At 67.3% G+C, this 55783-nt stretch carries 52 protein-coding genes (2 of these 52 running past the window's edge); 29 read left to right on the top strand and 23 right to left on the bottom strand.

Translation table 11 applies throughout. The features are described from left to right. A protein-coding gene (locus ACNJ7E_RS39150) for an NADP-dependent oxidoreductase (RefSeq protein ID WP_418342344.1) crosses the window boundary here: on the top strand, nucleotides 1-770 show its 3' portion. Its footprint begins 238 nt before the window's first position; the window shows 770 of its 1008 coding nt (coding positions 239-1008); its start codon lies off the left edge, out of view; the stop codon is at nucleotides 768-770. A 34-nt stretch (nucleotides 771-804) separates the two neighbouring features. On the opposite strand, the gene xylB is transcribed toward ACNJ7E_RS39150, so the two are convergent. Genes xylB through ACNJ7E_RS39130 form a run of 4 tightly spaced genes read right to left on the bottom strand, consistent with a single transcriptional unit; the run spans nucleotide 805 to nucleotide 5609 of the window. Then, the gene (xylB, locus tag ACNJ7E_RS39145) at nucleotides 805-2196 is read right to left on the bottom strand and encodes a xylulokinase (protein WP_418342343.1); all 1392 of its coding nucleotides are present in this window, start codon (nucleotides 2194-2196) and stop codon (nucleotides 805-807) included. Beyond that, nucleotides 2193-3116: a carbohydrate kinase family protein gene (locus ACNJ7E_RS39140; RefSeq protein ID WP_317569131.1), complete on the bottom strand. Its 924-nt coding sequence runs from the start codon at nucleotides 3114-3116 to the stop codon at nucleotides 2193-2195. The genes xylB and ACNJ7E_RS39140 overlap by 4 nt, the downstream gene beginning before the upstream one ends. Next, complete coding sequence (locus ACNJ7E_RS39135) at nucleotides 3113-4594, bottom strand: mannitol dehydrogenase family protein (RefSeq protein WP_418342342.1); 1482 nt, start codon at nucleotides 4592-4594, stop codon at nucleotides 3113-3115. Before ACNJ7E_RS39135 ends, ACNJ7E_RS39140 begins: the two co-directional genes overlap by 4 nt. A 10-nt stretch (nucleotides 4595-4604) precedes the next feature. Beyond that, the gene (locus ACNJ7E_RS39130) at nucleotides 4605-5609 is read right to left on the bottom strand and encodes an NAD(P)-dependent alcohol dehydrogenase (RefSeq protein ID WP_280781360.1); all 1005 of its coding nucleotides are present in this window, start codon (nucleotides 5607-5609) and stop codon (nucleotides 4605-4607) included. A gap of 151 nt (nucleotides 5610-5760) precedes the next feature. On the opposite strand from ACNJ7E_RS39130, the gene ACNJ7E_RS39125 reads away from it, so the two are divergent. Genes ACNJ7E_RS39125 through ACNJ7E_RS39105 form a run of 5 tightly spaced genes read left to right on the top strand, consistent with a single transcriptional unit; the run spans nucleotide 5761 to nucleotide 11138 of the window. Beyond that, nucleotides 5761-6783, top strand: a complete 1023-nt coding sequence (locus ACNJ7E_RS39125) for a sugar-binding transcriptional regulator (protein WP_247251081.1) — start codon at nucleotides 5761-5763, stop codon at nucleotides 6781-6783. A gap of 52 nt (nucleotides 6784-6835) precedes the next feature. Then, complete coding sequence (locus tag ACNJ7E_RS39120; RefSeq protein ID WP_280781361.1) at nucleotides 6836-8161, top strand: ABC transporter substrate-binding protein; 1326 nt, start codon at nucleotides 6836-6838, stop codon at nucleotides 8159-8161. Next, on the top strand, nucleotides 8158-9123 hold the full coding sequence (locus ACNJ7E_RS39115; protein WP_418342341.1) for a carbohydrate ABC transporter permease: 966 nt from the start codon (nucleotides 8158-8160) through the stop codon (nucleotides 9121-9123). The genes ACNJ7E_RS39120 and ACNJ7E_RS39115 overlap by 4 nt, the downstream gene beginning before the upstream one ends. Next, nucleotides 9123-10001 (top strand): carbohydrate ABC transporter permease, encoded by an 879-nt coding sequence (locus ACNJ7E_RS39110; RefSeq protein ID WP_418342340.1) that lies wholly within the window; start codon nucleotides 9123-9125, stop codon nucleotides 9999-10001. The genes ACNJ7E_RS39115 and ACNJ7E_RS39110 overlap by 1 nt, the downstream gene beginning before the upstream one ends. A 51-nt stretch (nucleotides 10002-10052) precedes the next feature. Beyond that, a complete protein-coding gene (locus ACNJ7E_RS39105) occupies nucleotides 10053-11138 on the top strand; it encodes an ABC transporter ATP-binding protein (RefSeq protein ID WP_418342339.1) in 1086 nt (361 codons plus the stop codon). Nucleotides 11139-11204: 66 nt separating this feature from the next. Here ACNJ7E_RS39105 and ACNJ7E_RS39100 read toward each other — a convergent pair whose 3' ends face one another. The 5 genes from ACNJ7E_RS39100 to ACNJ7E_RS39080 form a co-directional block, all read right to left on the bottom strand. After that, nucleotides 11205-12854 (bottom strand): AMP-binding protein, encoded by a 1650-nt coding sequence (locus ACNJ7E_RS39100; RefSeq protein ID WP_418342338.1) that lies wholly within the window; start codon nucleotides 12852-12854, stop codon nucleotides 11205-11207. Nucleotides 12855-13047: 193 nt separating this feature from the next. Beyond that, a complete protein-coding gene (locus ACNJ7E_RS39095) occupies nucleotides 13048-13848 on the bottom strand; it encodes an SDR family NAD(P)-dependent oxidoreductase (RefSeq protein WP_280781220.1) in 801 nt (266 codons plus the stop codon). Continuing rightward, a complete protein-coding gene (locus ACNJ7E_RS39090) occupies nucleotides 13845-14801 on the bottom strand; it encodes an acyl-CoA dehydratase activase (RefSeq protein WP_280781221.1) in 957 nt (318 codons plus the stop codon). Before ACNJ7E_RS39090 ends, ACNJ7E_RS39095 begins: the two co-directional genes overlap by 4 nt. A 3-nt stretch (nucleotides 14802-14804) precedes the next feature. After that, a complete protein-coding gene (locus ACNJ7E_RS39085) occupies nucleotides 14805-16145 on the bottom strand; it encodes a 2-hydroxyacyl-CoA dehydratase subunit D (RefSeq protein ID WP_280781222.1) in 1341 nt (446 codons plus the stop codon). Between the two features lie 28 nt (nucleotides 16146-16173). After that, entirely contained in the window at nucleotides 16174-17346 is a 1173-nt protein-coding gene (locus ACNJ7E_RS39080; protein WP_280781223.1) for a 2-hydroxyacyl-CoA dehydratase subunit D, read from the bottom strand. A gap of 158 nt (nucleotides 17347-17504) precedes the next feature. On the opposite strand from ACNJ7E_RS39080, the gene ACNJ7E_RS39075 reads away from it, so the two are divergent. Together ACNJ7E_RS39075 and ACNJ7E_RS39070 are read left to right on the top strand one after the other, a co-directional pair. Continuing rightward, complete coding sequence (locus tag ACNJ7E_RS39075) at nucleotides 17505-18611, top strand: CaiB/BaiF CoA transferase family protein (RefSeq protein ID WP_317569121.1); 1107 nt, start codon at nucleotides 17505-17507, stop codon at nucleotides 18609-18611. A 48-nt stretch (nucleotides 18612-18659) separates the two neighbouring features. Next, the gene (locus tag ACNJ7E_RS39070; protein WP_418342337.1) at nucleotides 18660-19529 is read left to right on the top strand and encodes a PaaX family transcriptional regulator; all 870 of its coding nucleotides are present in this window, start codon (nucleotides 18660-18662) and stop codon (nucleotides 19527-19529) included. A 19-nt stretch (nucleotides 19530-19548) separates the two neighbouring features. On the opposite strand, the gene ACNJ7E_RS39065 is transcribed toward ACNJ7E_RS39070, so the two are convergent. From ACNJ7E_RS39065 to ACNJ7E_RS39045, 5 genes are all read right to left on the bottom strand, one after another. Continuing rightward, nucleotides 19549-19782 carry a hypothetical protein gene (locus tag ACNJ7E_RS39065; RefSeq protein WP_418342396.1) on the bottom strand — a complete coding sequence of 78 codons (234 nt, stop codon included), beginning with the start codon at nucleotides 19780-19782 and terminating at the stop codon, nucleotides 19549-19551. 84 nt (nucleotides 19783-19866) lie between these two features. Next, the gene (locus ACNJ7E_RS39060; RefSeq protein ID WP_280781227.1) at nucleotides 19867-21303 is read right to left on the bottom strand and encodes an aldehyde dehydrogenase; all 1437 of its coding nucleotides are present in this window, start codon (nucleotides 21301-21303) and stop codon (nucleotides 19867-19869) included. A gap of 35 nt (nucleotides 21304-21338) precedes the next feature. Then, nucleotides 21339-22445, bottom strand: coding sequence for an NAD(P)-dependent alcohol dehydrogenase (locus ACNJ7E_RS39055; RefSeq protein WP_112300393.1), 1107 nt, complete (start codon nucleotides 22443-22445; stop codon nucleotides 21339-21341). 59 nt (nucleotides 22446-22504) lie between these two features. Continuing rightward, nucleotides 22505-23734: an NAD(P)/FAD-dependent oxidoreductase gene (locus tag ACNJ7E_RS39050; protein ID WP_280781228.1), complete on the bottom strand. Its 1230-nt coding sequence runs from the start codon at nucleotides 23732-23734 to the stop codon at nucleotides 22505-22507. A 2-nt stretch (nucleotides 23735-23736) separates the two neighbouring features. Next, nucleotides 23737-25059, bottom strand: a complete 1323-nt coding sequence (locus tag ACNJ7E_RS39045; protein WP_418342336.1) for a cytochrome P450 — start codon at nucleotides 25057-25059, stop codon at nucleotides 23737-23739. A 287-nt stretch (nucleotides 25060-25346) separates the two neighbouring features. On the opposite strand from ACNJ7E_RS39045, the gene ACNJ7E_RS39040 reads away from it, so the two are divergent. Then, nucleotides 25347-25667, top strand: coding sequence for a 2Fe-2S iron-sulfur cluster-binding protein (locus ACNJ7E_RS39040; RefSeq protein WP_043779394.1), 321 nt, complete (start codon nucleotides 25347-25349; stop codon nucleotides 25665-25667). A gap of 14 nt (nucleotides 25668-25681) precedes the next feature. Here ACNJ7E_RS39040 and ACNJ7E_RS39035 read toward each other — a convergent pair whose 3' ends face one another. Together ACNJ7E_RS39035 and ACNJ7E_RS39030 are read right to left on the bottom strand one after the other, a co-directional pair. Next, the gene (locus ACNJ7E_RS39035; protein ID WP_418342335.1) at nucleotides 25682-26650 is read right to left on the bottom strand and encodes a helix-turn-helix transcriptional regulator; all 969 of its coding nucleotides are present in this window, start codon (nucleotides 26648-26650) and stop codon (nucleotides 25682-25684) included. After that, nucleotides 26643-27761 (bottom strand): LuxR C-terminal-related transcriptional regulator, encoded by a 1119-nt coding sequence (locus ACNJ7E_RS39030; RefSeq protein WP_418342334.1) that lies wholly within the window; start codon nucleotides 27759-27761, stop codon nucleotides 26643-26645. The genes ACNJ7E_RS39035 and ACNJ7E_RS39030 overlap by 8 nt, the downstream gene beginning before the upstream one ends. A 250-nt stretch (nucleotides 27762-28011) precedes the next feature. Here ACNJ7E_RS39030 and ACNJ7E_RS39025 point away from each other — a divergent pair, with 250 nt between their 5' ends. Both ACNJ7E_RS39025 and ACNJ7E_RS39020 read left to right on the top strand, forming a co-directional pair. Beyond that, entirely contained in the window at nucleotides 28012-28791 is a 780-nt protein-coding gene (locus ACNJ7E_RS39025; protein ID WP_280781232.1) for an enoyl-CoA hydratase/isomerase family protein, read from the top strand. A 107-nt stretch (nucleotides 28792-28898) separates the two neighbouring features. Next, nucleotides 28899-30584: an AMP-binding protein gene (locus ACNJ7E_RS39020; RefSeq protein WP_418342333.1), complete on the top strand. Its 1686-nt coding sequence runs from the start codon at nucleotides 28899-28901 to the stop codon at nucleotides 30582-30584. 64 nt (nucleotides 30585-30648) lie between these two features. On the opposite strand, the gene ACNJ7E_RS39015 is transcribed toward ACNJ7E_RS39020, so the two are convergent. After that, on the bottom strand, nucleotides 30649-31065 hold the full coding sequence (locus ACNJ7E_RS39015) for a MaoC family dehydratase (protein WP_037231217.1): 417 nt from the start codon (nucleotides 31063-31065) through the stop codon (nucleotides 30649-30651). Further along, on the bottom strand, nucleotides 31062-31514 hold the full coding sequence (locus tag ACNJ7E_RS39010; RefSeq protein ID WP_418342332.1) for an FAS1-like dehydratase domain-containing protein: 453 nt from the start codon (nucleotides 31512-31514) through the stop codon (nucleotides 31062-31064). Before ACNJ7E_RS39010 ends, ACNJ7E_RS39015 begins: the two co-directional genes overlap by 4 nt. Nucleotides 31515-31576: 62 nt before the next feature. Between ACNJ7E_RS39010 and ACNJ7E_RS39005 the strand changes: the two genes are divergently transcribed. Together ACNJ7E_RS39005 and ACNJ7E_RS39000 are read left to right on the top strand one after the other, a co-directional pair. Beyond that, the gene (locus ACNJ7E_RS39005) at nucleotides 31577-32752 is read left to right on the top strand and encodes an acyl-CoA dehydrogenase family protein (RefSeq protein WP_280781234.1); all 1176 of its coding nucleotides are present in this window, start codon (nucleotides 31577-31579) and stop codon (nucleotides 32750-32752) included. A gap of 2 nt (nucleotides 32753-32754) precedes the next feature. Further along, on the top strand, nucleotides 32755-34707 hold the full coding sequence (locus tag ACNJ7E_RS39000; RefSeq protein ID WP_418342331.1) for an AMP-binding protein: 1953 nt from the start codon (nucleotides 32755-32757) through the stop codon (nucleotides 34705-34707). 73 nt (nucleotides 34708-34780) lie between these two features. Here the strand turns inward: ACNJ7E_RS39000 and ACNJ7E_RS38995 are convergent, their stop codons facing one another. Further along, nucleotides 34781-35542: a FadR/GntR family transcriptional regulator gene (locus ACNJ7E_RS38995; protein WP_009475550.1), complete on the bottom strand. Its 762-nt coding sequence runs from the start codon at nucleotides 35540-35542 to the stop codon at nucleotides 34781-34783. Between the two features lie 117 nt (nucleotides 35543-35659). Between ACNJ7E_RS38995 and ACNJ7E_RS38990 the strand changes: the two genes are divergently transcribed. The 15 genes from ACNJ7E_RS38990 to ACNJ7E_RS38920 all read left to right on the top strand — a co-directional run bounded on the left by ACNJ7E_RS38990 (nucleotide 35660) and on the right by ACNJ7E_RS38920 (nucleotide 51320). Further along, entirely contained in the window at nucleotides 35660-36739 is a 1080-nt protein-coding gene (locus ACNJ7E_RS38990) for an acyl-CoA dehydrogenase family protein (protein ID WP_418342330.1), read from the top strand. A gap of 72 nt (nucleotides 36740-36811) precedes the next feature. Then, nucleotides 36812-37978, top strand: coding sequence for an acyl-CoA dehydrogenase family protein (locus ACNJ7E_RS38985; protein WP_009475548.1), 1167 nt, complete (start codon nucleotides 36812-36814; stop codon nucleotides 37976-37978). Continuing rightward, nucleotides 37978-38727, top strand: a complete 750-nt coding sequence (locus ACNJ7E_RS38980) for an SDR family NAD(P)-dependent oxidoreductase (protein WP_009475547.1) — start codon at nucleotides 37978-37980, stop codon at nucleotides 38725-38727. Before ACNJ7E_RS38985 ends, ACNJ7E_RS38980 begins: the two co-directional genes overlap by 1 nt. After that, nucleotides 38727-39920, top strand: a complete 1194-nt coding sequence (locus ACNJ7E_RS38975; RefSeq protein ID WP_418342329.1) for a thiolase family protein — start codon at nucleotides 38727-38729, stop codon at nucleotides 39918-39920. Before ACNJ7E_RS38980 ends, ACNJ7E_RS38975 begins: the two co-directional genes overlap by 1 nt. Further along, entirely contained in the window at nucleotides 39920-41158 is a 1239-nt protein-coding gene (locus ACNJ7E_RS38970; protein WP_037231239.1) for an acetyl-CoA hydrolase/transferase family protein, read from the top strand. The genes ACNJ7E_RS38975 and ACNJ7E_RS38970 overlap by 1 nt, the downstream gene beginning before the upstream one ends. A gap of 19 nt (nucleotides 41159-41177) precedes the next feature. After that, nucleotides 41178-42101: a hydroxymethylglutaryl-CoA lyase gene (locus tag ACNJ7E_RS38965; protein WP_280781238.1), complete on the top strand. Its 924-nt coding sequence runs from the start codon at nucleotides 41178-41180 to the stop codon at nucleotides 42099-42101. Nucleotides 42102-42146: 45 nt separating this feature from the next. Continuing rightward, entirely contained in the window at nucleotides 42147-42905 is a 759-nt protein-coding gene (locus tag ACNJ7E_RS38960; protein ID WP_418342328.1) for an SDR family NAD(P)-dependent oxidoreductase, read from the top strand. Between the two features lie 105 nt (nucleotides 42906-43010). Next, nucleotides 43011-43868: a 1,4-dihydroxy-2-naphthoyl-CoA synthase gene (gene menB, locus ACNJ7E_RS38955; protein ID WP_182624387.1), complete on the top strand. Its 858-nt coding sequence runs from the start codon at nucleotides 43011-43013 to the stop codon at nucleotides 43866-43868. Nucleotides 43869-43984: 116 nt separating this feature from the next. Next, complete coding sequence (locus tag ACNJ7E_RS38950; RefSeq protein ID WP_009475541.1) at nucleotides 43985-44770, top strand: enoyl-CoA hydratase-related protein; 786 nt, start codon at nucleotides 43985-43987, stop codon at nucleotides 44768-44770. 5 nt (nucleotides 44771-44775) lie between these two features. Beyond that, nucleotides 44776-45747 (top strand): EamA family transporter, encoded by a 972-nt coding sequence (locus ACNJ7E_RS38945; RefSeq protein WP_418342327.1) that lies wholly within the window; start codon nucleotides 44776-44778, stop codon nucleotides 45745-45747. Further along, on the top strand, nucleotides 45748-46938 hold the full coding sequence (locus ACNJ7E_RS38940; RefSeq protein WP_418342326.1) for a CaiB/BaiF CoA transferase family protein: 1191 nt from the start codon (nucleotides 45748-45750) through the stop codon (nucleotides 46936-46938). A gap of 78 nt (nucleotides 46939-47016) precedes the next feature. After that, nucleotides 47017-47826, top strand: a complete 810-nt coding sequence (locus tag ACNJ7E_RS38935) for an enoyl-CoA hydratase/isomerase family protein (RefSeq protein WP_112300226.1) — start codon at nucleotides 47017-47019, stop codon at nucleotides 47824-47826. 5 nt (nucleotides 47827-47831) lie between these two features. Further along, complete coding sequence (locus ACNJ7E_RS38930; RefSeq protein WP_418342325.1) at nucleotides 47832-48683, top strand: enoyl-CoA hydratase/isomerase family protein; 852 nt, start codon at nucleotides 47832-47834, stop codon at nucleotides 48681-48683. A gap of 36 nt (nucleotides 48684-48719) precedes the next feature. Further along, nucleotides 48720-49754: a phosphotransferase family protein gene (locus ACNJ7E_RS38925; protein WP_280781245.1), complete on the top strand. Its 1035-nt coding sequence runs from the start codon at nucleotides 48720-48722 to the stop codon at nucleotides 49752-49754. Between the two features lie 36 nt (nucleotides 49755-49790). Then, a complete protein-coding gene (locus tag ACNJ7E_RS38920; RefSeq protein ID WP_280781246.1) occupies nucleotides 49791-51320 on the top strand; it encodes an acyl-CoA synthetase in 1530 nt (509 codons plus the stop codon). A gap of 19 nt (nucleotides 51321-51339) precedes the next feature. Here the strand turns inward: ACNJ7E_RS38920 and ACNJ7E_RS38915 are convergent, their stop codons facing one another. The 4 genes from ACNJ7E_RS38915 to ACNJ7E_RS38900 form a co-directional block, all read right to left on the bottom strand. Beyond that, nucleotides 51340-52146, bottom strand: a complete 807-nt coding sequence (locus tag ACNJ7E_RS38915) for a PaaI family thioesterase (RefSeq protein ID WP_280781247.1) — start codon at nucleotides 52144-52146, stop codon at nucleotides 51340-51342. Between the two features lie 78 nt (nucleotides 52147-52224). Continuing rightward, on the bottom strand, nucleotides 52225-53121 hold the full coding sequence (locus tag ACNJ7E_RS38910) for an SDR family oxidoreductase (protein ID WP_280781248.1): 897 nt from the start codon (nucleotides 53119-53121) through the stop codon (nucleotides 52225-52227). Nucleotides 53122-53150: 29 nt separating this feature from the next. Next, nucleotides 53151-54287 carry an acyl-CoA dehydrogenase family protein gene (locus tag ACNJ7E_RS38905; protein WP_418342324.1) on the bottom strand — a complete coding sequence of 379 codons (1137 nt, stop codon included), beginning with the start codon at nucleotides 54285-54287 and terminating at the stop codon, nucleotides 53151-53153. 88 nt (nucleotides 54288-54375) lie between these two features. Next, nucleotides 54376-55182, bottom strand: a complete 807-nt coding sequence (locus ACNJ7E_RS38900; RefSeq protein ID WP_009475531.1) for an enoyl-CoA hydratase-related protein — start codon at nucleotides 55180-55182, stop codon at nucleotides 54376-54378. A gap of 349 nt (nucleotides 55183-55531) precedes the next feature. Between ACNJ7E_RS38900 and ACNJ7E_RS38895 the strand changes: the two genes are divergently transcribed. Next, nucleotides 55532-55783, top strand: the 5' end (the start) of a protein-coding gene (locus tag ACNJ7E_RS38895; protein WP_418342323.1) for a phosphotransferase family protein. The gene runs 990 nt beyond the window's last position; the window shows 252 of its 1242 coding nt (coding positions 1-252); the start codon lies at nucleotides 55532-55534; the stop codon falls past the right edge of the window.

The following is a 55783-nucleotide window of genomic DNA, read 5'->3' as shown; positions in this document are numbered from 1 at the left end:
AATCCACCGCCGCCACGCATCCGGTCGGCTCGGTAGTGGTCCACGATCTCGGGTGGCGGGACGTCGCGCAGGGTGACGCCTCGGCGTTCCGCGTCGTCGACGAGATTCCGGGAGTGTCGATCTCGGCCTATCTGGGGATTCTTGGACTGACCGGACTCACGGCGTACGTCGGACTCGTCCACATCGCGCACCTGAAGGCCGGCGACTCCGTGTTCATCTCCGGAGCCGCGGGTGCGGTGGGGACGGCCGCCGGGCAGATCGCACGACTCGAGGGCGCGTCCCGCGTCATCGGATCCGCCGGGTCCGCGGAGAAGGTCGCGCTGCTGACCGACCGCTACGGATACGACGCCGCCTTCGACTACAAGCAGGCACCGGTGCGCGAGCAACTCCGGGGACTTGCCGGTGACGGCATCGACGTCTACTTCGACAACGTCGGCGGCGACCACCTCGAGGCCGCACTCGACGTCATGCGCAACGGCGGACGCGCCGCCCTCTGCGGTGCCATCTCCGCGTACAACGCCACCGAGCGCACACCGGGCCCCGACAACATGGTGAACATCATCAGCCGCGGCCTCACCCTCGAGGGCTTCACCCTCGGCAACTACACGCACGTCTTCCCCGAGTTCGCCGCCAAGATGGGACCGTGGCTCGCATCCGGCGACGTGGTCCACGACGAGACCGTCGTCGACGGCATCGAAAACTCGGTCGACGCGTTCCTGCAGCTCATGCACGGCGGAAATGTCGGGAAGATGCTGGTGAAGGTGGCGTAGCCACCCGTGCGTGGTTGAGGAGTCCAGAGACTCTTTAACCACGCACAGGCGCGGAGCGCCTATACCGCTCGCGCACTTCGGGTGCCGGCTCGGCCTCGTAGCGCCGGGTGGAGGTCTGATCCCACTTGGGTGGTTCGGGGGTCCCGGCCAGCGTCCAGGCCGCCTGCCTGCATGCGCCGATCGCGACGTACTCCGCCGGTTGCGGCACCAGGACCGGGGCCCCGAAGATGGCGGGCGCGAGTTCGCACAGTGCCTGTGAGCGGGCGCCGCCGCCGACGAGGAGGATGCGACGCACCGTGACGCCCTGGGCGATCAGGTGGTCGATGCCGTCCGCCAGGCCGCACAGCAGCCCCTCGACTGCCGCGCGGGCGAGGTGGGCGGGGGTCGAATTGGCCAGCCGGAGTCCGTGAACGGAGCCGGTGGCGTTCGGACGGTTGGGGGTGCGCTCACCCTCGAAATACGGCACCATCACCAGTCCGCCACTGCCGGACGGCGCCGACAGCGCCAGCCGCGACAGTTCGTCGTGATCGACGCCCAGCAGCGAGGCGGTCGCGTCGAGCACCCGGGCAGCGTTCAGCGTGCACACGAGGGGCAGGTGACGTCCGGTGGCATCGGCGAAGCCGGCGACGAAACCGCCCGGATCGTTCGCCGGTGTCACGGACACCGCGGACACGACGCCCGACGTTCCCACGGAGACGACGACGTCGCCTTCCTGGGCGTCGAGAGCCAGTGCGGCGGCGGCATTGTCGCCGGTGCCGGGGCCGACGGCGGCGCCCCAGCGGGTTTCCCCGATCTTCTCGGCCGGGTGGGCCACGCGCGGCACGGTGGCCGTGCGTCCGCGCAGCGCCAGCGACAGCAGGTCGGGACGGTAGGAATCCGTGGCCGCAGAGAAGTATCCGGTGCCGCTGGCGTCGCCGCGGTCGGTGGCCAAAGTGCCGAGATCGGACCTGCCGGTGAGCTGCCAGCCGAGCCAGTCGTGGGGCAGGCACACCGCGGACGTCCGGTCGGCGTTCGCCGGTTCGGAATCGGCGAGCCAGCGCAGTTTGCTGACGGTGATCGCGGCGAGGGGCACCACACCGACGGCGTCCGCCCACGCGTCCGGACCACCGAGGTCGTCCACCAGTTGGGCGGCGGCGTCGGCGGAGCGAGTGTCGTTCCACAGCAACGCCGGACGCACGACCGTCCCGGTGTCGTCGAGGCACACCATGCCGTGCTGTTGCGCGCCGACCGACACCGCGGCGACGTCGTCCAGTCCGCCGGCGGCGGCGATGGCGCTGTCGAGGGCCGAAGCCCACGCCTGCGGGTCGACCTCGGTGCCGTCCGGATGCGACGCCCTGCCCTCGCGGACGAGTTCACCGGTGTCGGCGTCGCAGACGATCACCTTGCACGACTGGGTGGACGAATCGATGCCCGCGACGAGGGTCATTGCCGGACACCCGCCGCGCGATCCAGTGTCTCGCGGGTGGGCAGGTCCGCCCCGGCACGCGCGACCGTGAGACCCGACATCAGCACCGCGTTGTCCAGCACGTTCCGCACTTCCTCCGGGGCGATCGCGTGGAGTGCGTTGCGGCTCTCCGCGCCGAGGAAGCCGTGCGACCAGAACCCGTCGAGGAGCCCGGCCATGAACGCGTCGCCCGCGCCGACCGTGTCGACCACCTCGACGTTGCGGGCCGCGACCTCGACGAGTCCGGCCGCGCAGACCGCGAATGCGCCCTCGGCGCCCTTCGTCACCGCGACCATCGCCGGGCCGCGGGACAGCCACTCGCGGGCGATGTCCTCGGGATTTCGGTCGGGGTCGTACCAGCGGAGGTCCTCGTCGCTGACCTTGACGATGTCCGAGATCGACACGAGGTGCTCGATCCGCTGCCGGGCGCGTGCCTTGTCGGTGATCAACACCGGTCGTACGTTGGGGTCGTAGCTGATGGTCGCCGACGAGCGGCGGCGGTCGAGCATGTCTGCGACGACGTCGCAGCCGGGTTCCATCACGGCGGCAATGGAACCGGTGTGGACGAGCGCCGGTGTGGACGACCCGCTCGGGCAGGGAAGGTCCCACTCGATGTCGAACTCGTAGGTGGCGGATCCGGCGGAATCGAGGGTGGCGTGGGCCGTCGCCGTTCGCTGCGCGGTGATGCTGCCGGGCGCGAGGCTCACTCCCGACTGCTCGAGGTGCCGGACGATCGCGCCGCCTCTCGTGTCGTCGCCGATCCGGGTGACGAATTCGACCGGACGACCGAGCCGGCCGAGGCCGACCGCGACGTTGAGCGGGCTGCCGCCGACATACTCGGTGGTGGCGCCGTCGCTCGCCGTCACGATGTCGATGAGAGCTTCACCGATGACCAGACTCATGACTGCACCTTCTCACGCAGAGCCTCGAGTGTCTCCCGTGCACCGACGCTGTACAGCGAGTCCAGCGCCCAGAGGTACGCGGTGACGAAGCGCGGATTGTCGGCCAGGTCGCCGAAGACAGACTGATTCTCGATGAAGGCAGTGCGGTTCTCGTGCTGGCTGCGCGCGATCGGCACGAGGGAGTCCTTCAATTGGTCGACGACGTCGATTGGCTCGCCGTCCTCGTCGACTCCCTCGGCATACCGGGCCCAGCTCGCCACGATCGCGGCCGACAGCCGGATGTGCCGGTCGGCCAGCAGGTTTTCGCGGATCACGGGCAGCAGCCACTTCGGGATGCGGTCGGACGATTCGGCGCACAGGCGGGCGACGGTGTCGCGGATCTCGGGGTTGGAGAAGCGTTCGATGAGCGTGCGCTTGTATTCGTCGAGATCGACTCCGGGCACCGGCGCCAGGGTGGGCGTGGCCTCCTCGTCCATGTATGCGAGCAGGAAGTCGGCGAAGAGCGGATCCTGCGCGACCTCGTGCACGAGCCGGTATCCCGACAGGTATCCGAAGTAGCAGAGGCCCTGGTGGCTCGCGTTGAGCAGGCGCAGCTTCATCAGTTCGTAGGGTTCGACGTCGTCGACCACCTGGACGCCGACGTCCTCGAATGCCGGGCGACCGAGCGGGAAGGCGTCCTCGAGCACCCACGACGTGAACGGTTCGGCGGCGACGGGCCACCGGTCCTCGATGCCGAACCGCGACGACAGCGCTTCGGTCACCTCGGGGGTGGTGACGGGCGTGATGCGGTCGACCATCGAGTTGGGGAAGGACGTCTCCTCGCGCATCCAGGCCGCCAGTTCGGGATCCTTCAACTCTGCGTAGGCCAGGAACATCTTGCGGGCCACGTCGCCGTTGCCCTGAATGTTGTCGCAGGACATGATGGTCGGCGACGGCAAGCCGCGCGCGCGGCGCCGGGCCAGGGCCTCGATGACGAGTCCGAACGTGGTCCGCGGGGCGGCGCCGTCGGTGAGGTCGTGCACGACGTCCGGGTTCTCGGCATCGAACTCGCCCGTGTCGTGGGTGAAGTTGTAGCCGCCCTCCGTGATCGTCAGCGAGACGATCTTCGTGGTCTCCGCGGCGATCTTCTCGATCACGGCCTCGGGATCGTCTGGAGCGAAGAGGTAATCGACGATGGACCCGATGACGCTCACGTCCCAGGTGCCGTCCGGGTGTCGCAGCGCCAGCGTGTACAGGCCGTCCTGCGCGTCGAGGACGTCCTTCATCCGCCGGTCACCGGGCAGGACCCCGACCCCGCAGATGCCCCACTCGCGAGCGTCCCCGAGTCGCAGCAACCGGTCGACGTACATCGCCTGGTGTGCGCGGTGGAATCCGCCGACACCGAAATGAACTATCCCTACGGTGATGTCGCTTCGATCGTAATTCGGCACCTGCACGGTGTCGTCGAACTGCTGCAGTGTCTGCGCGCACAGTTGCATCGGTCTCTCCTCATTCCTGGACGCGTACGACGGCCTTGAGGCTGCCCGGCGTCCGGTCTGCGTTCAGTGCTTGCTCCGCCTCGGCGAGCGGAAATCTTCCGGTGACCATCGAATCGAGGTCGACCCGCCCCGACCGCGCGAGGGCGATCGCCGTCGGCCAGGTGTTGGCGTAGCGGAATACCCCGGTCAGCACCAACTCTCGGTTCTGGATGGTCTGGACCGGCAGTGTCATCTCGGGGGCGCCCATGCCCACCAGAACCACGGATCCCGCGGGCCGGACGGCCTGGATCCCGGCCAGCACCGCGCTCGGGGCGCCGGACGCGTCGACGAACGCGTCCACGTGGAGTCCCGCGACGTCCTGCTCGCGGGGGTCGAGTACCGTGGTGGCACCGAATTTCGTTGCGACGTCACGTCGCCGGGGATCGAGGTCCGAGACGACCACTTCGGTGGCGCCGAACGCGAGGGCCGTCTGCACCATGGCGATCCCGATCGGTCCCGCGCCCGCGATCAGAACACGGGATCCCGCCGTCACTCCGGCTTTGCGGGTGGTGGCGATGGCCACGGACAGCGGCTCGCACAGCGCGGCCGCGTCCTCGGACATCTCGTCCGGAATCGCATGGGCGAACGCCGAGCCGATGGTCACGTATTCGGCCAGCGCCCCGTCGATCGGCGGGGTGGCATAGAACTGCATGTGCGGGCACAGGTTGTAGAGACCGCGCCGGGATTCGTCGGTGTCCGGGTCGGGGCGCTGCGGTTCGATGGAGACACGCTGCCCGATACGCGCTGCCGGGACCCCGTCGCCGACACCTACGACTGTGCCCGACGCCTCGTGGCCCAGCACGATCGGCTGTTCGACCACGAACTCGCCGATGCGGCCCTCGCGGTAGTAGTGGGCGTCCGATCCGCAGACGCCTACCGAGGCCACGCGGACCAGGACGTCGCCGGGGGCGGGAGTGGGCACGGGGCGTTCCCGGATCTCGATCACACCCGGCTCGACGAGCACGCTGGCACGCATCGTCCTGGGGATATCCGAAGGGAGTGTTGTGTGGGTCACACTTCGATGCTAGCGTATTGAGCAGATGAACGCATAGTGATCATTTGCTCACGGTTTCCCCGAGGCTCCGAAGACGCACACGACGGACCCGGGATCATGGCGAGGAGAACCAGTGACGTCCCCCAATTCGACGGCCCCGACGCCGTCTCTCATCACGGCACCACCGCCGTCCACGACGGAGGATCTGCGCCTCGCGTTGCGCGCTGCAACGCTGTACTACCTCGACGGAATGACCCAGGCCGAGGTCGCCACACGACTCGGTGTCTCCCGCCCCACCGCGGGCCGGCTGGTGGCACGAGCCCGCGCCCAGGGCCTGGTGCGCATCGAGGTGCAGGCACCCGCGCATCTGCGTGATGCGCTGCGCTCGGACGAGGAGCGCGCGCTCGAGGAGAAGTTCGGACTCGTCGAGGCGGTGGTGGTCGCCGATTCCGTCGACGCCGCCGGTGCGATCGACGACCACAACAGCTTCGCCGGCGTCGGGCGGGCCGCGGCGTCGCTGCTGGTTCGCCGGATTCGCGAGGGCGACACCCTCGGATTCACCTGGGGGCCGGAGACGGTCGCCGTCGCGCAGGGTCTGCCGTCCGGGGCGGCCACGTGCGCGTCCGTCGTCCAGCTCGACGGCTCGGTGAGTGCCATCAACTACCAGACCGGAACGGAGTACGTTCTGGGTAGATGCGCAGAGCAGCTGCAGGCCAACACTGTTCGGCTTCCCGTTCCGCTGTACGCGGACGCGTCGACCGTGGTATCCATGCGGGGCGACTCCGTCATCTCCAAGGCGCTCGAGGCCGGGCGGACCGCGGAAATGATGATGTTCGGAACGGGTGCCGTCTCCACGTCGACCACCCTGTTCGAGGGCAGCTTCATCGACACGGACATGCTGTCCGTGCTCACCGGCCTCGGCGCGGTCGGTGAAGTCGGTGGACGCTTCTACCGGCTCGACGGCACCGAGGTTGCCGGCCCTCTGGACGAACGGGCCATGTCCGTTCCTCTCGACGACATCCGCGCGTGCGAGGGGTCGATCCTCGTCACGGGTGGCGTCGCCAAACACCAAGCGGCACTGGGTGCCCTCCACGGCGGACTGGCCAAGATGCTGGTCTGCGACATCGAATGCGCGCGTTGGCTGCTCGATCAGTAGCACCACGCAAGAGAGGTGAAGATCGGTGAAGAAACACAGGAAACCGGCGACGATGCTGGTAGCCGGAGCGGGAGCGCTCTGCCTCACGCTGAGCGGATGTGCAGGCGCCGGATCGCTGGGCGCGTCGGACCAGACCATCACCATCGCGATGGTCTCCAATTCACAGATGCAGGATGCGCAGAAGCTCGCCTCGCAGTTCGAGGAAGAGAATCCCGACATCGACCTGAAGTTCGTCACGCTGTCGGAGAACCAGGCGCGCGCGAAGATCACGGCGTCCACGGCAACCGGTGGCGGTGAGTTCGACGTCGTGATGATCAGCAACTACGAGACCCCGCAGTGGGCCAAGTACGGTTGGCTGAAGAACCTTTCGGAGTACGCCGAGGCGACGGGGGGTTACGACGAGGCCGACTTCATCCCCACCCTGCGCGAGTCGCTGTCCTACGAGGGGAACATGTACTCGGTGCCGTTCTACGGCGAGTCCTCGTTCCTGATGTACCGCAAGGACCTGTTCGAGCAGGCCGGAATCACCCTGTCGGAGAAGCCGACGTGGGCCGAGGTCGCAGCGGCCGCGAAGCAACTCGACTCCGAGGACATGGCAGGCATCTGCCTGCGCGGCAAGCCGGGCTGGGGTGAATTGCTCGCACCCCTCGACACGGTCATCAACACGTTCGGTGGCCGCTGGTTCGACGAGGACTGGAACGCTCAGCTGACCAGCCCGGAGGTGGAACGCGCGGTGCAGTTCTACGTCGACCTGGTGCGCGAGTACGGCGAGCCCGGCGCCGCGACGAGCGGTTTCGGCGAGTGCGCCACACAGCTGGCCCAGGGCCAGGTGGCGATGTGGTACGACTCGACGTCCGCGGTGTCCACGCTGGAGGATCCGGCGTCGAGCGCCGTCGTCGGCAAGATCGGGTACGCCCCCGCGCCGATCGAGGTGAAGGACAACTCCGGCTGGCTGTACAGCTGGTCGCTGGGAATCCCCGAGAGCAGCGAGAATCCCGATGCGGCGTGGAAGTTCATCTCGTGGATGACCGACAAGCAATACATACGCACGGTCGGTGAGGATCTGGGCTGGGAGCGGGTGCCTCCGGGCAGCCGGCTGTCGACCTACGAGATTCCCGAGTACAAGGAAGCCTCGGCGGCCTACGGACCGCTGACGCTCGAGGCGATCGAGAACGCGACACCGGATGCGCCCACCGTGCAACCGGTTCCGTACACCGGCGTGCAGTTCCTGGCGATCCCGGAGTTCCAGGATCTCGGAACCCGCGTAAGCCAGCAGATCAGTGCGGCGATCGCAGGCCAGCAGACCGTGCCCGAGGCGCTCGCCCAGGCACAGCAGTACGCCGAGGTGGTCGGCGCGACCTATCGGGAGGAACGATGACAACCATCGCCGAGAAACCCACCGCGGACGGCACCGCCGACCGGGTGCGGGAACTGCGGGAGGCCAAGGACGACAGCGTCTCCCGCGCCGAGGGATGGCGTCGCCGGGGGCCGTTGCTGCCCGCTCTGATCTTCATGATCGTGGTGACCCAGATCCCGTTCCTGTTCACGCTGTACTACTCGACGCAGTCCTGGAACCTGGTGCGTCCGGGCTCCCAGGCGTTCGTCGGGCTGCAGAACTACGTGGACGTGTTCCAGGACAGCCAGTTCCGTGAGGTCGCGGTCAACACCGTGATCCTGATCGTCGGCACCGTGCTGATCTCGGTGGTGCTCGGATTGCTGCTCGCCCTGCTGCTCGACCGCGCCTTCCTGGGCCGCGGCATCGTGCGTACCCTCCTCATCACCCCGTTCCTGGTGACACCCGTCGCCGGTGCGCTGCTGTGGAAGACCACGATGTTCGACCCGGTGTTCGGCATCGTCAACTTCGTCCTCTCCCCGTTCGGGGTGGGACAGGTCGACTGGGTCAGCAAGTTCCCGCTCGCCGCGATCATGGTGAACCTGATCTGGCAGTGGACCCCGTTCATGATGCTGCTGATCCTGGCCGGTCTGCAGTCCATGCCGCGCGACATCCTCGAGGCGGCACGGGTGGACGGCGCCAAGCCGATCGCGATGTTCCGCGAACTGACGCTCCCGCATCTGCGCCGGTTCATCGAACTCGGCGCGGTGCTGGGCGCGATCTACCTGATCAACACGTTCGACGCCATCTACATGATGACCCAGGGCGGGCCGGGCACCGCCAGTGCCAACCTCCCCTTCTACATCTATCAGCGCGCATTCCTCGGTTTCGACATCGGGCAGGCCGCCGCGATGGGCGTCATCGTCGTGATCGCGACCATCGTCGTCGCGACCCTGGCGCTGCGCCTGATCTTCAAGAGCTTTACCGGTAACGAGGAGGCAGCGTAATGAGTACCGACACTGCGGCGGCGCCGGTGGAGTCCACCCCCACCGCGCCGGAGACAACGCGGGCGCGCAAGCACCGTAAGTTCAGTCCGTGGAGCGTGGTGGCGTGGATCGTGGCGCTCGGCTTCTTCTTCCCTGTGGCGTGGATGGTGCTCACCGCGTTCAAGCAGGAGGGCGACGCCTACACGACTCCGCCGAAACTGTTCTTCACGCCCACCCTGGACCAGTTCAAGGCCGTCCTCGACAGCGGAATCGGCACGGCACTGCTGAATTCGGCGTTCGCGACCGCCATGTCGACGATCCTGGTGCTGGTGCTCGGTGTGCCGGCGGCGTTCGCGCTGTCGCTGCGACCGGTCCGCAAGACGAAGGACGCCCTGTTCTTCTTCATCAGCACGAAGATGCTCCCGATCGTCGCCGCGATCATCCCGCTGTACGTGATCGTCAACGACATCGGCTTACTCGACAACATCTGGGCGCTGATCATCCTGTACACGGCGATGAACCTGCCCATCGCGGTGTGGATGATGCGCTCGTTCTTCCTCGAGGTCCCCGGTGAGCTGCTCGAGGCCGCGAGCATGGACGGCGCGAGCCTGTGGACGTCGGTGCGCGAGGTGATCCTTCCGCTCGTGTCACCCGGCATCGCGGCCACCGCCCTGATCTGCGTGATCTTCTCGTGGAACGAATTCTTCTTCGCCGTCAACCTCACTGCCGTTCAGGCACAGACCATTCCGGTGTTCCTCGTCGGCTTCATCACCGGTGAGGGCCTGTACTGGGCCCGGCTGTCGGCAGCGGCGACGCTGGCGGCGCTCCCGGTCATCCTGGCCGGCTGGGTCGCACAGAACAAGCTGGTCCGCGGCCTGTCCTTCGGTGCGATCAAATGATCACCCCGGCAACCACTTCCCCCGACTTCGGTACCCACAAGAGGAGCAATCATGGCTGACATCGCGTACAAGGGCGCATCCTGCCTCTACGAGAACGCCGACACGCTGGCGGTCGATACGCTCGACCTCGACATCGAAGACGGCGAGTTCATCGTCCTCGTCGGACCGTCCGGCTCCGGCAAGAGCACCGCACTGCGGATGCTCGCCGGCCTCGAGGACATCGACGAGGGCACCATCGAGATCGGTGGCAAGGACATGGTGGGTGTTCCGTCGAAGGACCGTGACATCGCGATGGTGTTCCAGAACTACGCCCTCTATCCCAATAAGACGGTGGGCGAGAACATGGGCTTCGCTCTGAAGATGCGCGGGGTCGGGGTGGAGGAACGCAAGAAGAAGGTGGCCGATGCCGCCAAGCTGCTCGACCTGACCGACTACCTCGATCGTAAGCCCGGCAAGCTGTCCGGCGGTCAGCGCCAGCGGGTGGCGATGGGCCGGGCGATCGTGCGGGAGCCGCAGGTGTTCTGCATGGACGAGCCCCTGTCGAACCTCGACGCCAAGCTGCGCGTCCAGACCCGCACGCAGATCGCGGCGCTGCAGCGCCGGCTCGGCACCACCACCGTGTACGTCACCCACGACCAGGTCGAGGCCATGACCATGGGTGACCGGGTGGCCGTCCTCAAGAACGGCAAGCTGCAGCAGTTCTCGGCTCCCACCGAACTCTACGATCGCCCGAAGAACGCGTTCGTCGCCGGCTTCATCGGTTCGCCCGCCATGAATCTGATGACCATGCCCATCGTCAGCGACGGCGTGCGCCTCGGGAACTCGACGCTCGCGCTCGAACGCGACCAGCTGTCGGCGCTGCACGCCGCCGGATTGGAGACCGTCACGGTCGGTGTGCGCCCCGAGCAGCTCGAGTTGTCGACCGGAGAGGGCGGCATCGAGGTAATCGTGGACCTGGTCGAGGAACTCGGGAGTGAATCCTACGTCCACACCCACATCGCCGGTGATGGTACGCAACTGACCGCCCGGTCACTGACCCGCACCCCCGCGCGGCTGGCCGACACGGTGTCCCTGCGCAAGCGGGACGGAGCCGTGCACCTGTTCCACCCGGAGACGGGGGAGCGGATCGGCGACTAGAGCGTGCGTGGGCGCGGGCTTATCCGAGATCAGGTCCGCGCCCACCCGGTTGTCCTGAACGTCGAATCAACTGTTGGACAGGCGTTCCGGCGCAGTCTTGTCGTCGAGGTGTGTGGCGGTCAGTGCCCCGGATGCTATCTCCTGCTGCACGCGGAACTTCTGAATCTTGCCGGTGGGCGTCATGGGGAGTCCGTCGGTGAAGTACCACAGCGAGGGCGTCTTGTGCGCCGCGATTCGGTCGCGGCACCAGGCCTTCAATTCGGCCGCGTCCGGCGGATTGGCCGGGTCCGTGGGCCGCACGACGGCGCCGATCTGCTCGCCCCACTTTTCATCCGGAACCCCGACGATCGCCACCTCGGCCACGTCCGAGTGCTGGAAAAGCAGCTCTTCGATCTCACGCGGATAGATGTTGAGTCCGCCCCGGATGATCATGTCCTTGAGGCGTCCGGTGATCCGCAGAAATCCTCGCTCGTCCATCGTGGCGAGATCGCCCATGTACAACCATCCGTCGGCGTCGATGGTCGCGGCCGTTTCGTCCGGCATGTCGGAATAGCCGAGCATCGTCTGGTAACCGCGACAGCAGATTTCACCCTGCTCGCCGATCGGGAGTATCTCACCCGTGACGGGGTCGATGATCTTGACTTCCAGCTCCGGCAGTGGCTGTCCCACGGTGGTCGCCTGATCGGCAGGGTCGTCCGTGACCCGGGTCTGGCTGATCACTCCGTGCATCTCGCTCTGTCCGAACAGAATCGTGAATTGGCAGTCGAGTTCGTCGATGACCCGTTCGACCAGCGACTGGGGAACCGCGGCGGCTCCGGACAGGACGGTATGGAGGCTCGACAGGTCACGACGTCGGCGATCGGGATGCTCGAGAAGCGAGATCAGCATCGTCGGGACCATCAGTGAGTGTGTTCCGCGACAGGTTTCGAGCATTTCGAGCATTAGGGCGGCGTCGAAGCCGGGCAGGACGACGTAGGTTCCGTGCGCGGCGAACGTTCCGAGTTCGGTGACGGCGCCGCCTCCGATGTGGTACATCGGCATCGCGTTGACACAGACGACATGATCCACCATCCCTGCCCTCTCGAACACGAAGGTGGCTTCGTTGACGATACCTTTGTGATGCAGCAGTGCACCTTTGGGGAATCCGGTGGTTCCTGACGTGTACTGGATCTGCACCGGGGCGGTGGATGCGACGACGGGGAACTCCGTTGCTGGATCGCCGGTCGCGACGAACGCTCGCCACTCGCTCGTCGGGACGACCTTGCGGAGTGCGGGCAGGGATGGCCGGACCTCCGTCAGAACTTTCGTGAGGTCTGCGCCGCGATAGGTCTCCCGGTAGAAGAGTCCGACGCTGCGGGACTGGCGCAGGATGTACTCGAGTTCGTGGGCGCGGTAGGCGGGGTTCACACCCACCACCACCATCCCGGCCATCGCGATCGCTTGTTGCAGGATCACCCAGTCGGCGCTGTTGGGTGCCCATATCGCGATCCGGTCGCCGGGTGCGAAGTGGGCGAGCAGTGCCCTGGCCGCATCCTCGGCGTCGGCGAGGAGTTCACGGTACGTCCATTCTCGCCGACCGACCGCGTCGGGAGTCCCGTCGACGAGGGCGAGGCGGTCGGGTTCTGCTGTCGCGGCCTCGCGCAACAGGTCGCCGACGGTGATGTCGCGGACGCCTGAGCTCGGTGTCGCCGGCCAGAGAGACTTTTCGAGGGGCATGATGCAATCCTGCCTTCGGGCTGTGCGGTGTGCTGGGGAGTTGGAGGTGGGGCGAGTGAGCGCCCGCTACCGGAAAGCCGGAATCGGCTGTGAGGTGCTGTCTCGGTCAGGAGCAATGTAATACATACTTGGAGTGGATAGCTGCGAATCAGTCAGATTATTGGGATGGGGGCTGCCGGCGGTCACCGATCCCTCACCCTGCCGAGATGCCGCCGTTCGGACTCACCGCTTGACCGGTGATCCGGCGGGCCTGCGGGCTGCACAGGAACAACACGAGGTCGGCCACATCTGCCGGCTCGGCGACCCCCAGCGACGCCAGTCGGGCAGCCTTCTCGAACAGCTTCGCGCTGAACGGCTCGGCCATGACGCGGTCGTAGGCGCCCGTGTCCCGGATGAGCGACGGCGTCACCGCGTTGACGCGGATGCCGTCGCGTTTGGCTTCCATCGCAAGTGTTTTGGAGAACATCACGATGGCGGCCATTGCGGCGCCGATGACGGACTCACCGGGTGTGGGGTGCTTGGCGGCGTCGGAGGCGATGTTCACGATCACGCCGCCGCGCTTCGTCCGCATGTGCGGAAGTACGGCGCGGCACATGTTGAGGGGACCGAGGGCCTGCTGCAGCAGGATGGCGGGAACGTCTTCGGGTGGCGTCTCGTGAAAGAGGTTCGGCGTGAACGCGCTCACCGTGCTGTTGACCAGGATGTCGGCAGGTCCCAGCGAAGCACTCAGTTCCTCGGTCACCCGGGTCGCTTCCGCCGGGTCGTTCACATCGCCCGAGGCGAAGAAGGCCCAGACACCCGACGCGAGTGATCGGACCTCCGTCGCCGCCTTCTCCCCGCGCTCGACATCGCGGCCGACCAGACCGATGCGCTGGGTGCCCGCCCGGACCAACTGACGGGCGACCTGTAGGCCGACTCCACTGGTCCCACCCACGATGTAGACGGTGGCCTCGGACAGGTCCGGCACCCAGACTTCGCGTGTGTCTGTACTCATCGGATGTTCCTTTGCAGTTCGAGGGGCACCGGTTCGCCGGTGCCGGGATGGGGATGGCCGGGGCTGCCGTCGCAGTCCTGGCAGTGGGGTGTCCCGGCCGACAGACTCACCTGGACTTGTTCCTCCGTCGCGGCGTCGGATGGTGCCGGTGAGCCGGATCCGCCTGCGTAGTCGTCACGCGCCAGCAGCCCGGCACCGTACGCGCCCGCGATCTGGGGCTGATCGAGTATTTCCACCGGGTGTCCCAGCGCACGCGAGACGTGCAGACGCGCGGCCGGGTTCTTCGCCACTCCGCCCGTCATCACCGTCGGCGTTGCCTTACCCACCTGCGCCACCAGTCCGAGTGTGCGCGCCGCGACCGCTTTGTGCACCGACGCCGCGATGTCGGTCCTCTCGCGGCCCTGTGCCAGCAGTGAGATCACCTCGGTTTCCGCGAACGTGGCACACATGCTGCTGACTTCGAGGGTCTCGGAGCCGGCGAGGGCGAGTTCGCCGACTGCGCTGACGTCGACCTCCAGTGCCCGAGCGAGCACGTCGAAGAAGCGGCCGGTCCCGCTCGCGCACCGGTCGTTCATGGCGAACCGTTCCACGAGGCCGTCGTCGTCGACGATGATGGCCTTGCTGTCCTGTCCGCCGATGTCGATCACCAGCCGTACGCCCGGGTGCAGGGCCGCGGCACCGCGGGCGTGGCAGGTGATTTCGGTGAACGTACGGTCGGTGCCGGGGACCAGCTTGCGCCCGTAACCGGTGCTGATGGTGCGCCGGATGTCCGCCTGCGAGACGCCCGCTGCGGCCAACGCACCGTCCATCGCGCGCGCGACCGCCTCGCGGCTCACCGCGCCCATCTGGACGACACTCGACCCGACCAGGGCACCGCTCTCGTCGACCACAGCGGCCTTCGCCGTCGTCGACCCGAGGTCGACGCCCATGACGAACCAACTTCCGGTAGTCATGCGCTAGCCCACTGACTTCATCCGCTGTACGTCGATGGCCTCGAGCATGGCCTCCAGGCGACTGTCGAACAGTTCGTCGTTGTAGAACGACGCGTCGGCGACGTCGCCCTCGAAGAAGAACGACTTGACGCCACGCTCCGACTCGGCTGCGCGGGCCAGCATCGTCTGCGGATTGGTCATCGCCCGGCACGTCCGGGTCGAGTGGAACGCGATCCCGTCGATGGAGTACTCGTCCAGGCGCCGGAGCAGCAGTTCCTGCAGGTTCTTCAATCCGTGGTTCAGTGGGCAGAGCAGGTAGTGCTGTGCCATGCCCCGGAGGGGATTGTCCACATCGATGAGCTGAGGCTCCTGCCAGAACGACTCGTGGGTGTAGCGACCGGCCACGACGGCGACGTCGTACTCGGCGAACTTCCGGGTGAGGAAGCCGAGCTTGTTCCAGTTCATGATGCCGTCGAAGTACACTCGGTAGCGTTCGTCCGCGACCGCGCTGACCCCTTCGGCGACCCGCTGTTCGAGTTCGGCCTTCACCCCGGCGAAGTAGTCGACGAGCCCCTGGTTGCCGGGCAGGAAGTTGATCGGTGCGATGCTCGCGACCCAGTCCCAGTAGGTCGCCGGAGTGGGGGCCTGCGTGCAGAGTGCCATTCCCTCCAGTCGCAACTCGGACGCGCGTTTGATGTAGGACATGCTCTCGCTGAGCGCATCCCAGTCGAACGGCCGTCCGGTCTGGTGCTCGAGGAAGGCGATCAGCTCGCGCAACTGCTCCTCGACGTACTTGCCGACCTCGTCCCACTCCTCACCCCGCATGTAACCGGCGTCGGGCTTGTTGCCCCACAGCATAGGGATCGAGACGTTGAACAGCGGGAGCTTGCGGTCGAAGACCCGGTATGTCATGGCATCCCACTGCTGGCCGGTGCTGCATCCGGCGTAACCGTTGACGAAGAAGTCCGGGGCCGGCAGTTTGCTTGCCAGTTCCTGCTGGTCGACCATGCCGACCACACCGGTCTCCCGTTCGGCGGCGGATTGGTGTGTCAGCACGGCGCAGCCCAAATGTGTTCGCGCGTAGGAACAGAGCTCACCGATGTAGCCGTACTCGGCACCGGCCGCCTGGGCGGGTCCTTCGAGGTGCTGGGCTGCCAGACGGGCGGCGAATGCTTCGCCGTGACACCACTCCAAGCCCGCGGCCTGGAACAACGGGTTCAGTGCGGCGCCGTTGTACCAGACGACATGCTTTCCGCGCTCCTTGGCGGTGAAGATGTTCTCCCAGTAGTCGGCCACCATCTTGCCGCCGACCCGTGTACTCGACAAACGGCGGGCCTTTTCCTTGCTGGTCTGTTCGATCGGCATTGCGAACTCCTCTGAGGGTGAGTCGAATTCAAGACGGGACGGGTGCAGGTTGGCGGCGAATGCGCTCCACGAAGGTCTCGATCTTCGTGCGGAGCGTCTCGACGGGGTTGCCTTCGTGCTCGGTCTCGAGGAGCAGCAGCGGTATCCCGCGCGCGTCGAGCGCCTTGCGTAGCTCCGGGTAGTAGAGCATGTGGGGTTCGCAGAACTTCGCCATCAAGACGACGACGCCGTTGGAGCGGCTCTTCTCGAGTGAGTCGATCAGGTAGGTGTCCCAATCGACCCCGACGGTGACTCGTGTGGGGCACGGGGCATTGTCGTTGCGGTCCAGGTACCACTCCGACAGCGCCGCCAATGGGTCGCCGTGCTCGGGCACGTCGGTCGAGATGTACCGGAATCCGGTGTACAGGTCGTCGTCGACGACGATCACTCCGGATTCCTCGATCACATCGAGGACTTCGGGGCGAGGGGCGTGGCAGAAGTGACCGGAGAGATGCAACCGCACCAGATCGTCGGGCGCGTCGGCATGGGAATCGAGGCGATCGAGGAGGTGGCTCAGCGCGGCATTGTGTTCTTCGATGTCCATCACCATGCTCGACTTCACCAACACCTGCATGTCGCTCGCGGTGATGCGCGCACGGCCGGTACGCCGCAGGTCGTAGAGTTTCCGGAGCAGGCGTCGATTCGTATTGAACACCCGGATGCTGTGGGCGAGAGCCGCGTCCGTGATCGTGGCGCCGACGACGCCTTCGATCTCGTGCTTCAGTTCGTGCACTCGGCCCGCCACGCGCGGCTTGGTCCATGGATCGTCCATCGCGCTGGTGAATTGCGCGAAATGTACAGGTTTCTCGGGTCGCGCCCAGCGGATCACGTCGACCGCGCCGAGGAGTTGCACGCAGTGGTCGGCGGCGACGAAGCCGTCGAAGACGTCGAGTTCACCGACCGCGGCCTGGTCGGCGACGCTACGTGTGTAGCCGCAGTAGAACTCGGCAAGCAGGTTGCGCCCCTCCGTGATCGGGGTGCGGCTCTCCTGCACGATCACCGGCAACGCGCCTGCCGCGTGCACGATCTCGGACGGAAAGTTCATCGGAAAGGAACCGATCACCTGCTTCCCGCGCTTCGCTTTCCACGCCTGGGCGTAGGTGACCGGGTCATCGGCAGTGGCTCGCAGCGACGACATGACGGGCGGATCCAGTTCGCTCACATCTAGCCTCTCGACTTCGTGGACGGTGACACTGCGACGACTGACGAACTGCGTCGCGGCGACCTGACTTGAGATATTACGTTATTGGATAGATAGTAGCCATAGTTGTCAAACATTAGCCGCTGAGAGAGCCGCGGCGTCCCCCTTCGGAGGTTCCTGTGAAACGTGTGCTGGATGGACTGAAGATCGTCGAACTCGCCGGGATCGGCCCGTCGCCGCATGCCGCGATGCTGCTCGCGGACCTCGGTGCCGAGGTGGTGCGAGTCGAGCGTCCCGGGGGTGTGACGCAGTTGCTGCCCGTGGACAAGGACGCGGGACTGCGGAATCGCCGCTCCGTGAGTGCGGACCTCAAGGATCCCGCCGACCTCGCGAAGGTGCTGAAACTGGTCGACAAGGCAGACGTCCTCATCGAGGGTTACCGACCGGGTGCGGCGGAGCGTCTCGGCATCGGTCCCGACGTGTGCCGCGAGCGGAACCCTCGGCTCGTGTACGCCAGGATCACCGGGTGGGGCCAGGACGGCCCCCTCGCGCCCTACGCCGGCCACGACATCAACTACCTCGCACTCAGCGGTGCGTTGAACGCCATCGGACGGGAAGGCGAACGGCCGCTCGCGCCGCTCAACCTGGTCGCCGACCTGGGCGGCGGTTCGATGCAGGCGGTCATGGGCATTCTCGGTGCCCTGTACGCGCGGGCGCAGACCGGGGTCGGAGATGTCGTCGACATCGCGATGGTCGACGGGGTGAGTGCGCTCATGACGATGTTCTGGACACTCACCGAGAACGGGCTGTGGTCCGATCGGCGGGGCACCAACGTCATCGACGGCGGAGCACCCTTCTACGACACCTACGAGTGCGCCGACGGGCGGTACATCGCGGTCGGCGCAGTCGAACCGGTCTTCTATGCCCAGTTGCTGGAGGGGCTGGGACTCGACCCGGCGGGTCTGCCGGATCAGTACGACGAGTCGGCCTGGCCGACGCTCCGGAAGAACTTCGCCGAGGTATTCGCCACGCGGGACCGGGACTCGTGGGTACAGGCGTTCGCCCGGCTCGATGCCTGCGTGACACCGGTGCTGTCCCTCGACGAAGTGCCGGATCACCCGCACATCTCGGCGCGCAACACAATCGTGAGTGCGTTCGGACAACGTCAGCCGGCCGCGGCACCGCGGTTCGCGAGCGCGCACGACGCAACATACGACGCGCCCCGAATGCCCGGCGCCGACACCGAGGCCGTCTTCCGCGACTGGGGTGTCGATGACGATCGATGACCGGCCCAGAAGGGGTGTCGTGGCACAGGGGCGACCCGATGCGCGACGATGACACTCATGTCTGACTCGAAACCGTCCGACTCGAAACAGGTGCCCGCACCCGACAAGGAGGTGGCGTCGACCGGCAGTGCGCGCTCCGTCCTCATCACCGTGCTCGGTGAGCTCGTCGAACCCTACGGGCAGCCGGTGCGGACGGCTGCGCTTCTCTACGTCCTCAAGGGACTCGGATACGGGGAGCACGCCGCCCGGCAGGCTGTCGCGCGGACGGGATCCGCGGGCCTGATCGCCGCAGACCGGAACGGTCGCGAGACGTTGTGGACGTTGACGGACAAGGCGCATCGGCTCTTCACCGAAGGGGAACTCCGGGTGTTCTCCACCGACGTGGACACCACGCAATGGGACGGGCGGTGGCTCGTCGTGAATGTGCCGATCCCGGAGTCGCACCGCTCGACCCGCAAGAAACTGTATGCCGCGCTGCGGTGGGCCGGCTTCGGTAATCCGACGCCCGGCGTCTGGGTCACCCCCCATGTCGACCGCGCCGCGGAAGCGGCGAGAACCATCGAGGCCCTCGGATTGGCTTCCAGCACGGTCTCGTTCGTCGGGGCGCTCGCCGTCCCCGGGATCCCGGAAGAGGAACTCGTCCGCCGCTCATGGGATCTGGACGCCGCCGAGAACGAGTACGACCGACTCCTCGATCGATTCGACGCCCGCACGTTCGAGCCGGGTGACGAGCTGCTGTTCGCGCACCTGGAACTCGCGGACGCGCTGCGGCGTATGCCCTACATGGATCCCCGGTTGCCCGAGGTGCTGCTGCCCGACTGGCGTGGGCTGAAGGCGGCGCGGCGCCTGCGAGACCTGCGCGCGGAGTGGACCCCCACCGCGCACGCGCACTGGCGTCGCATCGCCGGTCTCGACTGACCGCGCTCGGCGTTGGGGTTCACCCCGCGCTGCGAACCCGTGAATACGACCTCCGCCTGTCGGGGCGCGCGGGTGTGAGTTTCACAGTGCACAGTTCGTCGAGCCGCCGCCGGACGCTGTCGTTGAGGGTGGGGTGGCGGGTGAGGAGACGTTGCAACCTGCGGTAGAACACGGTGGGGAGGACGCCGAACTCGGGCAGGATGTGTTCGTCTCCGCCTCCGAAGGGTGCCCACTTGACCGCGAAGTCGAGCATGGTGAATTCGTCCTTCGTCACCGCGTCTCCGTTCTTCTGTCTGGGTGAGGGGGTGCGGCCGTGCGGATGTCGCANCCGACCGGGTCATCGAACGTCGAGGTAGATGCTCTTGAGCTGCTGGTAGCTCGCGAGTCCCTCGGGTCCGAGTTCGCGTCCGAGGCCGCTGTCCTTGATGCCGCCGAAGGGTGCGGTGGGGTCGTTGGAGTAGCCGTTGATGCCGACGGTTCCGCTGGCGACGTTGCGGGCGAACGCGGCGCCGCGGTCGGGGTCGGCGGTCCAGATGGAGCCGCCGAGTCCGTAGTCGGAGTGGTTGGCGATCGCGATGGCTTCGGCCTCGTCGGTGTAGGGGATGACCGAGAGGACGGGGCCGAAGATCTCCTCCTGGGCGATGGTGTGGCCGGTTTCGACGTCGGCGAAGACGGTGGGTTCGACGAACCAGCCGTGGTCGATGTTGTCGGGTCGGCGGCCGCCGGTGGTGACGCGGCCGCCGTCGGAGCGTCCCTTGTCGATGTAGCTTTCGACGCGGTGCCGTTGCCGGGCGGAGACGAGGGGACCCATCTGGGTGGTGTCGGACAGCGGGTCGCCGACCGACAGGCCCCTGGCGAGGTCGGTGATGGTGTCGACGATCTCGGTGTACCGCGAGCGGGGTGCGAGGACGCGGGTGCCGAGCCAGCAGATCTGGCCGTTGTTGAGGAGGGTTGCGGCGTAGAAGGATTCGAGGTTCGCGGCAAGGTCGGCGTCGTCGAGGATGACGGCGGCGGATTTGCCGCCGAGTTCGAGGGTGACGGGCCGGAGCAGTTCGCCGCAGGTGCGGGCGATGGCGCGGCCGGCCCCGGTGGAGCCGGTGAAGGACACCTTGTCGATGCCGGGGTGGGCGACGAGGTAGGCGCCGAGTTCGCGGCCGCCGGGGACGATGTTCAGCACACCGGCGGGCAGTCCCGCGGCGATGGCGGCCTCGGCCATGAGAAACGCGTCGAGCACGGTCTCGGGGGAGGGCTTGAGGACGACGGTGCACCCGGCGGCGAGGGCGGGGGCGAGTTTGAGGAACGTGATGGCCTGCGGCACGTTCCACGGGACGATGGCCCCGACGACGCCGATCGGGGAGCGGGTGACGAGGGTGGATCCGCCGAGCATGCCGGGCCGGATCTCGTCTTCCTGCTTCGCCGCCATCTCGGAGTAGTAGCGGAGCAAGACAGGTGGGAAGCCGCCCTCGAACTGCCGGGCGAGGGTGATGGGCATGCCGTTCTGGCTGCTCACGCGTGTCGAGGTGTCCTCGGCGCGGGATTCGAGTTCGTCGGCGAAGCGGCCCAGCACCTCGGCGCGCTGTGCTGCGCTCCATGCCGCCCACTCGGCGAGTGCGGCGCGTGCGGCGTCGACGGCGTCGTCGATGTCCGTCTCGGCGCCCTCGGGGACCGAGCCGATCTGCTGTTCGGTGGTGGGGGAGATGACCGGGATGGTGGAGGCGCCGGACGGCTTGGCCCATCCGCCGCGGATGTAGAGATCGGTGTAGTCGATCGTCATCGGGTGTCCTTCTGGGGAGGTTCGGTGAGGGGGTGTCAGTCCTGCACGAGCACGGGTTTGAGGACCTCGCCGCGGTGCTGGGCGTCGATCGCGTCGTTGATCTTCGCGAACGGGAACGTGGTGACGAGTTTGTCGAGCGGGAACCGGCCGGCCTTGTACAGCTCGACGAGTTCTGGGATGAACTCGTCGGGGACGCTGTCGCCCTCGATGATTCCGGTGATGGTCAGGCCCATGGCGAGGGAGTTGATGATGTTCAGCGGCACGGACGATTCGGGGTCGGCCGGTACACCGATCAGGCCGACCTTGCCGTGGAAGGTCATGGAGCCGACGAGCGATTCGATCACGGCAGGGACGCCGGAGGTGTCGATCGCGTAGTCCACGCCGGCGGGGATGATGGCGCGGACCTGCTCGGCGACCGGGCCGGCGGCGGGGTCGAGGGCGTGGGTGGCGCCGAGTTCGAGGGCGAGGTCACGACGAGACTGGTGGGGTTCGACGGCGATGATGGTGGTGCAGCCCTGGACGACGGCACCCATGACGGCGGCCAGGCCGACCGATCCGGCGCCGGCGACGAGGATCGCAGATCCGGGCCGGCAGTTCAGGGAGCGCATCACGGCGCCGGCGCCGGTCTGGATGCCGCAGCCCAGCGGTGCGAGGAGTTCGGCGGGGATGTCGGTGGGCACTTTCACGACGTTGCGTTCGAACGCGAGGCTGTAGGTGGCGAACGAGGACTGCCCGAAGAACAGGCCGGTCAGGGATTCGCCGTCGGGGGTGGTGATCGGGCCGGTGCCGTCGTCGCGGACGCCGTCGTAGGCGAGGTGCATGAACTGGTGGCAATACGACGGTGCCCCGGTGGTGCACGAGGGACAGGTGCCGCAGCTGTTGAAGGTGATGGCGACGCGGTCGCCGGGGGCGACCTTGGTGACGCCGTCGCCGATTTCGCGGACGATGCCGCAGCCTTCGTGGCCGAGGACGGCGGGCAGTGCGGTGGGGAGGGCGCCGTCGCGGGCGGCGAGGTCGGTGTGGCAGATGCCGACGGCCTCGATCTCGACGAGTACCTCGCCGGTCTTCGGTCCGTCGATGGTGATCGGCTCGAGCGTGAACTCGGTGTGCGGTTCTCGCGCGACTGCTGCGAGTGCTTCCATCATCACATACTCCATGTCTTGTGGGTCGGCCCGGGAAGGGCCGGCCGGAATCGAGATACTCAGAGAACGGTCTCCCGCAACGAGATGACGGGATCGGCGAGAGCAGTGGCGTCGATCTTGGTGCGGTTGCCGATGAACTTCTTGCCTGCCATGAATTCTGCTGCGGCGTTGACGGTCTCGACGGCGACAGGTATCCCGTCGCTGTCGAGGTGGAACAGGGCGAAGGAGGACTCGGACGGGCTGCCTCGCAGGACCGCCCGGGTGTCCGGGCCGACCATCCCCGCCATCTTCATCTTCAGGTCGAACTGGTCGGACCAGAACCACGGAACCTCGTGCGGCGGCAGGGGCGCATTCATGATGACTGCCGCCGCCTGCTTCGCCTGTTCGACTGCGCTGGGGATACTTTCGAGCCGCACCATCTTGCCGAGCGTGTCGTGCAGGCGGTAGGTCACATCACCGATCGCGAGGACGTTCGGATCGCAGGTGTGTGCCGAACCGTCGACCACAATGCCCGCCAGACAGTCGATGCCCGATTCGCGTGCGAGAGCGTCGTTCGGGATCGCGCCGACACCCACCAGCACCAGGTCGCAGGGGATTTCGGTTCCGTCGCCGAGCACGACACCGTCGACTCGACCCGCCCTCCCGGTGATCTCCCGAACCTCCGCGCCCGTGCGGATGTGGGTCCCGCGGTCCCGGTGGAACTCGGTGAGGACCGTCGACAGTTCCGGGCTGGCCACCCGCGCCAGCACCCGGTCTTCCCGTTCGATCACCGTGACCTCGCATCCGCGGGCGCGGGCCGAGGCGGCGACCTCGAGTCCGACGTACCCACCACCGATGATGGCGAGAGTCGATCCGGTGTGCACGGCCTCCCGTAACTGCGTGGCGTCGGCGAGGGTACGCAGGCTGAGCACACCCTCGAGATCGCTCCCCGGCAGCGTCAGTGTCCGCGGCGCGGCGCCCGTCGCGAGAACGAGCGTCGTGTACTCGAGAATGTCACCGGACGCCGTCGTCGCGGTTCGCGCGTCCCGGTCGATCCGGACGACCGGATCACCGAGCAGCGTGTCGATCTCGTTGTCGGCGTAGAACGATTCCGGCTTGAGCCACTGGACGAACTCGTCGTCGGCGTACTTCTTCGACAGCGGCGGGCGGTGATAGGGCGGATGGGTTTCGTCCCCGCACAGGACGATCCGACCGTCGAACTTCTGCTGCCGCAGCATGCCGGCGAGAGTGCCGCCGGCATGCCCGGCGCCGACGATCACCACGGTGGGTGTGGCTTGTGACGTGACCATGATTACCGGGCGAACTCGATCTGGACGGGCATGTTCTTGAGCCCGCCGACGAAGTTGGTCTGAATCATCTTGGTGTCGTCGACCAACTCGACCGACTCGATGTGGGGAAGCAGTTCCTCGAACATGATCCGCAGTTCCAGCTTCGCCAGGTGCTGACCGATGCACATGTGCGGGCCGTACCCGAACGCGATGTGCTTGTTGGGCCTGCGGGTGATGTCGAACGTGTCGGGGTCCGGGATGACGTCCGCGTCGCGGTTGCCCGACTGGTACAGCAGCATGAAGCGGTCGCCCTTCTTGATCTCGCGACCGCGCAGCGTGTAGTCCTGCGTCGCCTGGCGCATGAAGTGCTTCACCGGGGACGCCCAGCGCAGCGATTCGTTGACGATGTGCGGCGCGAGCGCCGGGTCCGCCTTCGCCTTCGCGAGGAGTTCGGGGTTGCGGCCGAGTTCGAGAATGCCGCCTGCGAGGGTGCTCGAGGTGGTGTCGTGACCCGCGGTCGCGATGGCGATGAAGTAGCCGTAGGCCACCTCGTTCGGGTAGTACTCGCCGCTCTCGTCGCGTGCCACCGAGATGATCGTCGCGAGGTCGTCCTTCGGGTTGGCCCGCCGGTCCTGCAGCAGCCGCTCGAAATAGGCGTAGAAGTCCTGGATCGTGGCCACCCACTGCTTCGCAGCTGCGTCCGGGGTGAGCGGCTCGACATCCTCACGAACGGCGTCGGGATCGGCGGTGCCGAAGAACTCCTGCGTCAGCGCCATCATCCGGGGCTCGTCTTCCTCGGGCACCCCGAACAAGCTCATGATGACGTGCAGGGGGTAGTGGAGTGCGAAGTCCTTGACGAAGTCGATCCGCCCATCCGTCTCGCGGAGCCTGCCGACGGCGGCCTTGGCCAGGTCGCGGATGACCGTTTCCCACTTCGCGAGGTTGGTCGGCCGGAACCAGTCCAGCGCGATGTCCTTGATCGCGGTGTGCTCCGGCGGGTCGAGGTAGGTGAGGGTCTCGAGGATGCGAAGGCTGCCGTTGTTGATGCTCTTGGTGAACTGGTCGCCGGCCTGGTTCGCCAGGATCGGGTTGACGGAGCCCTTGTCCTCGCCGCCCGCGCTGGTGAAGATGTCGGGCTGGCGTTCGATCTCCATGATGTCGGCGTGCTTGCTCACCAACCAGATGGGGTCGTAGCCCTCGACTTCGGCGCGGCCCAGGGGGTTGTTCTCCCGTAGCCAGCGGTAGGCCTCGAACAACGCGTCGTTGTCCCGGTGACCCTCCGGCAAAACGATCTGACGGGCGACGGCGTCCGGAATCAGTTCCGTTACCTGCTCTGTAGTGCTCATCAATTCCCCTTCGTGGTGCAGTGAGTTCCGGCGCCGTCTGTCGCGGCGCCCTCGCCGACTGGAGTGACTTCAGCCTGTCAGCTGCGAGAGTGAGGGGCATCACACCATCGATCGATAGTTGTCCACCTAACGGGGGATGTGTGCCGCGTCACCCCGTCGTCGCCGCCTGTGTAGACGCCGAGAATCACCCCACTGGAGGGGGGTAATCAGTCGAAGTGGTGATGCACCCGGACAGTGACCGGCGACACAATTTTGACGTTCACCCGGTCAACCCGAAGGAGATCGCCATGCCCACCGTCGTATACCAACTCCCAGACGGCTCGACGTCGTCCGTCGACGTCCCCGCCGGCCAGAGCGTGATGGACGGGTCGGTACGCAACAACCTGCCCGGCATCGTCGCCGAATGCGGCGGTAGCTGCTCGTGCGCCACCTGCCACGTGTACCTGGACGACGATGCGAGTGCGGCGTTCGGCGAGCCGACGTTGGAGGAACAGGACCTCCTCGAGTTCCTCGACGGTGTCCAGCCGTGTTCGCGTCTCGCCTGCCAGCTCGTCCTGACACCGGACGTGGACACCGTCACGGTGACCGTGCCGTCCTCGGACGCCTGACCGGTCCGGCGGGTTCACCGGGCCGGGGACTGATACTTCGCGATCAGTTCGGCGCGGTTGGTCGCGCCGAGTTTGCGGAGGATGCGTTTCACGTGGGACTTGACCGTATCGACGGTGATGACCAGTTCGGCGGCGATCGCGGAATTCGACGCCCCGGTGAGAATCAATCGGACGACGTCAGCTTCGCGTTCGGTCAGTGGTTCGAGCAGGCGCTGCTCGGCGGCGTCGCGGTCGGCCTGCGACGGAGCGAGATCGAGGGCGCCGTGGGAAGGTGGCGCGTCGTCGCCGGTCCACCGCCGGGCGCTTTCGCGCAAGAGCGCAGTCTGACGCTCGCGACGCGACTCCAGACCGACTCGCTCGAAGTGCCCGCCGAGCACTACGGCGAACACTCCGAGGGCGTGGCGCCTGGACCCGTCCAGCACTGCGCCGACGTGAAGGAGCGAGGCAGCGGTCCCGTCGACGACGACGGGGACGATGGTGAAACCGTTCGCGCCCAGCGTCTCTCGCAGCTCGGCGGGAATCTGGGAACCGACCGTGACCGTGTTCGTCTCGAGGGCACGTGCTTCGGGTGAACCTGCCGGGAGACCGAACCCGGCGGGCAGAGCGGGCGTCGTGTCGGGGTCGGCGCTGAACGCGGCGACGGGAATGATCCGGTCGCCGTCGAGGCGTGAGAGGACCACCTTGTCCGCGGAGCAGAGTTCGGCGGCGCGCTCACACGCTCGCCGCATGAGTTCCGCACTCGAGGCGGCGTCGTCGAGTGCGTGGACGGCGCGATCGATACCTTCCGCAATTGCAGCGATGTCGGCGGTGCGCGTCGCAGCGAGTGCGTTCCTGCGATCGAGGAGATCGACCAGACGCCTTCCGAGCTCGACGGCGTGCTCCGAAGTGGCCGTGCGCATTTCGGCGAGGATGTCCGCGATGGCGCGATCGGTGTCCGTGGTGTTCTCGTCCGTGTGCGGTTCGGGGTGGGGAGCGTCAGCCACCGCACACCGTCTTGGCGTTGGCGCACAGCGCCGCCACTTCGGCCCGCGTGGAGACGCCGAGTTTCTTGAAGATCCGCTGGACGTGGGACTTGACGGTGCCGTCGGAAATGCACAGCCGACGGGAAATGGTGGCGTTGGTCGCCCCCGTGGCCATCAACGTGAGCACCTCGCGTTCGCGCGCGGTCAGCGCATGCGCGCGCGGGATGACCGGAGTCTGCGGAGATTCGGTGGATGCGTCGGTCCGGGGAAGGTCGCAGGTGGCGACCTCCGGCATCGTCAGGGGCTGCTCGAGGTGCCGCAGTGCCTGGGTGAGCCGCTGTATCTCGGCGTCGACGTGCTCGTTGCGGGTGGAGATCTGCCGCCGCAGGTCGGCGCGTTCCTTCGATGAGGCGCAGGCGCCGGCCAGTACCGCGACGAGGTGGACGTCGGTGTCGGACAGGCTGTCGCTCTGGCGGTCGACGTGGATGATCGCCACCGCGCGGGCGTCGACGACGACCGGCACGGCGAGGTATCCGGCGGGCCGCGACAGATCGATCAGCGGGCGGTACGTGTGCCGGTAGGTGTCGACGGCGTCCACGGCATACGGTCGGCGCCGGCGGACCAGTTCGGCCTCGCGCGGTGCCTCGCGCAGCGCGATCTCGCGTCCGTCGATTGCCGTGGCGAGTTCGTGGAAGTCCCCTGTCAGTTCCGGGTTGACGGCTAACGCGATGGGAGACCAGGTGGAACCGCGGACCACGGAGAACATCGCCTTGCCGTATCCGAGGCTCGTGCACAGTTCCTGGGTCACGACGTCGGCGAGGCGATCCGCACCGGCATCGAGCGCACGGACGACCCGCTGCAGTGCCTCGAACTGGGCGGTGTGCACGCTCAGTCGGCGGGCGATGTCGTCGCGACTCGCGGCGTCGAGTTCTGTCACGAGTTCTGCGAGGCGCAGGGTGCGCTCGGAGGAGTCGACGCCCTCACGCAACTTCCGGGCCGCGAACGCACGAATCACCGTGAGGTCGGGTTCGCCGTCCGCCAGGCGGATCAGATTCGGCTCGTTGCCGAGAAGGTCCTGCAACTCTGCAACCGCCTGGTCGGCAAGCTCGGACGAACTCGTCGAAATGACCACTCACCACTCCTCGCGCCGTGGCCGCCGCACGGATGACGACGACACCGTCGTCCGTTCCTGTGACACAACGCACAGTATAGAGAAGGTGTCACCTGGGACGTTGCTGCACCGCCCGCGGCCTGACTCCAATGTATATGGTCAGTCCAAATACGTCACGCATTCCGCGAAAGTGGTCCGAGAAGGTTCTTGTCTCGGATGCGGCCGCCATACTAGGGTCGAATGGTACGACCAAAATGGAAGGAGCGGCTTAATGGCGCACCCCGTGCGATACGACGTCGACGAGCATGTCGCCGTCCTCACTCTCGCTCGCCCCGAAACCCGCAACGCGCTGTCCGACGACCTGCTCGACGAGCTTCTCGCCGCGCTCGAACGCGCCCGGGACGACGGCGACGTGCGGGTCGTCGTGCTGGCGTCGTCGCACGAGAAGATCTTCTCGGCGGGTGGCGACCTCAAGGCGTTCGCGAGCGAGACGCCCACGATCGTCAAATATGCCGGGCTGGATCGCTTCCCGCGGCTGTATCAACTGATCGCTGGTCTCGGGAAACCGGTGATCTGCGCCGCGGGCGGTGACGTGCTGGCCGGCGCGTTCGGGCTCGCGCTGGCGTGCGATTTCGTGCTCGCCAAGGAGTCGGTCCGGTTCGGGTGCCCGGAGATCAACGTCGGTGTCTTTCCCTTCATGATCTCCGCGCTCATCTACCGGAACGTCGGGCGACTCAAGGCGAACGAGCTGATGATGTACGGCGAGCTCATCACGGCCGCGGACGCGCTCGAGCTGGGTTTGGTGAACCGGGTGATCCCGGACGACGACTTCGAGGCGGAGGTCCGGGCGTGGGCCCGCCGGCTCGCGGGCAAGTCGCCACTGTTGATGCGCCTCGGGAAGGAGGCGATCAACAACACGCGCGACATGTCTCTGCCGGACGCTCTCACGGCGCTGCAGTCGCAGCTCGCTCTCGCGTTCACGACCGAGGACATCGTCGAGGGGGTCACTGCGTTCCGCGAAAAGCGTTCTCCTGTATGGAGCATGCGCTGAACACCGGGACCGAATTCGTTGCACTTTCGGTCTAACCATTATATTGTGAGGGCCAACACAGAGTCTTTTATTCCCTCGTCATATCTGCGCTCAGAGGAAGGCATCCCATGGCGTTCGCATCGGTCACCGATCGCTATTCGGACGAACAGATCCGAGAGTTCTATGCCACCGGGCAGTGGCACCGCGACACCTTCTTCGACATGCTCGAGGTCCAGGTTGCCGAGCGGGGCGACCGTGTCTTTCTGACCGGCGACACCAGCGGCGGCATCACCTTCCGGCAGTTGCGGGACAGGGCGCTGAGCCTGGCCGTGGGACTGCGGCGCCACGGGATCACCGTCGGCGACCGCGTGTCGGTGCAGGTTCCGAACTGGATCGAATTCGCGATCATCGCCGTGGCGTTGTCGCGCCTGGGCGCGGTCCTGGTGCCGATCATGCCGATCTACCGCCGCGACGACGTCGAATACATCCTGGGTAATGCCGGTGTGCGGCTGGCGATTACGCCGCAGAGTTTCAAGAAGTTCGACTACGCGGGCATGTACACCGAGATCCTGGGTGCCGTCGACTCGCTCGAGGACGTGGTCGTCGTCCGCGGGAGTGGCGACCTGCCGAACCGCGCGGTGTCGTTCGAGTCGCTGTTCGCGGAGATCGGACCCGAGGAGGCGATCGCCGAACTCGGGCCCGGTGTCGGGCCGGACGAGCCGTTCGTCATCGTCTACAGCAGTGGCACCACGTCCCGGCCCAAGGGCTGCATCCACACGTTCAACACGTTCGCCTGTGGATCCCGCCTGCTGGCCAAGGGGTTCGCCTACACGCCCGACGACGTGCAGTTCGGCCCTTCGCCGATCACGCATACCACCGGCCTGGTCACCAGCATCGTCCTTCCGCTCATGCACGGAGCGGCGTCGCATCTCATCGAGGTGTGGGAGCCGGTCCGCGGGATGGCGCAGATCAAGGAACGCGGGTGCACGGTCGCGGTGAGTGCCACGACGTTCCTGCAGATGGTCATGGACGCCTACGACCCCGCTGTGCACGACATCAGCAGCATGCGGCTGTGGGTGGCGGCCGGCGCCCCGATTCCCGCCAGCTTCGTCACCAAGGCGGCCGAATTGTTCCCGAGCCTGCAGGTACTGAGCCTGTACGGCCGGTCGGAAAACGTCACCACCACCATGTGCACGGTGCACGACGAGCCCGAGCGGTCGCTCACCTCGGACGGGCGTCCGCTGCCGATGCAGTCGGTGAAGGTCGTCGACGAACTCGGCAACGAGGTTCCGCGCGGTGAGGAAGGTGACATCGCCTACAAGGGCGCCATGCACATGCTCGGGTACCTCCACAATCCCGAGGAGACGGCCAAGCTGTTCACTCCAGACGGGTATTCCCTCTCCGGGGATCTCGGCCGGATGGACGAGGACGGCTACGTGCGCGTCACCGGCCGCACCAAGGACATCGTGATCCGCGGCGGCATGAACATCAGTGTCCGTCAAGTCGAGGATCTCTTGGCGGCGCATCCCGCCGTGCGTGGTGTCGCCGCGGTCGCGATGCCCGACGAGCGACTCGGGGAGGCGGTGTGTCTCTACCTCGTCGCCGCGCCCGGCTACGGCGACATCACGCTCGAAAAGATCAAGACCTACCTGCTCGAGCAGGGGGTGGCGATTCAGAAGGTTCCGGAGCGGTTGGAGATCGTCGAGGCGCTGCCGACGACGGCCACGGGCAAGATCCAGAAGAACGTGCTCCGTGCGCAGATCGCGGCGAAGATCGAGGCAGACCGGCAGCAGCGGGCGCAATCCGTCAGCTGATCGGAAGGCAAAGGGGGCGAAGCCGATCGGCTTCGCCCCCTTTCTCGTAGTTCGAGGTGAATGATCAGGTCGCGGCCACCACGACCGTCGCCGATCCGGTGACGACCGGGCCCTTGGTGCCGGAGGCGACGAGATCGAGGGTCGCCAGCGACTCACCATTCGCCTCGGTGATCGTCGCGACCGTGCCGCCCACGGTCAGGGTGTCGCCGAGGAAGACCGGGGCGACGAACCGGACACCGAAGGAGCGCACATGCTCGACGCCGAACGTGTCGGACAGCCACCCGGCCAGAATCCCGGCCTGCATCTGCCCCATCGCGATCACCCCCGGGAAACCCGAGGTGGCGACGAAGCCGGGATCGTGGTGCAGCGGATTGAAATCGCCTCCGGCGCCGGCGAACCGGACGATGTCGGTCTGGCTGATAGGGCCGACCACCCGGGTGTCGGGGGCATCGCCGACGCGGACCTTGGCCGGAGTTCTCATCGCTGCTCTCCTCGTTCGATCAGGACTTCCTCGAGCCGCACCACGGGTTCACCATCGGCGTCGACGTACTCGGTCTCCAGGGTCACGACGCGCATCGTCCCGCCCCGCTTGCCTTCTCGCTGTACGTCGTCGACGACGCGGCGGGTGCCGACCACGTGGTCGCCGGCGGTGAGCGGTCGCAGGTACGTCCACGTGACCGAACCGACCACCACCCGCGCGAGGGCCAGGCCCAGCGAGTCGACGAACGCACGCTGATCGCGCAGGTGTCCGGCGACGACGGTGTGCGTGAGAGTCGCGGGCACATCGCTGAATCCGGCGTCGCGCGCGGCGGCCGGATCGGTGTGCACGGGGTCGGTCGTGAACGTCGCGCGCGTGAATTCGCGGATCTTGCCGCGTTCGACGTCGTATTCGACGCGGTCGACGACGCCGGCGGGGAGTGGGTCTGACATCCGGGCCTCCTTTTTGGACTGACCTATAGTATCATTGAGCCTAAATTCGTGAGGAGGGTGCAATGGAGCTCGCTGATTCCCCAGACGAGGCCACATTCCGTGCAGAAGTCCGGAAGTGGGCCGACAAAGCGGTCCCGACGCTGCCGTGGCCGGAACCGGTCGACCTGGTCGACAAGGTGCCGTTCTGGCAGCAATGGCAGCGACTGCTCTTCGACTCCGGCTACGGCGGGATGTCGTGGCCGCAGGAGTACGGCGGTCAAGCTGCCGACCCGATCCGCAAGGCCATCTTCACCGAAGAAATGGACCGCGTGGGAGCGCCGGAGCGCCTCAACACCATCGGCGAAGATTTCGCCGGCCCGACCATCATCGACTTCGGGACACCCGCCCAGAAGGAACGGTTCCTCCGGCCCATCCTGACCGGCGAGGAAATCTGGTGCCAGCTGTTCTCCGAGCCGGACGCCGGATCGGACCTCGCGTCGCTGCGCACCAAGGCCACGAAGGTGGACGGGGGCTGGAAGGTCAACGGGCAGAAGATCTGGACCAGCCGCGCGCACATCGCCGCCCACGCCATCCTGCTGGCCCGTACCGGTGGCGGCCCGCGGCACAAGGGCATCACCTACTTCCTCGTCCCGATGGACAGTGAGGGCATCACCGTGCGCCCGCTTGCGCACATGCTCGGCGAGGCGGAATTCAACGAGGTGTTCCTCGACGACGTGTTCATCCCCGACGACCTCGTCGTCGGGGACGTCGACGGCGGCTGGAAGGTCGCGATGGGCACGCTCGCCTACGAGCGGGTGGCGATCGCGACGGGCCGCGTCAACACGAAACGGGCCGTCGACGACATCGTCACCGACATCGCGGGGATGACCGACGACGCGGGCCGCCCGCTCGGTGAGGATCCGGTGATCCGGCAGAAGGTCGCCGATCTCTACGGCCGGGCCCTCGTGCACTACCTCATCGGTCAGCGCGTCATCACCCTCGCGGCCAACGATGGCCCGCCGGGGCCGGTCACCTCGATCGGCAAGCTGTTCTTCTGCCCCCTCGTCGAGGAACTGGCCGACTTCCGGCTGTCCCTCGAACCGGTGGGCGGGCAATTCGCCCTCGACGACGAGCCGCAGAAGACTGCGCGGTGGCAACGGCTCGCGTATCAGGCCCGCGGCACCGCCATCGCCGGCGGTTCCACCTTCATCCAGCGCAACATCGTCGCCGAGCGCATGCTCGACATGCCGAGGAGCTGACCGTGTCCGACTACACCTGGCGCCCCACCGACGAGTACGTCGAGAACGCCAACGTCACCCGGCTCGCCCGCGCCCACGGGCTCTCGGGCCTGGGTGAACTCCGTGCCCGTTCCGTCGCCGATGTGCGGTGGTACTGGGACGCGGTGGTCCGCGATCTCGGCCTGCCGTTCCAGACCCCGTACCGCGAGGTTCTCGACACCTCCCGGGGAATCGAGCACCCGGACTGGTTCGTCGGGGGCAGGGCGAACGTCGTCGACGCGTGTCTGGGGCGGTGGCTCGCCGACCCGGCGGCCGCCGATCGGACCGCGGTCGCGCACGAGGCGGAGGACGGCACCGTCCGCAGCGTGTCGTATCGCGAGCTCGCGGCGGACGCCGAGCGGGCCGCGGCCGGGCTGCGGGAGCTCGGCGTCGGCAGGGGGGACGCCGTAGCCCTGTTCCTGCCGATGATCCCCGAGGCGGTCGTGTCGGTGTACGCGGTCGCGCGGCTCGGTGCGGTCCTCGTGCCGCTCTTCTCCGGATTCGCGCCGAGCGCGATCGCGTCCCGCATCCAGGACGCGGACGCCAAGGTGGTGATCGTCGCGGACGGAACTGTGCGGCGTCGCAAGACCGTCACGATGAAGCCGGCACTCGACGAAGCGCTGGCCGTCTGCCCGACGGTGCAATCGGTCGTCGTGGTCGAGAACGTCGGCGCCGACGTAGAATCCACCGGCCGCGACATTTCCTGGGCGAAGCTGCTCGGCAACGGCGGCGATCCGGGCCCGGTCGAGGCGATGAACGCGAGTGAGCCGTTCGCGCTGGCGTACACGTCCGGCACGACCGGCAAGCCGAAGGGAGCCGTGCACACGCACGCCGGGTTCCTCGTGAAGACAGCCAGCGAGGTGGCGTACTCGTTCGACCTCACGCCCGGCGGGGTGTTCTGCTGGATCACCGACATGGGCTGGATCATGGGGCCGCTGTCGATCGTCGGCACCCACGCCAACGGCGGCACCCTCGTGCTGTACGAGGGTTCGCCGGACGTGCCGGACACCGACCGGTTGTGGGACCTCGCGCAGCGGCACGGGGTGACGATGCTCGGCGTCTCGCCGACATTGATCCGTACCCTGCGCGGAAGGGATACGGACGTCGCGGCGCGGTACGACCTGTCGTCCGTGCACACGATCGGGTCGACCGGCGAGCCGTGGGATCCGGACTCGTACGACTGGCTGGCACAAGATGTGTTCGGGGGCCGCGTTCCGGTCATCAATTTCTCCGGCGGCACCGAGGTGGGCGGCTCGTTCCTGGCGCCGTACCCAGTGGAGCCGATCCACAGCTGCTCGCTGGGCGGGCCGTCGCTCGGGATGGACGTCGACGTCGTCGACGACGCGGGACGGTCGTTGCGCGGCGAACAGGGCGAACTCGTCTGCAGGCAGCCGTGGCCGTCGATGACGCGCGGGGTGTGGAAGGACGAGGAACGCTACCTGGAGGCGTACTGGTCGACGTTCCCCGGCATGTGGCGGCACGGCGACTACGCCCTCGTCGACGACGACGGCCAGTGGTACATCCGCGGCCGCTCGGACGACGTGATGAACGTGGCCGGGAAGCGTCTCGCCCCCGCGGAGGTCGAGGCGGTGCTGACCGCACATCCGGCGGTGTCCGAGGCGGCCGCGGTCGGTGTCCCGGACGCGAAGAAGGGCGAGGCGGTGTGGGCGTTCTGGGTCCCCCGCGGGGACGCCGATGACCACACGGACATCTCGTCCGAGTTGATCGCCAGCGTGGCCGCGGAACTCGGAAAACCGTTCGCGCCCAGTGCGGTGCACCGCGTATCGCGGTTGCCGAAGACCCGGTCGGCGAAGATCCTGCGCCGCGCGGTGCGCGCCGCCGCCCTGGGTACCGATCCCGGTGACTTGTCGGGTGCGGAGAATCCGGAGGCCGTGGACGAGATCCGCGCCGTGGTCACCGCCAGTTCGGCGACGTGACCGCGACGAGGGCCCCACACCGCACGGTGTGGGGCCCTCGCAACTAGTGAATATATTTATGCTGTAGCGACATTCAGTCGTCGAGCGGAATGTCGGTGCGCTCCTCGAAGTCCTTGATCGACTCGGCGTACGAGTGGACGTGCCGGCTCATGCGCCGCACGGCGGCATCGGCGTCCTTGTCGCGAATGGCCTTGGTGACCGAGCGGTGTGCGCGGACGGTGATGTCGCGGACCTTGTCGTCGATGAAGCCTTCGTTTTCCGTTGCGGCATAGATGGCGCGCGAGAGCGAAATCATCAGGCCCGACAACAGTTCGTTGTGGCTGGCGCTCGCGACGGCGACGTGCCAGTCGATGTTCGCCTGCAGGAAAGCGTCGAGGCTGTCGCCCGCGCCCGCGATGTCGTCGTTGGCGGCGTCGAGGCGTGCGAGATCCTCGTCGGTGCGGTGACGGGCGGCGAGTTGGGCGCAGAAGGGCTCGATCGCCTCGCGGGTCTCGAGCAGCGCGGCGAGACGGATCTGGCGACCGCGTATGAGCAGGGCCACCGTGTCTGCCATGGACTGTTCGCCCGGTCGTTGTACGAAGGCGCCCCCGGCTCGGCCGGCCTTGATGCGCACGAGTCCCTGCACCTCGAGGATGCGGAGGGCTTCGCGGACGGTGGTGCGGCTCATCTTCGTCTGGACGACGAGTTCGCGCTCCGGCGGCAGCGGTGTGCCTTCGACGTAGTCCCCGCTGAGAATGCGCTCGCGCAGCTCGTTCGCGAGGACGTCCGACGCCTTCGGTACCGCCATCGGTGTCAACTGGATGGAGGAACGTCCGTTCCGGGTGGTGTTCGGCACGGCTGCTGGCATGGCTCCCCGCCCTCTCTGGTCTAACGGTCAGACCTAATATACCATTGGGTTCTCGCTGCGTTCGTCTTGCAGCCTATTCTTCGTCTCATCGAGAGGACCAGTTGTATGCGCTGGGAACTGTCAGAAGAGCAGGAAATGTTCACCGAAGCCCTCGACGGTTGGCTCGGGCGGTTCGCCGCTCCGGCCAATGTCCGCAAGTGGGGTGAATCGGGTGATCCTGCCGAGTTCGAGCAGAAATTCGTCGAGGAGGGCTGGTTCTCCGCCGGCCTCGCCGAGGACATCGGTGGTCAGGGCGGTGGTCTGCTCGAATTGGCGTTGACCGCCGAGGCGCTGGCCCGGTACGCCGCGCCGTCGAGCGCCTGGACCGCGTCCGTCCTCGCGGCGCCCCTGCTGCCCGCCGACGTCGCCGCCGACGTGCTGGCGGGGGGTGGTTTCGCGGCCGTGGCCGTCGACGCGACGCGTCCGTTCGGCCTCGCCGATTCGGTCCGCGCCGACGAGGGCGGCGCACTGAGCGGCCGCGTCGCCACGGTGCTCGGCGCCGAACGGGCGAAACTGCTGGTCGTCCCAGCGACCGGCCCCGACGGCACCGCTGCGCTGTACCTTGCGCGCATTGACGACCCGGGTGTCACGGTCGAACAGCACCGCTTCCTCGACCCGTCCCGCGCGGCCGCGAATGTCCGGTTCGACGGCGTCACCGGGCGGCGTCTCGACATCGAGGCCGAAACCGCTCTCGAGGACGCCGGACTGCGGGCGGCCGTGCTCGTCGCCGCGGACTCGCTCGGGGCGATGGACCGCATGCTGCACCTCGCCGTGGACTACAGCAAGCAGCGGCAGCAGTTCGGTGTTGCGATCGGGTCATTCCAGGCCGTGAAACACGCTGCGGCAGGCATTCTCGTCTCCGTCGAGGCGGGACGGTCCATTGCCTACTATGCCGCGGCGTCGGTCGATCTCGGTCTGGACGACCGCGCGATTCATGCCGCCGTCGCCAAGGCTCAGGTGCCACGCAATGCGGTGCAGGCGGCCGACAGTGCTCTCGTGATGCACGGCGCGATCGGCTACACGTGGGAACACGACCTGCACCTCTACTACAAGCGCGCCAAGCTCGACGAGAAGTTGTTCGGCGGTCCGGGCGTGTGGAACGAGCGCGTTGCACGGGATTTGCCCCTGTTGCCGGCTGCCGGGTGACCGGCCGTTGACTTTTTGGTCTGTCCTTTAGTAATTTAAGTCCAAACGGAACCAACGACGACGGGACGTGCTGTGGACTTTGATCTGACCGAGGATCAGGCGACGATCCGAGATGCGGTGCGAGAGCTCGCCGGCAAGTTCGACGAGCAGTATTGGGTGGAGAAGGACGGCGCGCACGAGTTCCCCACCGAGTTCTACGACGCGTTCGCCAAGGGCGGCTGGCTCGGCATCACCACGCCGGAGGCGTACGGCGGGCACGGGATGGGCATCACCGAGGCCTCGATCCTGCTCGAGGAAGTGGCCGCCTCCGGCGCGGGCATGAACGGTGCGAGCTCGATGCACCTGTCGATCTTCGGGATGCATCCGGTGATCGTGCACGGCTCGGAGGAGCTCAAGCAGCGCACTCTTCCGCGGATCGTCGACGGCGATCTGCACGTCTGCTTCGGTGTCACCGAGCCCGGCGCCGGTTTGGACACCACCAAGATCACCACCTTCGCGCGGCGCGAGGGCGACAAGTACATCGTCAACGGCCGTAAGGTCTGGATCTCGAAGGCGATGGAGTCGGAGAAGATCCTTCTCCTCACCCGCACAACGAAGTTCGAGGATGCGAAGAAGAAGACGGACGGTCTGACGCTGTTCCTCACCGACCTGGACCGCTCGAAGGTCGACATCCGCCCGATCAAGAAGATGGGGCGCAACGCGGTCACGTCGAACGAGTTGTTCATCGACGGCCTCGAGATTCCGGTCGAGGACCGGGTGGGTGAGGAAGGCAAGGGCTTCAAGTACATTCTCGACGGCCTCAACCCGGAGCGCATGCTCGTCGCGTCGGAGGCCCTCGGCATCGGCCGGGCCGCGTTGCGCCGGGGCGTCCAGTACGCCAACGAGCGTGAGGTGTTCGGCAGGCCCATCGGCATGAATCAGGGCCTGCAGTTCCCGCTCGCGGATTCGCTCGCCCGACTCGACGCCGCGGAACTCGTCCTGCGCAAGGCGACGTGGCTCTACGACAACGGAAAGCCCTGCGCCCGTGAAGCCAACATGGCCAAGTACCTCTGCGCCGACGCCGGTTTCCAGGCCGCCGACCGCGCCCTGCAGACCCACGGCGGGATGGGCTACTCGGAGGAGTACCACGTGGCCCGGTACTTCCGCGAAGCCCGCCTGACCAAGATCGCCCCGCTCAGCCAGGAGATGGTCCTCAACTACCTCGGCGAGCACGTCCTCGGCCTCCCCAGGAGCTACTGATGTTCGAACTCACCGGAAAGTCCGCCCTCGTCACCGGTGCCGGCAGCGGCATCGGCGCGTCGGTCGCGCACGCCTACGCCCGCGCGGGTGCGGCCGTGCTCGTCACCGACGTCGACGGCGATGCCGCAGCCGCGGTGGCCGCGGAGATCACCGCCGCCGGTGGCTCGGCGAAGTCCGCGGCCCTCGACGTCCGCGACGGCGAGGCGGCCGCCGCTGCGGCGGAGCAGGCCGCCGCGCTGAACGGCGGCACGCTCAACATCCTGGTCAACAACGCCGGCGCCATCGCGCCCGCGATGTTCCCGAACCTCGAAGAAGACGACTTCCGCCGCATCGTCGACATCCACCTCGTCGGCAGCTTCGTGTGCAGCAAGGCCGTTCTCCCGTACCTGCCCACCGACGGCAGTGGGCGCATCATCAACGTGACGTCCGCGGCCGGCCTGGTGGGCACCATCGGGCAGGCCAACTACGGTGCCGCGAAGGCTGGCATCATCGGTCTCACGAAGTCGCTGGCGCGTGAGCTCGCCAAGAAGCAGGTGACGGTCAACGCGCTCGCCCCGCTCGCCGCCACCAAGATGACGGAGAACATCCGCAGCAACGAGAAGCTCGCCGCCAAGACACTCGCGCGGATCCCGTTGGGCCGCTGGGCGGAACCGGACGAGATTTCCGCGAGCTTCGTGTTCTTCGCATCCGACGGCGCTGCGTACATCACGGGCCAGGTACTGCCCGTCGACGGAGGAACGGTGATCTGATGGCCGACAAGCGCAACCCCTTCCAGCGTTCCGCGCGCGAGGTCGTCATCGCGGAAGCCGCCCGCACCCCGATGGGCAAGTCGCACCCCGACCGCGGCTGGTTCCGCGACACCCACCCCAACGACATGCTCGGCGCGGTGTACACCGACCTGATCCGCCGCAGCGGCCTCGACCCGGCCGTCGTCGAAGACCTCGTGATCGGCTGCACCGCACCGTTCGGCGAACAGTCCCGCAACATCGGCCGCAACGCCTGGCTGCAGGCGGGCTACCCGCCGGAGGTCCCGGCCGTCGTCCTGGACCGGCGCTGCGGATCCGCACAGACCGCGGTCGAGATGGGCGCGGCGCTGGTCGGTTCCGGCACCCACGACATCGTCCTCGCCGGCGGTGTCGAACACATGGGCCACGTGCCGATGAACTCACCGGCCAAGATCTCCGAACTGTACGGGGACCCGTGGCCGGAAGCACTGCGCGACCGGTACGACTTCGTGAACCAGGGCGAGAGCGCCGAACTCATCGCCGACCGGTGGGAGATCTCCCGGCAGGAGATGGACGAGTTCGCCGTCCGCTCTCACCGTCTGGCGAGCGAAGCCATCGAGGCGGGTCGTTTCGACGCGGAGATGATCCCCCTCGATCTCGCCGGCGAGACCCGCTCCAGCGACCAGACCGTCCGCCCCGGCACGAGCCTCGACAGCCTGGCCGGGCTGAAGACGGTGTTCCGGGAGAACGGCCGCATCACGGCGGGCAGTTCGTCGCCGATCTCGGACGGGGCGGCCGGTGTACTGCTCGCATCCCGCGAGGCGGCCAATACCCACGGACTGCGGGCCCGGGCCCGGATCCTCGACCAGACCACGGTCGGAGTGGACCCGATCATCATGCTGACCGGGCCGATCCCGGCCACCCGGAAGTTGCTCGACCGCAACGGGATGAGCATGAACGACATCGATCTCTTCGAGGTCAACGAGGCGTTCAGCTCGGTCGTCCTGGCCTGGGAGCGGGAACTGAAGCCCGACATGGACCGGGTCAACGTCAACGGCGGTGCGATCGCGCTCGGTCACCCGGTCGGCGCGACCGGGGCCCGGCTCATCGCGACGATCGTCGCCGAGCTCGAGCGGCGCGACGCCGAAATCGGCCTGGTGACCATGTGCTGCGGCGGCGGCCTGGGAACGGCGACCCTGATCCAGCGGATCGACTGATGATCGACCTGACACCGCACATCCGGCCCGGCGACGGGATCTGGTGGAGCCAGACGAGCGCGGAACCGACCCCGCTCGTCCACGCGCTGCTCGACCAGGTCTCGTCGATCGGCCCGGTCCGCGCGTTCGTGGGACTCACCTGGGATCGGCGGTTGACGAGCGAACTGCCCGACGAGTTGTCCGTCGTCTCCTACGGCGGCCTCGGCGAGCTTCGCCGTCTCGCCCGCCTGGAGGTCGTGCCCTGCCATTACGGGGCACTGCCGCGGCTCTTCGCCGAACGACGGCTGCCGTGCGACGTCGGTTTCGTGCAGGTGTCGCCGCCGGACTCCGCCGGGAACTGCTCGCTCGGCGTCGGTGTCGACTACATCGCGGACGCCCTCGACCACACCCCGGTCCTCATCGCCGAGATCAACCGGCGGATGCCAGTCACGCTCGGCGCACCGCGAATTCCGCTGTCGCGGTTCGCGGCGGCGGTCGAGACGGACCGGCCGTTGCTCGAGGCGCCGGACCGCGCGCCCGCGGCGGCGGAGTCGGCTATCGCGCGGAATGTCGCCGATCTCGTGGCGGACGGCGACACGATCCAGGTCGGCGTCGGGACACTGCCGTCGGCCGTTCTCACCGCTCTCGAGGGGCACAAGGACCTCGGGCTGCATTCCGGCATGATCTCCGACGCGGCGCTCCGGCTGATCGACCGGGGCGTGCTGACCGGGGCGCGGAAGGAGATCGATCCGGGCCTGCACATCACGGGCGCCGCGCTCGGGACCGCGGCGCTGTACGACCGGCTGCCCGGCCTCCCGGTGGCGTTCCGCCCGGCGAGCTACACCCATGCGCCGCACGTGCTCTCGCAGCTTCGCTCGTTCGTGTCGATCAACTCGGCCATCGAGGTCGATTTGACCGGTCAGGTCGGTGCGGAAATGCGCAACACCACCTACGCGGGTGCCGTGGGGGGGCAGGTGGACTTCTCGCGGGCCGCGGCGATGACCGGCGGCCGCTCGATCATCGCGATGCGCGCGGATTCTCGCGGGGAGTCGACGATCAAGACCGCCCTGCAGTACGGCGCGGTCACCACCGCCCGCGCCGACGTCGACTTCGTGGTCACCGAGCACGGTGTCGCGGCACTGCGCGGATGTTCTCTCGGTGAACGCGCCCGCCGCATGATCGCGGTCGCGGCACCCGAGCACCGCGCCACCCTGGAATTCGATCTCGAGGAATACGACCTTGCATCCGCAGCGGAGTGAGGGGAAAGGAGTCGACGCCATGACGCGTCCCCAGCGGGTCCAGATCCGGGAGGTCGGTCCCCGTGACGGCTTCCAGAACGAGCCGGAGCACATTCCGACCGACGACAAGGTGCGGTTGATCAATGCCCTGGGGCGGGCGGGGTTCACCCGGATCGAGGTGGCCAGTTTCGTGCGGCCCGACGTGATCCCGCAGCTCGCGGACGGGGTCGAGGTGCTGTCGCGCATCGACGTTCCGGACGAGACGAAGCTGATGGTGCTCGTCCCCAACAGCAAAGGGCTCGACAACGCACTGAAGGTGCGCGACAAGTTCCACGAGGTCGCGATCTTCGTCAGCGCGTCGGAGACCCACAACAAGAAGAACGTCAATCGCACCGTCGACGAGACGATGGCCGACAACGACGTCATGGCCAAGCGGATCGTCGCCGAGGGGCTCGACTGCGCCGCGGTGATCGCGACGTCGTTCGGATGCCCGTTCGAGGGCAAGGTCGACCTGACCCGCGTGCTGGATCTGGCGGAGCGCTTCGCGGAGGCCGGTGCCACCGAGATCGGGTTCGGCGACACCACGGGCATGTGCAACCCTGCGTATGCGTCGGAGTTCTTCGCCGCGGCACTCGACCGGCTGCCGGGTGTCGAGGTGACCGCCCACTTCCATAACACCCGCGGCCAGGGCCTCGCAAATGCATACGCGGCGCTCGAAGCGGGCTGCGCGAGCTTCGAATCGAGCTTCGGCGAGCTGGGCGGCTGCCCGGTTCCGGCGGGCTCGACGGGCAACATCGCCACCGAGGACCTGGTAAGCATGTTCCACGAAATGGGCGTCGAGACGGGTCTCGACCTTCCCCGCGTCATCGACGCGGCGCGCGAAGCCCAGACGGTGCTGGGCCGCAAGCTCACCAGTCACTCGATCGTTGCGGGCCCCATCGAATGGGCCGCGAGCCCGCGCTGAAGTCGGCTTACCATCAATCCACGAAAGACACAGACGGAGAAGAACATGAGTAATCGAGTTGCATTCGTGACCGGCGGTGCGCAGGGCATCGGCAAGGGCATCTCCGACGCCCTCGGGGCCGCGGGCTTCCGCGTCGCGGTCGCCGACCTCAACCTGGAGGTCGCAGAGGAGACCGCCGCCGGCATCCGCGACGCCGGCGGCCAGGCGATCGCCGTGCCCGTCGACGTCACCGACACCGCGTCCGTGCAGGCCGCGGTGAAGCAGGTGGCCGAGCTGTTCGGTCCGGTCGAGATCGTCGTGAACAACGCCGGCTGGGACGACTTCATGCCGTTCCTGAAGACTGACGAGGCGTTCTGGGACCGGATCCTCGACATCAACTTCAAGGGCCAGCTGCGGGTCATCCAGGCGACCGTCCCGGGCATGGTCGAGCGCGGCTTCGGCCGGGTCATCAACATCGGTTCGGACGCCGGCCGCGTCGGCTCCTCGCTCGAGGCCGTCTACTCGGGTGCCAAGGGCGGCATCATCGCCTTCACCAAGACCCTCGCCCGTGAGATCGCGACCAAGGGCGTCACCGCGAACACGGTGTGCCCCGGCCCGACCGACACCCCGGCGCTGCGCAAGTTCGCCGACAGCTCCGGCCAGGACGCCGACAAGGTGATCGGCGGCATGACCCGCGCCGTGCCGATGAAGCGCCTCGGGCAGGCCGAGGACATCGGCGCCGCGGTCGCGTACTTCGCCTCCGACGCAGCCGAATTCGTCACCGGCCAGACCCTCTCGGTCAGCGGCGGTCTGACGATGTCCTGACTCCAGGCTTTCCCGAACGCGCGGCTGGAGTCATCCGGCCGCGCGTTCGGCATTCGCAGGGGTCGGACGGTAACGATCGTTTACAGATGTGCCTATGATCGGGGCATGACGAACAACGGTGATACAACGGATTTCGTGTCCTGGACCCCGGTGGGTGAGTTCGAGGACATCAGATACGAGCACAGCGGCGACGGGATCGCGAAGATCACGATCTGCCGGCCCGAGGTGCGCAACGCGTTCCGTCCGCAGACGTTGATGGAAATCTCCGAGGCGCTGGTCGACGCCCGCGAGGACTCCTCGGTCGGCGTCATCGTGCTGACGGGGGAGGGGCCCGACGCGTTCTGTTCGGGCGGCGATCAGCGGGTGCGCGGCGATACCGGCTACCTCACCGAGCCGGGGAAGGCGGGAAGTGTCGGCCGGTTCCACGTCACCGACCTGCAGATCCAGATCCGTCGCCTGCCGAAGCCGGTCGTGGCGATGGTCGCCGGCTACGCGATCGGCGGCGGGCACATCCTGCACCTGGTCTGCGACCTCTCCATCGCGGCGGACAACGCCCGGTTCGGTCAGGTCGGCCCGAAGGTCGGGTCGTTCGACGGCGGCTACGGCGCGGGGCTGCTCGCCGAACTGGTCGGGGTGAAGAAGGCCAAGGAGATCTGGTTCCTGTGCCGGCAGTACGACGCACAGCAGGCGCGTGAGATGGGCTTGGTCAATACCGTTGTCCCGCTTGCCGACCTCGAACGGGAAACGGTGCAGTGGTGCCGCGAGATGCTGCAGCTCTCGCCGTTCGCGCTGCGGCTGATGAAGGCGAGCTTCAACGCGGCGGAGGACGGCATGGCCGGTATTCAGCAGCTCGCCCACGATGCGAATCTGCTCTTCTACTCGACGGACGAGGCGAAGGAAGGCCGGGAGGCGTACAAGGCGAAGCGGCGCCCCGAGTTCGAGAAGTTTCCGCGCCGACCCTGATCTTCCATTTCGGTCCGACAATTAGTATGGTTGGGTCAATACCCCACGTGAGTGGCAATGCGTCCCCGGGCGCACATTGCCACTCACCTGGGACTGGACCGAGAAGGATGGTGTGCATGTCGGAAACCGCAACGCCCGCAGTCGCGTGGAGCGACGTCGACGCCGGAGTCATGACGATCACGTTGCAGCGACGGCCGGCGAACGCCCTCGGGCTGCCGATCATCGACGGCCTGAACGCCGCACTCGACGCAGCCGATGCCGACGGCTCGGTGAAGGTGATCGTCGTCCGCTCGGACATTCCGGGCTTCTTCGCGGCCGGCGCCGACATCAAGCACATGTCGTCCGTGGACGCCGAGTCCTTCACCGCATACGGTGATCGACTCCGTGGGGCACTCGACCGGCTCGCCTCGGCCGACCGCATCTCGATCGCCGCGGTGGACGGCCTCGCGCTGGGCGGTGGCCTCGAACTCGCCATGGCCTGCACCCTGCGGGTCGGCGGCGCGGACGCGAAGTTCGGGCTGCCCGAGGTGAAGCTGGGTCTGATTCCCGGAGCCGGTGGAACGCAGCGACTTCCGCGTCTCGTGGGGCGCGGCCGCGCCCTGGACATCATGCTGACTGCCCGTCAGGTCCTCGCCCCCGAGGCCCACGCGATCGGTCTGATCGACCGGCTCGTCGACGCGGGCACCGCCACGGACGCCGCGCTGGCCCTCGCGGCCGAGTTGTGCACGATGTCGTTGCCCGCGCAGCGCGCCGTCATCCGCACGGTCGACGCGTCGTTCGATACCCCGCTCGAGGAGGGCTTCGCGTTCGAGGTCGCCCAGGAGCAGGATCTGTTCGAGAACGGAGAGGCGAAGGAGGGCATCACCGCCTTCCTCGAGAAGCGCGCTCCGCGCTTCTCCTGAGCGTCGTGTCGTCCGGGCGTGCCGGAAGGGGTGCGATCGCGCTCGCCCTCTTCCTCGTCTACGTGATCTGGGGGTCGATCTACCTCGCGATCCGCCTGGTGATCGAAGAGGTTCCGCCGCTCGGCTCGATGGGCGCACGGTTCTTGCTCGCCGCCGCGTTGATGGCCGCCTTCCTGGCCTGTCGCGGCGGCTGGCGGCGGCTGCGCCTCACCGGGCGGGAAACGGCGGGTGCCGCGTTCCTGGGTGTGCTGTTGCTCGCCTGCGGAAACGGCCTGACCTCGGTGGGCCAGCTGCACGGAGTGCCCTCCGGGGTGACGGCACTCCTCGTCGCGATGGTGCCGCTGTGGATCTGCATCTATCGCGCCCTGTCCGGCGACCGACCGCAGGTTCTGGAGCTGGCCGGCGTCGGTGTGGGGCTGATCGGTCTGGCAATCCTGGTGCTGCCGCACGGTGGTGACCGGTCCGGACTCCCGCTCGTGGGTGTGGCCGTCATCGTGCTGTCCAGTCTCTCGTGGTCGTTCGGGTCGTGGATCAAGCCGCGGATCTGGCTGCCCCACGACGTGTATGTCAGTGCGATGTATCAGCTTCTGGCGGCGGGCGCGGCGATGGCGTTCGCCTCGGTCGCGACGGGAGAACGCCTGGACGGTGCCATCGGACCCCGGGCATGGGGTGCGTTCGGCTACCTCGTGGTGTTCGGTTCGATCGTCGGGTTCACCGCATACGCGTGGCTACTGCACCACGCGCCACTGCCGCTGGTTGCCACCCATACGTATGTGAATCCGCTGGTGGCTGTGGCGCTCGGATCGGTCGTGCTGTCCGAGCCCGTCACTCCCGCGCTGGTGGTCGGGGGAGCGGTGGTTCTGCTGTCGGTCGTGCTGGTCGTCAGTGCGCACGCTCGAAAGCGACCGTCGGGGGATTCCACCATGAACGGTTCCAAGGTATTATTATCGGACCAAAGAGCGACGGGAGGCGGGTAGATGGCGCAGGGCAGCGTGAAACGCTCGTTCACCGGACCGCTGTCGGGACTGAAGGTGGTGGAGATCGGTTCGATCGGCCCCGGGCCGTTCTGCGCCATGCTCCTTGCAGATCTCGGCGCCGACGTGATTCGCGTGGACCGCGCCGTCGGTGCCGGGTTGGTCGGCCCGAACGCCGACTTCCGCGCCGAACTGCTGCACCGGGGCCGTCGCTCACTCGCCGTCGACCTCAAACACCCGGAGGGTGCAGAGGTGGTGTTGTCGCTCGTCGAGGACGCCGACGTCCTGATCGAGGGCTTCCGTCCCGGAGTTGCCGAGCGACTGTGCATCGGACCGGACGACTGCGCCGCACGGAACCCCGGGCTGATCTACGGCCGCATGACCGGCTTCGGGCAGGACGGGCCGCTCGCCCAGCACGTTGGCCACGACATCAACTACGTGGCGCTGAGCGGAGCCCTGTCGCTCATCGGCCGGCAGGGCCAACCGCCCACCCCGCCGCTCAGTCTGATCGGCGACTTCGGTGGCGGGGGAATGGTTCTCGCCCTCGGCATCGTGTCCGCTCTCTTCGAAAAGCAACGATCCGGGCTCGGGCAGGTGATCGACGCCTCCATGGTCGAGGGTGCCGCACTGCTCGCGACACCGTTCTTCGGGTTCGCGCAGACCGGGACGTGGGACAGTGAGCGCGGCACCAACATCGTCGACAGCGGCGCGCCCTACTACGACGCCTACGAGACGGCGGACGGCAAGTGGCTGGCCGTCGGCGCGATGGAACCGCATTTTTACGACGACCTGATCACGCTGCTGAATCTGCCCGACGACCTCCCGGACCAGAACGACCGATCCCAGTGGCCGCAGATGAAGAAGATCTTCGCCGACGCCGTGCGCGGCCGAACATTGACGGACTGGCTCGACGCCGCCGAGGGGCTCACACCCTGCATCGCGCCCGTACTGGATGTCGACGAGGCGCCCTCGCACCCGCACCACGTCGCGCGCGGCGCGTTCGTCGATGTCGACGGGCTCGTCCAACCGGCGCCGGCTCCCCGCTTCAGCCGGACGCCGGCGACGGTGGACCGCCGTCCGCCAGTGCCCGGCGAACACACCTCCGAAATCCTGACCGACTGGGGGATCGAGTCCGGCCGCGTCGCCGACTGGCTGCGCTCGGGTGCGGTGCGCGAGGCCGCCGCAGAGACCTGACCTGCCGGACGCCCGGCGTCCGGACCACACACTGACGGCGATCACCTGGAATCGCCGAACTTGAGAAGGAGTGAACTCGTGACCGAGCCCACCACATGGGAGACGTTCACGCTCGAGCGGCCGGAACCCGGCATCGCCGTCGTGACGCTGAATCGCCCCGAACGGATGAACTCGATGACGAACACCATGTTCGTCGAACTGGAGAAGGTTGCGCTGCAACTGGATCACGAGCACGACCTCCGCGTCGTGATCCTCACCGGCGCCGGTAAGGCGTTCTGTGGCGGGTTCGACCTCGACGACGCCGAGGGGCTGTCGTCACTGACGCCGATGGGCATGCTGGACCAGCAGGAACTGGCGGCGCGGGCACTCGCAGCGATCCGCAGCATCCGCGTCCCGGTCATCGCAGCCGTCAACGGTGCGGCCGCGGGCGGCGGACTGTCCCTGTCCCTGGCCGCCGACATCCGGATCGGCTCGCCGGCGGCGCGCTTCAACGCGGCGTTCGTGCGGATCGGCCTGTCGGCCGGCGACCTGGGTGCCTCCTGGCACCTGCCCCGGCTCATCGGTCCGGCGCGAGCCGCGGAGTTTGCCTACACCGGCCGCTTCATCGAGGCCGTCGAGGCCGAGTCCCTCGGGCTGCTGAACGCCGTCGTCCCGGCTGAGTCGCTGCTCGACGAGGCCCTCGCGATGGCCCGCCTGATCAGCGCGAATTCCCCTGCCGGAGTGCAGCTGTCGAAGCGTGCGTTGCACGCGAACATGGAAGTGTCCTCGTACGCGGCGGCGCTGGAACTCGAGAACCGCGGTCAGGCACTGCTCACCCGCGGCGAGGACATGCCCGAAGCGCTGGCCGCGTTCAAGGAAAAGCGCAACCCGAAGTTCACGGGGCGGTGACCGGCATGACGCAGACGGAAACGCGGGAGAATACAGCGGTGCTGAGCAACTACACGCCGCCCCAGCTGGAGACCCTCACCCTCGAGGTGATCGGGGGCAAGATCGCCGTTCTCACGATCGACCGGCCCGACCGGATGAACTCGATGACCGTGAAGATGTTCGAGGAGTTCAACACCGCCGCGTACGCGTTGCGTGACACGGACGCCCGGGCGCTGATCATCCGAGGCGCGGGCGAGCGGGTGTTCTGTGCCGGATTCGATCTGGACGAGATTTCCGTCATCACCGAAATGGGTGTGCGCGAGTTCCTGCGGTTCCAGGAGACCGCAACCGGGGGGTTGGCGGCGCTGTACCACCTGCCGTTCCCCGTGATCGCGGCCATCCATGGCGCGGCCTCCGGGGGTGGGTTGGCTCTCGCGCTCGCCGCCGACATCCGCCTCGTCGCGCCGACTGCGAAGTTCAACGCGGCGTTCGTCAAGGTCGGCCTGTCCGTCGGTGAACTGGGCACGTCGTGGAAGCTCACCCGGCTCGTCGGGCCGGGCCGCGCGGCAGAAATTGCGTACACGGCACGCTTCGTCGGCGCCGAGGAAGCTGCCCGAATCGGGCTGGCCAACCGAGTTGTGCCGAGCGAGGACCTGTTCGACGAGGCCGTCGCGGTGGCCGAGGCCATTGCCTCGAACTCCCCAGGCGGCGTCCGGATGTCGAAGCGGGCTCTGCAGCGGAACCAGGAAGTCACGTCGTACTCGGCGGCCCTGGAGTTGGAGAACCGGGGACAGGCGCTGCTCACCCGGTGCGCCGACATGCCGGAGGCGCTCGCGGCGTTCAAGGAGAAGCGGGAACCGCGCTTCACCGGGCAGTAGGAATCAACGAATGAGAACACGGATGGAGGCGAGCGCATGACCTGGGACTGGACACCCGACACGCTCGGTGCGCTGGAGTGGTTCCTGCGCGATCGGGGCATCACCGACGGCCCACTCACGACTTCCCGGATCGGCGACGGGCATTCGAACCTGACGTTCCTGGTGTCCGACGGGGTCCGTCAGGTGATCGTCCGCCGTCCCCCGCCTCCGCCGGTGCCGCCGGGCGCCCACGACATGCTGCGGGAGGCACGCCTCGTGGGCGGCCTCGCGGGCAGTGGGGTGCCGGTGGCGGACGTCCTCGCCGTCGGCCAGACGGGTGACGTGCTCGATGTTCCGTTCTACGTGATGGACTACGTCGCGGGTCCGGTGGTCACTACCGAGACACCGTCGGCGCTGAGCGCGCCCGCGGATCGACGTCGCATCGGTGAGGCGTTGATCGACACCCTGGCCGCACTGCACGCGGTGGACTGGCAGGCCGCCGGGCTGGGTGATCTGGGCCGTCCGGACGGATTCAACGAGCGTCACCTGCGCCGCATGGGCAAATTGGTGGCGGCCGAGGACGGGACACCGCCGCCGGAGTTCGCGGACATCGACGCGTGGCTCGGCGCCAACGTGCCCACCGAGTCCGGTGCGGCGATCATCCACAACGACTACCGCATCGGCAACGTCATCCTCGCGCCCGACTCACCGGGACGCATTGCCGCAGTGCTGGACTGGGAGCTCGCGACGATCGGCGACCCCCTGTTCGATCTCGGCTACTTCCTCGCCTCGTATCCCGTTGACGGAGAAGAGCGCACCCCGACCGAGGACCTCGGTACGGCCGTGCTCGAGGAGGGGTACCCGACCCGCGACGAATTGGCCCAGCGGTACGCGACCGCCACCGGCGCTGACCTGTCGAACCTGAACTGGTACACGGCCCTGGCCCTGTGGAAGCTGGCCGTGCTGTACGAGTACGGGCGCCGCCGCGCTGTCGCCGGAGTCGGCGATCAGTACTACCGCGACGGGGCACTCGTGCGTTCCTTCCTCGACGCCGCCCATCGCGCGGCGGGGCTGGCTTCGTCCGTGGTCTGACCTCTGTGTCAACGCTGTCTCAGAAGGGAAGTGTGCATGGATCCGATCGGGCTGGCCACGTGGCTGCGTCGCCGCGCCGAGCGTGACGGAGATCGGTCGGCGGTCAGCTTCGCCGGTGAAACCCTGTCGTTCGCCGAATTGCAGCACCGGATCGAAGGCTTCGCCGATGTGCTGGCCGCGTGCGAAGTCCGCGCGGGCGATCGCGTGGCCTACGTCGGTTTCAACCACAGCTGGTTCCTGGTGGCGCTCTTCGCGACCGCACGGCTCGGCGCGGTATTCGTGCCGCTCAACTTCCGGTTCACGGGTAGCGAACTCGCGCACAACATTCAGGACAGTGACGCCCGCCTGCTCATCGCCGACGAGGCGCACACCGCCCCCGTCGACGAGGTGCGCGACGGGCTCGGCGTGCAGCGCTGGCTGCGGATCGGCGAGGGCGCGGACGGCTGGGAAGGAATCGACGACCTGCTGACGCAGCGTCCACGTCACGTCGAGGAAGTTGCCGTCGACGCAGATTCGCCCGCCCTGATCCTGTACACCTCGGGAACCACGGGAAGGCCGAAGGGCGCAATACTCACACACCGGAACGTGTGGACCAGCAACGTCAACTGGATGCTGGCGGTGAACTACAACGCCGAGCATGTCGCGCTCACGTCGGCGCCGCTCTTCCATTCCGGCGGAATGTGCGTCATGACGCTCCCGACGCTGATGGCCGGTGGCCACGTCATCGTCCACGAGCAGTTCGACGCGGGGACATTGCTCGACGACATCGAGCGGTACCGGGTGACGTCGCTGTTCATGGTGCCGGCCATGATGCTGTTCACGAGCAAACACGAGCGTTTCGACACCGCCGACTTGTCCAGCGTCCGTATCATCGTCGCGGGTGCAGCGCCTGTCCCGGAACCGATGTTGCGGCTGTATGGGGCACGGGGCATTCCCGTCAGCCAGTGCTGGGGTCTCACCGAGGCGGCGACCGGAGCGACGTTCCTGGGCACCGATCGCGCGCTCGACAAGCTCGGGTCCTGCGGCACCGCCGGCATGCTGAACGAGGTCCGGCTGATCGACGCCGACGGCAACGTGGTGACGACGCCCGGTGTGCGCGGAGAACTCTGCGTGCGCGGCGACACCGTGACCCCGGGATACTGGAACATGGCCGAGGAAACAGCCGCCGCACTTGGCCCGGATGGCTGGTTGCGCACCGGGGACGTCGCCTACCAGGACGAGGACGGCTACTACTACATCGCGGACCGGCTCAAGGACATGATCATCAGCGGTGGTGAGAACGTCTACCCCGCGGAGGTCGAGAGCGTGCTGTACGGCCATCCGGCCATTGCCGAGGTCGCGGTGATCGGCGCCCCCGACGATCGCTGGGGAGAACGGGTGGTGGCGGTTGTCGTCCCCGTGCCGGGCGCGCGACTGGAGTTGGAGGAGCTGCGAGAGTTCGCCGGTGCCGCACTGGCCCGGTACAAGTTGCCGCTCGAACTGCGCATCGTCGACCTACTCCCGCGGAACACGACCGGGAAGGTTCTCAAGCACGAGCTGCGTGCCATGAGCGGCACCGGCGCCTGACCGCCGGCGCAGCGGCCGGTCACATGCGATGACACGTGACCGTCGCTGTGGTGCAGGTCTTTCCGGATTGATTGCGTCCGGCTACCTGAACTACGGCGAAGGTACGGCCGCGGTAGATCACTCTGGGGGTGAAGGTGATCGGCTCGGTGCCCGGGCAGGGCCGCACGAACGCCATGGCGATGGACGTCGTCTGGAATTCGGCCTCGGGCGTCACCGCGGAGTGGCCGGCGATCTCGGAGGCGCACAGGAGGACCCCGCCGTGGACGTTGCCCAGCGGATTGCGTAGCGATTCCGACGGTTCGAGTTCGAGGCCGGCAGCGGCGTTGTCCCGTCGGTGGTGAGCACTGAGCAACTCGATGATCGAGGTCGCGTTCACTCGGGTGCCTACGTCGTCGGGCACCGAACCCGTTGGCATCTCGGCGGCGACGAAACGCAGCCGGGCGCTTGCGAGGGCAACGACCCGGCCGGACTCGTCGACGACCCGACCGGCTGCCAGGCCGCCGTCCGAATCGACGCTGACGACGTGGCTTTCCGCCTGCAGGACAGAACCGTCCAGTGCAGGGCTGCGGGAGAAGTCGAGGTGAAGTTCCGTCGTGACGGACCAGTGCCCGGCCGGGGCGCGGGCGGTGATCGGGTACCCCGTCACGTCGTCCATCAGGACACCGAGAGAGCCGCGGCACGGCATCCCTCGCTCATCGGCCATCCACGGTCCGGTCGTCATCACGGACGTGCCGTGATTGGCGTCGCCGGTGACGGGTGCTACCTGGAACAGGGCTTCGGCACCGGTTGCGATGAACGGGAGCGTGGTGACGTCCTCGATGGTCATGTCCCTCCTGGGCAGACGGGAGAAGGCCTGCCGACGGATGCGAGTCTCGTCGGCAGGCCTTCCTCGTACGGGTGTGGCTCAGACTCCGCGCTGGGCCTTGGCTGCTTCGCTGGCGGCCTTGCTCTTTTCCCGGGCGGCGGCCCAGTCTTCGCTGCTCATCGATGTCAGTCCGGCGAAAGTACCGGGGCCGGCGAGCATCTGGCCGCCGTCCATGGCGATGGTCTGGCCGGTGAGGTAGTCGCAGGCGTCCGACAGCAGGAAGATGGTGAGGTTGGCGAGTTCCTCCATGGTGCCCATCCGGCCCATGGGCACCTGGTCGGCCTGGGTGGCGCCGACGGCACTCTTCTCGGTGGGGTTGAGCATCTCCCAGGCGTAGTCCGTCGGGATCGGCCCGGGGGCCAGCGCGTTGAGCCGGATGCCGTAGCGGGCCCATTCGACGGCGAGCGACATCGTCATCGAGTGCACGGCGGCCTTCGCCATCGCGGACGGGACGACGAACGCGGAACCGCTCCACACCCAGGTGGTGAGGGTGGACAGGACGACGCCCTTGGTTCCGCCCTCGATCCAGCGGCGACCCGCGGCGTGGGTGGTGTTGAACGACCCGTTCATCACCGTCGACGTGACAGCCTCGAAGGCACGCGGGCTGAGTGATTCGGTGGGGGCGATGAAGTTCGCGGCGGCGTTGTTGATCACGCCCGTCAGCGGTCCGTGGAGCGTCCAGATCTCGTCCATCGCGGACGACACGAGGTCGGCGTTGCGGACGTCGACGGTCTGCCAGTGCACCGAGCCCGGCCGGGAGACGGATGCCTCCGCGGCGGCCTCTTCGAGGACGGCGGGCCGGCGGCCCCACAGGTGTACTTCGGCGCCGTGGTCGACGAGGTGCCGGGCGACGCCGCGACCGAGCCCGGTGCCGCCGCCGGTGATGAGCACGCGCTTGCCCGCGAGGGCGTCGGACGCGAAGGGGGAAGTGGTCATGCGCTGGTCCTAATGGTCGGGAACGAGGGCTACAGGCCCAGGCTCTTGCTGATGATCTCGCGCTGAATCTCGTTGGTACCGCCGTAGATCGGCGGCGCCAGGGAGCGGCGGACCTGTTCCTCCATGCCGTATTCGCGGGTGTAGCCGTAGCCGCCCATCATCTGCATCGCCTCGAGCGCGGTCTTCTTCGCGATCTCGGTGCATTTCAGCTTGGCCATCGAGCCCTCGCGGTTGAGGTTGTCTTCCTCGCCGGCGTCGATCCGCTCGGCCACCTCGTACACGAAGGATTTCGCGAAGGCGATGTCGGTGGCAAGGTCCGCGATCCGGTGCCGGATGGCCTGGAAGCTGCTGATCTTGTGGCCGAACTGCTCGCGCTCGGTGACGAAGGCGATCAGGTCGTCGAGTGAGCGCTGGGCGCCGCCGAGTGCCATCGCCGCGATGATGAGCCGTTCGACGCTGAGCCCCCGCATGAGGTGGCGCCACGCCTGGTTCGGCGTGCCGACGACAGCGCTCGCCGGGACGGCGACGTCGGTGAAGTAGAGGTCGTTGCAGGTCCGGGCTTCCATGGTCTTGATTTCGTGAATCTGGAGGCCGGGCGTGTCGGTCGGGACCATGAACAGGGTCAGGCCCTGGTGCTTGTTGCCGGTGTTGTCGGTCCGGGCGAGGAGCAGGATGTGTTCGGCGATGTGGGCCGCGGAGATCCACGTCTTCTGCCCGTTGATGACGTAATGGTCGTCGACCAGTTCCGCCTTGATCCGGACGCCACCGAGATCGGAGCCGGCGCCGGGCTCGCTGAGGGCGATCGCCTCGAGCTTGCCTGCGGCCATGTTGCCGACGATGGTGCGTTTCTGTTCCTCGGTGCCGTAGCGCAGATACGTCTGCGCGGCGGTGAGTCCGGTGGAGTAGGCGATGATGGGTGCGAGGCCGCGGGCGGATTCCTCGAGGAAGATGCATTCCTCGACCATTCCGGCGCCGCCCCCGCCGTATTCCTCCGGCAGCGAGACGGCGAGCCAGCCGAGGCCGGCGAACTTGTCGAGGATGACTTGGCTGTTCGCCAGGGTGCCGCCCTCGGTCAGCAGGTCACGTTGCTGGAGGGTCTTGCATTCGGCGTCGCAGAACTCGCGAACGGCGACCGCGAACTCTCGTTGCTCTCGGGTGAAACGCATGTGGCCTACTGCTCTCTGTGACGGGTCCTGGGAAGTGAGTTGCCGGACGGCGAGGCGAAAGACAGCCCCGCCGTCCGGAAGTCATCGGTCAGGCTCCGCGGAACTTGGAGAAGTCGGGCTTACGCTTCTCGTTGAACGCGCTGATGCCCTCGATGGCCTCGGCGGACTCACCGAACAGCTTCAGCGTGGAGTAGGCCATGTTGCCCTGCGCGATGAAGTGCTCGGTGTCGGCGTTGAGCGACTGCTTGAGCACCTTCAGCGCCGTCGGCGACAGCTGCAGGATCTCGTCGGCCCACGCCCGGACCTCGGCGCGCAACTGGTCACCGGGCACCACCTTGTTGACCAGGCCCCAGTCGAGGGCCTGCTCCGCGCTGTAGCGGCGGCACAGGAACCAGATCTCACGGGCGCGCTTCTCGCCGATCGCACGGGCGAGGTAGCCGGTGCCCAGGCCGGCGTCGAACGATCCCACGCGCGGACCGTTCTGCCCGAAGATGGCGTGATCGGCGGCGATCGACAGGTCGCACAGCAGGTGCAGCACGTGGCCGCCACCGACGGCGACACCGTTGACTGCGGCAATCACGGGCTTGGGCACATCCCGGAGCACGCGGTGCAGGGCCTCGACCTCGAACAGGCCGCTGTCGGACGGGCCGTAGTCACCCGTCTCCATGCGCTGCTTCTGGTCGCCACCCGAGCAGAACGCCTTCTCGCCGGCACCGGTGAGCGCGATCGCCCCGACCTCGGAGCTGCCCCACGCCTTCTTGAACGACTTCACCAACTCGTCGACCGTCTTCGCGCGGAACGCGTTGTACCGCTCGGGCCGGTTGATCGTGATCCAGGCGAGTCCGTTCTCGACCTCGTACGTCACATCCGTGAAGTCACTCGTGAAGTCACTCATCGACCTGTTGGTCCTTTCAGGTTGCCCGCGGAACGTAAGCCCCGCGAAGTTCTTTTGGTCTTACCTTATGACGAAGGTAGCGCTGATAACGAGCGTTTTCAAGACCGACGGTTGAAGAAGCTGTGAGCTGCGTTGATGCGACGGGGGTTCTCTGCAATATGACGTCACGGCCCGGTCGTCGCACTTCCATCCTCTGCACAGCAGAACCTTCTGTACGTGTGTGCCCGGTCACATTAATGTTCCGGACGTCGAGGTGACGACGCCCGACCCGCAAGGCCCAATCTCCCGGAGAGCCGTGCTGTAGCGCTCCGGTCACGGCGTGTACCGCCATGAGCGTGATGAGGAAACCATGAGTGCAACCATCCACCGGGATCTGCAGATACCCGGACCGATCGCAGACGCCGATCGAGACGATCCCACGCCCGAGATCATCGAGGCGATTCGCGCGCGATTCCCCACCGAAGGCGAATACGACAGGATGCTGACCCGCAAGATGGAGAGGCGGGCCGGGTCGGGCTACCGCAGTTTCGATCTCGGCCTGCTCACCGCGGCGCTCGAGAACATGCTGCGGGACGTACTGCCGACTGCATTCGAGGTCCGG

The sequence above is a fragment of the Rhodococcus mengyinensis genome (assembly GCF_048381435.1).
GTDB lineage: Bacteria > Actinomycetota > Actinomycetes > Mycobacteriales > Mycobacteriaceae > Rhodococcus_F > Rhodococcus_F opacus_D.
This window is presented reverse-complemented; position numbering and strand designations above follow the sequence as displayed.

What these genes read in the sequence shown, in the direction of transcription:
- ACNJ7E_RS39090 (WP_280781221.1), bottom strand. Translation starts at nt 14,801, where the DNA reads ATGACTACCGGAAGTTGGTTCGTCATGGGCGTCGACCTCGGGTCGACG.
- ACNJ7E_RS39015 (WP_037231217.1), bottom strand. Translation starts at nt 31,065, where the DNA reads ATGAGAACTCCGGCCAAGGTCCGCGTCGGCGATGCCCCCGACACCCGG.
- ACNJ7E_RS38920 (WP_280781246.1), top strand. Translation starts at nt 49,791, where the DNA reads ATGGATCCGATCGGGCTGGCCACGTGGCTGCGTCGCCGCGCCGAGCGT.
- ACNJ7E_RS39050 (WP_280781228.1), bottom strand. Translation starts at nt 23,734, where the DNA reads ATGGTCACGTCACAAGCCACACCCACCGTGGTGATCGTCGGCGCCGGG.
- ACNJ7E_RS38960 (WP_418342328.1), top strand. Translation starts at nt 42,147, where the DNA reads ATGAGTAATCGAGTTGCATTCGTGACCGGCGGTGCGCAGGGCATCGGC.
- ACNJ7E_RS39070 (WP_418342337.1), top strand. Translation starts at nt 18,660, where the DNA reads ATGACACTCATGTCTGACTCGAAACCGTCCGACTCGAAACAGGTGCCC.
- ACNJ7E_RS38905 (WP_418342324.1), bottom strand. Translation starts at nt 54,287, where the DNA reads ATGCGTTTCACCCGAGAGCAACGAGAGTTCGCGGTCGCCGTTCGCGAG.
- ACNJ7E_RS39085 (WP_280781222.1), bottom strand. Translation starts at nt 16,145, where the DNA reads ATGCCGATCGAACAGACCAGCAAGGAAAAGGCCCGCCGTTTGTCGAGT.
- xylB (WP_418342343.1), bottom strand. Translation starts at nt 2,196, where the DNA reads ATGACCCTCGTCGCGGGCATCGATTCGTCCACCCAGTCGTGCAAGGTG.
- menB (WP_182624387.1), top strand. Translation starts at nt 43,011, where the DNA reads ATGACGAACAACGGTGATACAACGGATTTCGTGTCCTGGACCCCGGTG.
- ACNJ7E_RS39110 (WP_418342340.1), top strand. Translation starts at nt 9,123, where the DNA reads ATGAGTACCGACACTGCGGCGGCGCCGGTGGAGTCCACCCCCACCGCG.
- ACNJ7E_RS38980 (WP_009475547.1), top strand. Translation starts at nt 37,978, where the DNA reads ATGTTCGAACTCACCGGAAAGTCCGCCCTCGTCACCGGTGCCGGCAGC.
- ACNJ7E_RS38950 (WP_009475541.1), top strand. Translation starts at nt 43,985, where the DNA reads ATGTCGGAAACCGCAACGCCCGCAGTCGCGTGGAGCGACGTCGACGCC.
- ACNJ7E_RS39010 (WP_418342332.1), bottom strand. Translation starts at nt 31,514, where the DNA reads ATGTCAGACCCACTCCCCGCCGGCGTCGTCGACCGCGTCGAATACGAC.
- ACNJ7E_RS38900 (WP_009475531.1), bottom strand. Translation starts at nt 55,182, where the DNA reads ATGAGTGACTTCACGAGTGACTTCACGGATGTGACGTACGAGGTCGAG.
- ACNJ7E_RS39105 (WP_418342339.1), top strand. Translation starts at nt 10,053, where the DNA reads ATGGCTGACATCGCGTACAAGGGCGCATCCTGCCTCTACGAGAACGCC.
- ACNJ7E_RS39020 (WP_418342333.1), top strand. Translation starts at nt 28,899, where the DNA reads ATGGCGTTCGCATCGGTCACCGATCGCTATTCGGACGAACAGATCCGA.
- ACNJ7E_RS39120 (WP_280781361.1), top strand. Translation starts at nt 6,836, where the DNA reads ATGCTGGTAGCCGGAGCGGGAGCGCTCTGCCTCACGCTGAGCGGATGT.
- ACNJ7E_RS39025 (WP_280781232.1), top strand. Translation starts at nt 28,012, where the DNA reads ATGGCGCACCCCGTGCGATACGACGTCGACGAGCATGTCGCCGTCCTC.
- ACNJ7E_RS39140 (WP_317569131.1), bottom strand. Translation starts at nt 3,116, where the DNA reads ATGAGTCTGGTCATCGGTGAAGCTCTCATCGACATCGTGACGGCGAGC.
- ACNJ7E_RS39100 (WP_418342338.1), bottom strand. Translation starts at nt 12,854, where the DNA reads ATGCCCCTCGAAAAGTCTCTCTGGCCGGCGACACCGAGCTCAGGCGTC.
- ACNJ7E_RS38940 (WP_418342326.1), top strand. Translation starts at nt 45,748, where the DNA reads ATGGCGCAGGGCAGCGTGAAACGCTCGTTCACCGGACCGCTGTCGGGA.
- ACNJ7E_RS38930 (WP_418342325.1), top strand. Translation starts at nt 47,832, where the DNA reads ATGACGCAGACGGAAACGCGGGAGAATACAGCGGTGCTGAGCAACTAC.
- ACNJ7E_RS39045 (WP_418342336.1), bottom strand. Translation starts at nt 25,059, where the DNA reads ATGAGCACTACAGAGCAGGTAACGGAACTGATTCCGGACGCCGTCGCC.
- ACNJ7E_RS39135 (WP_418342342.1), bottom strand. Translation starts at nt 4,594, where the DNA reads ATGCAACTGTGCGCGCAGACACTGCAGCAGTTCGACGACACCGTGCAG.
- ACNJ7E_RS39060 (WP_280781227.1), bottom strand. Translation starts at nt 21,303, where the DNA reads ATGACGATCGACTACACCGATCTCTACATCCGCGGCGGATGGGCCAAG.
- ACNJ7E_RS38990 (WP_418342330.1), top strand. Translation starts at nt 35,660, where the DNA reads ATGCGCTGGGAACTGTCAGAAGAGCAGGAAATGTTCACCGAAGCCCTC.
- ACNJ7E_RS39130 (WP_280781360.1), bottom strand. Translation starts at nt 5,609, where the DNA reads ATGCGTGCCAGCGTGCTCGTCGAGCCGGGTGTGATCGAGATCCGGGAA.
- ACNJ7E_RS38970 (WP_037231239.1), top strand. Translation starts at nt 39,920, where the DNA reads ATGATCGACCTGACACCGCACATCCGGCCCGGCGACGGGATCTGGTGG.
- ACNJ7E_RS39065 (WP_418342396.1), bottom strand. Translation starts at nt 19,782, where the DNA reads ATGCTCGACTTCGCGGTCAAGTGGGCACCCTTCGGAGGCGGAGACGAA.
- ACNJ7E_RS38925 (WP_280781245.1), top strand. Translation starts at nt 48,720, where the DNA reads ATGACCTGGGACTGGACACCCGACACGCTCGGTGCGCTGGAGTGGTTC.
- ACNJ7E_RS38915 (WP_280781247.1), bottom strand. Translation starts at nt 52,146, where the DNA reads ATGACCATCGAGGACGTCACCACGCTCCCGTTCATCGCAACCGGTGCC.
- ACNJ7E_RS38910 (WP_280781248.1), bottom strand. Translation starts at nt 53,121, where the DNA reads ATGACCACTTCCCCCTTCGCGTCCGACGCCCTCGCGGGCAAGCGCGTG.
- ACNJ7E_RS39095 (WP_280781220.1), bottom strand. Translation starts at nt 13,848, where the DNA reads ATGAGTACAGACACACGCGAAGTCTGGGTGCCGGACCTGTCCGAGGCC.
- ACNJ7E_RS39005 (WP_280781234.1), top strand. Translation starts at nt 31,577, where the DNA reads ATGGAGCTCGCTGATTCCCCAGACGAGGCCACATTCCGTGCAGAAGTC.
- ACNJ7E_RS39040 (WP_043779394.1), top strand. Translation starts at nt 25,347, where the DNA reads ATGCCCACCGTCGTATACCAACTCCCAGACGGCTCGACGTCGTCCGTC.
- ACNJ7E_RS39055 (WP_112300393.1), bottom strand. Translation starts at nt 22,445, where the DNA reads ATGGAAGCACTCGCAGCAGTCGCGCGAGAACCGCACACCGAGTTCACG.
- ACNJ7E_RS38975 (WP_418342329.1), top strand. Translation starts at nt 38,727, where the DNA reads ATGGCCGACAAGCGCAACCCCTTCCAGCGTTCCGCGCGCGAGGTCGTC.
- ACNJ7E_RS39115 (WP_418342341.1), top strand. Translation starts at nt 8,158, where the DNA reads ATGACAACCATCGCCGAGAAACCCACCGCGGACGGCACCGCCGACCGG.
- ACNJ7E_RS38965 (WP_280781238.1), top strand. Translation starts at nt 41,178, where the DNA reads ATGACGCGTCCCCAGCGGGTCCAGATCCGGGAGGTCGGTCCCCGTGAC.